The sequence below is a fragment of the Aeromonas sp. 5HA1 genome, assembly GCF_029237245.1.
Classification (GTDB): domain Bacteria; phylum Pseudomonadota; class Gammaproteobacteria; order Enterobacterales; family Aeromonadaceae; genus Aeromonas; species Aeromonas salmonicida.
In genome coordinates this window covers 56,863-114,533 of the sequence record NZ_JAACFW010000009.1, presented here as the reverse complement: position 1 = coordinate 114,533, position 57,671 = coordinate 56,863, and the positions used below count along the sequence as shown (strand labels likewise).

At 57.9% G+C, this 57,671-nt stretch carries 53 protein-coding genes and 3 tRNA genes (2 of these 56 only partly in view); 29 read left to right on the top strand and 27 right to left on the bottom strand.

What is annotated here, in order from left to right; all coding sequences use genetic code 11:
• On the top strand, window positions 1-882 hold the 3' portion of the coding sequence (locus tag GWQ27_RS10405; RefSeq protein ID WP_275907294.1) for a hypothetical protein. The gene continues 333 nt to the left of window position 1, outside the view; only the last 882 of its 1,215 coding nucleotides appear in the window; the start codon falls outside the window, past its left edge; the stop codon is at window positions 880-882.
• Window positions 849-2,240: a hypothetical protein gene (locus GWQ27_RS10400; RefSeq protein ID WP_275907293.1), complete on the top strand. Its 1,392-nt coding sequence runs from the start codon at window positions 849-851 to the stop codon at window positions 2,238-2,240. The genes GWQ27_RS10405 and GWQ27_RS10400 overlap by 34 nt, the downstream gene beginning before the upstream one ends.
• Before the next feature lie 173 nt (window positions 2,241-2,413).
• Here GWQ27_RS10400 and cysS read toward each other — a convergent pair whose 3' ends face one another.
• The gene (gene cysS / locus GWQ27_RS10395; protein WP_131729916.1) at window positions 2,414-3,790 is read right to left on the bottom strand and encodes a cysteine--tRNA ligase; all 1,377 of its coding nucleotides are present in this window, start codon (window positions 3,788-3,790) and stop codon (window positions 2,414-2,416) included.
• A gap of 191 nt (window positions 3,791-3,981) precedes the next feature.
• Between cysS and GWQ27_RS10390 the strand changes: the two genes are divergently transcribed.
• From GWQ27_RS10390 to GWQ27_RS10370, 5 genes are all read left to right on the top strand, one after another.
• Window positions 3,982-4,479 (top strand): peptidylprolyl isomerase, encoded by a 498-nt coding sequence (locus GWQ27_RS10390; protein ID WP_005314539.1) that lies wholly within the window; start codon window positions 3,982-3,984, stop codon window positions 4,477-4,479.
• On the top strand, window positions 4,469-5,179 hold the full coding sequence (locus GWQ27_RS10385) for a DUF4269 domain-containing protein (protein WP_275907292.1): 711 nt from the start codon (window positions 4,469-4,471) through the stop codon (window positions 5,177-5,179). The genes GWQ27_RS10390 and GWQ27_RS10385 overlap by 11 nt, the downstream gene beginning before the upstream one ends.
• Complete coding sequence (locus GWQ27_RS10380; protein ID WP_275907291.1) at window positions 5,176-5,940, top strand: UDP-2,3-diacylglucosamine diphosphatase; 765 nt, start codon at window positions 5,176-5,178, stop codon at window positions 5,938-5,940. The genes GWQ27_RS10385 and GWQ27_RS10380 overlap by 4 nt, the downstream gene beginning before the upstream one ends.
• Window positions 5,941-6,020: 80 nt before the next feature.
• Window positions 6,021-6,269, top strand: a complete 249-nt coding sequence (locus GWQ27_RS10375; RefSeq protein WP_017413027.1) for a GlsB/YeaQ/YmgE family stress response membrane protein — start codon at window positions 6,021-6,023, stop codon at window positions 6,267-6,269.
• Between the two features lie 134 nt (window positions 6,270-6,403).
• Entirely contained in the window at window positions 6,404-6,580 is a 177-nt protein-coding gene (locus tag GWQ27_RS10370; RefSeq protein WP_005314534.1) for a DUF3606 domain-containing protein, read from the top strand.
• Window positions 6,581-6,730: 150 nt separating this feature from the next.
• Here GWQ27_RS10370 and GWQ27_RS10365 read toward each other — a convergent pair whose 3' ends face one another.
• Window positions 6,731-7,504: a glucose 1-dehydrogenase gene (locus GWQ27_RS10365; RefSeq protein WP_275907290.1), complete on the bottom strand. Its 774-nt coding sequence runs from the start codon at window positions 7,502-7,504 to the stop codon at window positions 6,731-6,733.
• A 119-nt stretch (window positions 7,505-7,623) separates the two neighbouring features.
• On the opposite strand from GWQ27_RS10365, the gene GWQ27_RS10360 reads away from it, so the two are divergent.
• The 4 genes from GWQ27_RS10360 (at window position 7,624) to GWQ27_RS10345 (ending at window position 11,846) form a co-directional block, all read left to right on the top strand.
• Window positions 7,624-8,520, top strand: a complete 897-nt coding sequence (locus tag GWQ27_RS10360) for a LysR family transcriptional regulator (RefSeq protein WP_275907289.1) — start codon at window positions 7,624-7,626, stop codon at window positions 8,518-8,520.
• Between the two features lie 491 nt (window positions 8,521-9,011).
• Entirely contained in the window at window positions 9,012-9,437 is a 426-nt protein-coding gene (locus tag GWQ27_RS10355; protein ID WP_275907288.1) for a hypothetical protein, read from the top strand.
• Window positions 9,438-9,643: 206 nt separating this feature from the next.
• Complete coding sequence (locus GWQ27_RS10350) at window positions 9,644-10,375, top strand: hypothetical protein (RefSeq protein WP_021141035.1); 732 nt, start codon at window positions 9,644-9,646, stop codon at window positions 10,373-10,375.
• Between the two features lie 676 nt (window positions 10,376-11,051).
• A complete protein-coding gene (locus GWQ27_RS10345; RefSeq protein WP_169045841.1) occupies window positions 11,052-11,846 on the top strand; it encodes a hypothetical protein in 795 nt (264 codons plus the stop codon).
• A gap of 212 nt (window positions 11,847-12,058) precedes the next feature.
• Here the strand turns inward: GWQ27_RS10345 and GWQ27_RS10340 are convergent.
• The 11 genes from GWQ27_RS10340 to GWQ27_RS10290 form a co-directional block, all read right to left on the bottom strand.
• Window positions 12,059-12,145: transfer RNA gene (locus tag GWQ27_RS10340), tRNA-Leu, on the bottom strand.
• Between the two features lie 41 nt (window positions 12,146-12,186).
• Window positions 12,187-12,260, bottom strand: a tRNA-Cys gene (locus GWQ27_RS10335).
• Window positions 12,261-12,295: 35 nt separating this feature from the next.
• Window positions 12,296-12,371, bottom strand: a tRNA-Gly gene (locus GWQ27_RS10330).
• A gap of 183 nt (window positions 12,372-12,554) precedes the next feature.
• On the bottom strand, window positions 12,555-13,109 hold the full coding sequence (gene pgsA / locus GWQ27_RS10325) for a CDP-diacylglycerol--glycerol-3-phosphate 3-phosphatidyltransferase (protein WP_059113890.1): 555 nt from the start codon (window positions 13,107-13,109) through the stop codon (window positions 12,555-12,557).
• A gap of 184 nt (window positions 13,110-13,293) precedes the next feature.
• Window positions 13,294-15,144, bottom strand: a complete 1,851-nt coding sequence (gene uvrC, locus GWQ27_RS10320; protein ID WP_011898565.1) for an excinuclease ABC subunit UvrC — start codon at window positions 15,142-15,144, stop codon at window positions 13,294-13,296.
• Window positions 15,145-15,361: 217 nt separating this feature from the next.
• Complete coding sequence (gene uvrY, locus GWQ27_RS10315; RefSeq protein WP_005320080.1) at window positions 15,362-16,006, bottom strand: UvrY/SirA/GacA family response regulator transcription factor; 645 nt, start codon at window positions 16,004-16,006, stop codon at window positions 15,362-15,364.
• Between the two features lie 213 nt (window positions 16,007-16,219).
• Window positions 16,220-16,999 carry a 3-deoxy-manno-octulosonate cytidylyltransferase gene (gene kdsB / locus GWQ27_RS10310; RefSeq protein WP_005320083.1) on the bottom strand — a complete coding sequence of 260 codons (780 nt, stop codon included), beginning with the start codon at window positions 16,997-16,999 and terminating at the stop codon, window positions 16,220-16,222.
• The gene (locus GWQ27_RS10305) at window positions 16,996-17,184 is read right to left on the bottom strand and encodes a Trm112 family protein (protein WP_005320086.1); all 189 of its coding nucleotides are present in this window, start codon (window positions 17,182-17,184) and stop codon (window positions 16,996-16,998) included. Before GWQ27_RS10305 ends, kdsB begins: the two co-directional genes overlap by 4 nt.
• 142 nt (window positions 17,185-17,326) lie before the next feature.
• Complete coding sequence (lpxK, locus tag GWQ27_RS10300; protein WP_275907287.1) at window positions 17,327-18,322, bottom strand: tetraacyldisaccharide 4'-kinase; 996 nt, start codon at window positions 18,320-18,322, stop codon at window positions 17,327-17,329.
• Complete coding sequence (msbA, locus tag GWQ27_RS10295) at window positions 18,322-20,091, bottom strand: lipid A ABC transporter ATP-binding protein/permease MsbA (protein WP_212540360.1); 1,770 nt, start codon at window positions 20,089-20,091, stop codon at window positions 18,322-18,324. Before msbA ends, lpxK begins: the two co-directional genes overlap by 1 nt.
• A gap of 260 nt (window positions 20,092-20,351) precedes the next feature.
• A complete protein-coding gene (locus GWQ27_RS10290) occupies window positions 20,352-22,553 on the bottom strand; it encodes a DNA internalization-related competence protein ComEC/Rec2 (protein WP_275907286.1) in 2,202 nt (733 codons plus the stop codon).
• Window positions 22,554-22,580: 27 nt separating this feature from the next.
• Here GWQ27_RS10290 and GWQ27_RS10285 point away from each other — a divergent pair, with 27 nt between their 5' ends.
• The 3 genes from GWQ27_RS10285 to GWQ27_RS10275 all read left to right on the top strand — a co-directional run bounded on the left by GWQ27_RS10285 (window position 22,581) and on the right by GWQ27_RS10275 (window position 25,247).
• Window positions 22,581-23,093 carry a DUF2062 domain-containing protein gene (locus GWQ27_RS10285; RefSeq protein ID WP_021139626.1) on the top strand — a complete coding sequence of 171 codons (513 nt, stop codon included), beginning with the start codon at window positions 22,581-22,583 and terminating at the stop codon, window positions 23,091-23,093.
• Window positions 23,090-23,575 (top strand): DUF2062 domain-containing protein, encoded by a 486-nt coding sequence (locus GWQ27_RS10280; RefSeq protein WP_256684398.1) that lies wholly within the window; start codon window positions 23,090-23,092, stop codon window positions 23,573-23,575. The genes GWQ27_RS10285 and GWQ27_RS10280 overlap by 4 nt, the downstream gene beginning before the upstream one ends.
• Before the next feature lie 160 nt (window positions 23,576-23,735).
• Window positions 23,736-25,247, top strand: coding sequence for a helicase HerA-like domain-containing protein (locus tag GWQ27_RS10275; protein ID WP_275907285.1), 1,512 nt, complete (start codon window positions 23,736-23,738; stop codon window positions 25,245-25,247).
• Window positions 25,248-25,335: 88 nt separating this feature from the next.
• On the opposite strand, the gene GWQ27_RS10270 is transcribed toward GWQ27_RS10275, so the two are convergent.
• From GWQ27_RS10270 to GWQ27_RS10260, 3 genes are all read right to left on the bottom strand, one after another.
• Window positions 25,336-26,526, bottom strand: a complete 1,191-nt coding sequence (locus GWQ27_RS10270; protein ID WP_275907284.1) for an amino acid aminotransferase — start codon at window positions 26,524-26,526, stop codon at window positions 25,336-25,338.
• A gap of 173 nt (window positions 26,527-26,699) precedes the next feature.
• The gene (locus GWQ27_RS10265; RefSeq protein ID WP_275907283.1) at window positions 26,700-27,641 is read right to left on the bottom strand and encodes a hypothetical protein; all 942 of its coding nucleotides are present in this window, start codon (window positions 27,639-27,641) and stop codon (window positions 26,700-26,702) included.
• Window positions 27,642-27,859: 218 nt separating this feature from the next.
• Window positions 27,860-28,915: a porin gene (locus tag GWQ27_RS10260; protein ID WP_265422359.1), complete on the bottom strand. Its 1,056-nt coding sequence runs from the start codon at window positions 28,913-28,915 to the stop codon at window positions 27,860-27,862.
• Between the two features lie 381 nt (window positions 28,916-29,296).
• Between GWQ27_RS10260 and dinG the strand changes: the two genes are divergently transcribed.
• The 3 genes from dinG to GWQ27_RS10245 all read left to right on the top strand — a co-directional run bounded on the left by dinG (window position 29,297) and on the right by GWQ27_RS10245 (window position 33,197).
• Window positions 29,297-31,369, top strand: a complete 2,073-nt coding sequence (gene dinG / locus GWQ27_RS10255; protein ID WP_111587593.1) for an ATP-dependent DNA helicase DinG — start codon at window positions 29,297-29,299, stop codon at window positions 31,367-31,369.
• A gap of 174 nt (window positions 31,370-31,543) precedes the next feature.
• Window positions 31,544-32,203 (top strand): DUF2057 domain-containing protein, encoded by a 660-nt coding sequence (locus GWQ27_RS10250; protein WP_265462262.1) that lies wholly within the window; start codon window positions 31,544-31,546, stop codon window positions 32,201-32,203.
• A 64-nt stretch (window positions 32,204-32,267) separates the two neighbouring features.
• A complete protein-coding gene (locus tag GWQ27_RS10245; RefSeq protein WP_275907282.1) occupies window positions 32,268-33,197 on the top strand; it encodes a histone deacetylase in 930 nt (309 codons plus the stop codon).
• Between the two features lie 122 nt (window positions 33,198-33,319).
• On the opposite strand, the gene ylqF is transcribed toward GWQ27_RS10245, so the two are convergent.
• Entirely contained in the window at window positions 33,320-34,270 is a 951-nt protein-coding gene (gene ylqF, locus GWQ27_RS10240; protein WP_275907281.1) for a ribosome biogenesis GTPase YlqF, read from the bottom strand.
• Window positions 34,271-34,604: 334 nt separating this feature from the next.
• On the opposite strand from ylqF, the gene GWQ27_RS10235 reads away from it, so the two are divergent.
• The 8 genes from GWQ27_RS10235 to GWQ27_RS10200 all read left to right on the top strand — a co-directional run bounded on the left by GWQ27_RS10235 (window position 34,605) and on the right by GWQ27_RS10200 (window position 43,285).
• Window positions 34,605-35,996 (top strand): alkaline phosphatase, encoded by a 1,392-nt coding sequence (locus GWQ27_RS10235; protein ID WP_265422361.1) that lies wholly within the window; start codon window positions 34,605-34,607, stop codon window positions 35,994-35,996.
• An 11-nt stretch (window positions 35,997-36,007) separates the two neighbouring features.
• On the top strand, window positions 36,008-37,399 hold the full coding sequence (locus GWQ27_RS10230; RefSeq protein WP_275907280.1) for an alkaline phosphatase: 1,392 nt from the start codon (window positions 36,008-36,010) through the stop codon (window positions 37,397-37,399).
• 58 nt (window positions 37,400-37,457) lie between these two features.
• Complete coding sequence (locus GWQ27_RS10225) at window positions 37,458-38,144, top strand: hypothetical protein (RefSeq protein WP_058394315.1); 687 nt, start codon at window positions 37,458-37,460, stop codon at window positions 38,142-38,144.
• An 80-nt stretch (window positions 38,145-38,224) separates the two neighbouring features.
• Window positions 38,225-38,959, top strand: coding sequence for a transporter substrate-binding domain-containing protein (locus tag GWQ27_RS10220; protein WP_275907279.1), 735 nt, complete (start codon window positions 38,225-38,227; stop codon window positions 38,957-38,959).
• 232 nt (window positions 38,960-39,191) lie between these two features.
• The gene (gene rnk, locus GWQ27_RS10215) at window positions 39,192-39,587 is read left to right on the top strand and encodes a nucleoside diphosphate kinase regulator (RefSeq protein ID WP_005320129.1); all 396 of its coding nucleotides are present in this window, start codon (window positions 39,192-39,194) and stop codon (window positions 39,585-39,587) included.
• Between the two features lie 228 nt (window positions 39,588-39,815).
• Complete coding sequence (uhpA, locus tag GWQ27_RS10210) at window positions 39,816-40,406, top strand: transcriptional regulator UhpA (RefSeq protein ID WP_021139640.1); 591 nt, start codon at window positions 39,816-39,818, stop codon at window positions 40,404-40,406.
• A complete protein-coding gene (gene uhpB / locus GWQ27_RS10205; RefSeq protein ID WP_096118236.1) occupies window positions 40,403-41,923 on the top strand; it encodes a signal transduction histidine-protein kinase/phosphatase UhpB in 1,521 nt (506 codons plus the stop codon). Before uhpA ends, uhpB begins: the two co-directional genes overlap by 4 nt.
• Before the next feature lie 27 nt (window positions 41,924-41,950).
• Window positions 41,951-43,285 (top strand): MFS transporter, encoded by a 1,335-nt coding sequence (locus GWQ27_RS10200; protein WP_111587586.1) that lies wholly within the window; start codon window positions 41,951-41,953, stop codon window positions 43,283-43,285.
• Window positions 43,286-43,295: 10 nt separating this feature from the next.
• Here GWQ27_RS10200 and GWQ27_RS10195 read toward each other — a convergent pair whose 3' ends face one another.
• Window positions 43,296-44,429, bottom strand: coding sequence for a GGDEF domain-containing protein (locus GWQ27_RS10195; RefSeq protein ID WP_275907278.1), 1,134 nt, complete (start codon window positions 44,427-44,429; stop codon window positions 43,296-43,298).
• A gap of 499 nt (window positions 44,430-44,928) precedes the next feature.
• Here GWQ27_RS10195 and GWQ27_RS10190 point away from each other — a divergent pair, with 499 nt between their 5' ends.
• The 3 genes from GWQ27_RS10190 (at window position 44,929) to GWQ27_RS10180 (ending at window position 47,503) form a co-directional block, all read left to right on the top strand.
• Window positions 44,929-45,720 carry a transporter substrate-binding domain-containing protein gene (locus GWQ27_RS10190; RefSeq protein ID WP_275907277.1) on the top strand — a complete coding sequence of 264 codons (792 nt, stop codon included), beginning with the start codon at window positions 44,929-44,931 and terminating at the stop codon, window positions 45,718-45,720.
• A gap of 90 nt (window positions 45,721-45,810) precedes the next feature.
• A complete protein-coding gene (locus GWQ27_RS10185) occupies window positions 45,811-46,770 on the top strand; it encodes an amino acid ABC transporter permease (protein ID WP_275907276.1) in 960 nt (319 codons plus the stop codon).
• Complete coding sequence (locus GWQ27_RS10180) at window positions 46,754-47,503, top strand: amino acid ABC transporter ATP-binding protein (protein WP_275907275.1); 750 nt, start codon at window positions 46,754-46,756, stop codon at window positions 47,501-47,503. Before GWQ27_RS10185 ends, GWQ27_RS10180 begins: the two co-directional genes overlap by 17 nt.
• 76 nt (window positions 47,504-47,579) lie before the next feature.
• Here the strand turns inward: GWQ27_RS10180 and GWQ27_RS10175 are convergent, their stop codons facing one another.
• Complete coding sequence (locus GWQ27_RS10175) at window positions 47,580-48,041, bottom strand: DUF2059 domain-containing protein (RefSeq protein WP_275907274.1); 462 nt, start codon at window positions 48,039-48,041, stop codon at window positions 47,580-47,582.
• Between the two features lie 143 nt (window positions 48,042-48,184).
• Here GWQ27_RS10175 and GWQ27_RS10170 point away from each other — a divergent pair, with 143 nt between their 5' ends.
• On the top strand, window positions 48,185-49,024 hold the full coding sequence (locus tag GWQ27_RS10170; protein WP_265462281.1) for a sterol desaturase family protein: 840 nt from the start codon (window positions 48,185-48,187) through the stop codon (window positions 49,022-49,024).
• A 72-nt stretch (window positions 49,025-49,096) separates the two neighbouring features.
• On the opposite strand, the gene GWQ27_RS10165 is transcribed toward GWQ27_RS10170, so the two are convergent.
• The 8 genes from GWQ27_RS10165 to GWQ27_RS10130 all read right to left on the bottom strand — a co-directional run.
• Window positions 49,097-50,497, bottom strand: a complete 1,401-nt coding sequence (locus GWQ27_RS10165) for a basic amino acid/polyamine antiporter (protein ID WP_265462269.1) — start codon at window positions 50,495-50,497, stop codon at window positions 49,097-49,099.
• 9 nt (window positions 50,498-50,506) lie between these two features.
• A complete protein-coding gene (locus GWQ27_RS10160; protein ID WP_059168689.1) occupies window positions 50,507-51,409 on the bottom strand; it encodes a homocysteine S-methyltransferase family protein in 903 nt (300 codons plus the stop codon).
• A gap of 301 nt (window positions 51,410-51,710) precedes the next feature.
• Window positions 51,711-52,250 (bottom strand): hypothetical protein, encoded by a 540-nt coding sequence (locus tag GWQ27_RS10155; protein WP_005320140.1) that lies wholly within the window; start codon window positions 52,248-52,250, stop codon window positions 51,711-51,713.
• Window positions 52,251-52,268: 18 nt separating this feature from the next.
• A complete protein-coding gene (locus GWQ27_RS10150) occupies window positions 52,269-53,588 on the bottom strand; it encodes a hemolysin family protein (protein WP_021139220.1) in 1,320 nt (439 codons plus the stop codon).
• A 189-nt stretch (window positions 53,589-53,777) separates the two neighbouring features.
• Window positions 53,778-54,488, bottom strand: a complete 711-nt coding sequence (gene phoU, locus GWQ27_RS10145) for a phosphate signaling complex protein PhoU (RefSeq protein ID WP_111587581.1) — start codon at window positions 54,486-54,488, stop codon at window positions 53,778-53,780.
• Between the two features lie 101 nt (window positions 54,489-54,589).
• Complete coding sequence (gene pstB, locus GWQ27_RS10140) at window positions 54,590-55,408, bottom strand: phosphate ABC transporter ATP-binding protein PstB (RefSeq protein WP_159166747.1); 819 nt, start codon at window positions 55,406-55,408, stop codon at window positions 54,590-54,592.
• Window positions 55,409-55,645: 237 nt separating this feature from the next.
• A complete protein-coding gene (gene pstA / locus GWQ27_RS10135; protein WP_265463230.1) occupies window positions 55,646-57,295 on the bottom strand; it encodes a phosphate ABC transporter permease PstA in 1,650 nt (549 codons plus the stop codon).
• 17 nt (window positions 57,296-57,312) lie between these two features.
• Window positions 57,313-57,671, bottom strand: partial view of an ABC transporter permease subunit gene (locus GWQ27_RS10130; RefSeq protein WP_021139223.1) — the 3' end only. Its footprint extends 1,879 nt past the window's final position; 359 of the gene's 2,238 nt are visible here — the last part of the coding sequence; its start codon lies off the right edge, out of view — the gene reads right to left on this strand; it ends in the stop codon at window positions 57,313-57,315.

Here is a 57,671-nt window from a genome sequence, read left to right as displayed (position 1 = left end):
ACCCCTTTGCCAGATGATAGCATAAATACCTACTATCGGTCTTATTCATCTGAATTCAAGGAGGTAGGTGCAAACCGTCAATTGATAAAAGCCCTAGCCAAATATAAAATAAACAACCTAAACTCCCCCTTAGATTTTTTCAAAAACAATACAATATGGGTTGAGGTATGGAGCAATCTATCTAATGACATGCAAATCAAAAAGATGTTGCTATTAAATGCCGGGCACAAATCAGTAAATATAAAACATCAACTTGAATTATTGTTTTTAGGCACATTATTTAAGCTTGAAGAAATTTCTACAGAGCAAGTTACCTTTGTAAGGGAGAAAGATACAAGCGCCAATCAATATAGTAAGAACAGACTTCTTGGACAGTATCACTTTTCACACATCATATCTTCACTTATATCTCTTTGTGCTGGAAAAATTGTAAATACCAATACCGACTTTGTCAGCGCCCTTCAATCAGGAGACTTGCCTGAAGTTGAAATAATTGAAGGCTTCAATATTGAATTCCTTAAGAAATTCATACATTTCATTTATACATTTGACACGGCGCTAAATATTAGATACGGAGAGACAGGGTTAAAATGGTTAGGAAGAGAGGTGGTTCTAGTAGGATTTTTTGGCGCACTGGGGGCCTTTGCCAAACAACATAATATAGAGCTTGTGACACTCCTAGATGATTTGGAATCAAATATTTATAAAATAGTAGAGGCACTATCAATAAATGAGTTTGAAATAAAAAGAAACCAAATTGAATTAAACAAAGTCAATATTGGTGCAATAAACAAAAGAGCTGTTTATCAAGCCACATATGATCTGATTTCTAAGGAGCCGTTTTCCTCTTGGGAACAGTACTTCGGGGGGACAGTAAATTGAAGTATAGCGACATTATCTACCCCGCCATCACCAAAGTAATAGAGAGCCTACTCGCAAAAATAGATGAATATATTGATGCGATTGCAATGGAGGATACTGAATATCTAGAAGATGCCCATGACCTTTTAAAAACCCATCTTGAAAAGATCACGAACACTTATATAAATGCAGCACCTCCATGCTTAACTAGCATATATAATGATTTAGAAACTGATCAATCTTTTGTTAATTTACCAATAGATAGATTGCACCAGTTAAAAATAACATTGCAACTATCAAGTTTTGTAGAAAACGATTCTGGCCTTGATCTAGATGATGATATTGGATTTGACGAAGATAAATTCTCTTTTTTACAACTAGATGATCATACTATTCCTCGATTTATTTACGGCTATCACAACAGTCATAGCATTGATGATTCATTACTATTCATTGACTTTAGTTCAAAATATTCCAACTCTGATATTTCAGAATCAAGTTTATCTAATGGCTTAATCTCTCTATTAATTCTTAATATATCTCAGGCTGATATAGAAGGGCGCCTTGATTTTTCAAAATCATACATTTTATGTTCAAAAAACACCTCTAATACTGTAGCGATATCCGCCCTCAAGATGAATGCAGCTTTGCAAGGACATGTTATACATACCGAAATATCAATGCAGAAACAATCAGCGTCATCTACTCAACTGAGTAGGATTTCCACAAGACACCCATATTCTCAGTTCGAAGAAACACTTATTATTCTCAGTGAGTTTAACAGCACCTCTGATCTTCTAAGAAAATATCTTTCTATATACCACATCATTGAAAACTTTATGTTTAAGATACCACTAGTTCTTTTGGGAAGAGAGAATAATGGTAACGTATTTTCCCTTAGAGACTTTAGACGGTTAAATGAAGCTATTCAAGATAGAGAACTTCTGGCACTAATTAGTATATTTAAAGAACAAAAAAAGGGTGCATTTTGGAATAGAAGTATTTCAGGGAGCACTTTTAGTAACTTAGTCAAAACGGCGGCACAGAATTCAATTAACGTTGTCGAATGGGACAATACAGATTGCGATACTTTTTTAACCAAGCTACAAGTAAATACTGGTGGGAGGCCATCCATTACATTCCTCACTAATATTGAGGCGAAAGAGTACTGTGAACTATTGTATAAAATAAGATGTGCCATTGTTCATAATAAAGAGACTGAACTTCACTTGTCTTATTTCAAAATAAGTAAAACCATAGCTATTCTTATAGAAAACATATTGATAAAGCCACTCCACAAACTAATCAGTGACTTATTGACTGACAACAGCAGTACAGTCTGGTATTTAGGACCAGAGTTAAAACTCTATCAGACATGAATGCCTTTTTAATTATGACCGAGCATCTTTATATTCTAACAAAATGCATCTAAACAATTGGAGAAGGTTTTCCATCTTATTTAAGAATACCTGTGATATTAAAAAAAACCGCAGCCCTAGGGCTGCGGTTTTTTTATTGGGTCGACCTGTTGGCACCAACAGGGCAACCTGCCTTAGGCACGGCGCCAGCTGGTCTTGCCGGCGCTGTCTTCCAGCACTATGCCCATCTCGGTGAGACGGGCTCTGGCGGCGTCGGCAGCGGCCCAGTTCTTGTCGGCGCGGGCCTGATTGCGCTGAGCGATCAGTTGCTCTATCTCGGCCACTTCGTCATCGGCGTCATTGCCCTTGAGGAAGGCGTCCGGATCCTGTTGCAGGATGCCGAGCACGGCGCCCAGTTCGCGCAGACGGGCACCGAGGCCTGCGGCCACGCTCATGTCTTCGGCCTTCTGGCGGTTGATCTCGCGCACCAGATCGAACAGGGCCGAGTAGGCTTCCGGGGTGTTGAAGTCGTCGTCCATCGCTTCCTTGAAGCGAGCCACCTGTTCATCACCACCGGCAGCGGCAGCCACCGGCAGATCGCGCAGGGCGGTATACATGCGCTCCAGGGCGGCGCGGGCTTGCTTCAAGTTGTCTTCCGAGTAGTTGAGCTGGCTGCGATAGTGGCCGGACATCAGGAAGTAACGCACGCTCTCGGCGTCGTAGTGGGCCAGCACATCGCGGATGGTGAAGAAGTTGCCAAGGGATTTGGACATCTTCTCTTTATCCACCATCACCATGCCGCTGTGCATCCAGGTGTTGACGTAGTCGCCACCGTGGGCGCAGCAGGACTGGGCAATTTCGTTCTCGTGGTGCGGGAACTGCAGATCGGAACCGCCGCCGTGGATGTCGAAGTGGTTGCCAAGGTGCTTGGAGTTCATGGCGGAGCACTCTATGTGCCAGCCAGGACGACCCGGGCCCCAGGGACTTTCCCAGGTCGGTTCGCCGGGCTTGGACATCTTCCACAGCACGAAGTCGAGCGGGTTGCGCTTGGCATCCACCACCCCGACCCGGGCACCGGCTTGCAGCTGCTCCAGATCCTGGCCCGAGAGCTTGCCGTAGTCGGCGTAGGAGTCGACGATGAACATGACATCGCCGTTGTCGGCCACGTAGGCGTGATCCTGCGCGATCAGGCTCTCTACCAGCTCGATGATTTCACTGATGTGCTGGGTGGCGCGGGGCTCGACGTCCGGGCGCACCATGCCGAGGGCATCAAAATCCTGGTGCATGTCGCCGATCAGGCGTTCGGTCAGATCGTCGCAGGTGACGTTGGTCTCGGCGGCGCGCTTGATGATCTTGTCATCCACGTCGGTGACGTTGCGCACATAGTTGAGCTGATAACCGCAGTAACGCAGGTAACGGGCCACCACGTCGAAGGCGACGAAGGTGCGACCGTGGCCGATATGACAGTGATCGTAGATAGTGACGCCACACACATACATGCCCACCTTGCCCGGGTGGATAGGTTTGAATTCTTCTTTTTGACGAGTGAGTGTGTTGTATATCTTCAGCATCTTATGACCACTGCCTGTGAGTAAAATGGCCTGCCATTCTACCCGCATCCGGTGGAGAAAACGAGGCAGAAAACAGGCCGGATCCTGCGTGCCATCTATGCCGCAGCCCCTTGATGGGCTAGAATTGCCACCACTTTATGCCATAGCCGCGAGCCACCTTCGCGCCCGCGCCACATTTGAAAGGACATATCATGGTTACTCTGCACACCAACCACGGCGACATCACTCTGACCCTGAACGCCGAAAAAGCCCCGGAAACCGTGGCCAACTTCCTGCAATACTGCCGTGACGGTCACTACGACAACACCATTTTCCACCGCGTCATCGACGGTTTCATGATCCAGGGCGGCGGCTATGCCCCCGGTTTTGAAGAGAAAGAGACTCGCGCCCCCATCAAGAACGAAGCGGCCAACGGCCTGTCCAACAAGGTCGGCACCGTCGCCATGGCCCGTACCATGGAGCCGCACTCTGCCAGTGCCCAGTTCTTCATCAACGTGAGCAACAACGACTTCCTCGACTTCAAATCCGCCACCACCCAGGGCTTCGGCTACTGCGTATTTGGTGAAGTGACCGCCGGCATGGACGTGGTCAACAAGATCAAAGCCGTCAAGACCGGCAACGCCGGCCGCATGCACCAGGATGTGCCGGTAGAAGACGTGGTGATCACCAAGGTGACCCTTGCAGACTGATCTCTGCCTTCTGCGAGATGAACTGACTGCGGCCCCGGCCGCAGTTTTTCCATCTGCGCGCTTGACCGCCGGCCCGAACTGGCGCCGCCTCGACTATCTGGCCCAGGGCAATCCTCGCCAGCGCGCGGCCCATGCCCTGCTGAACGACACGCCCCTGTGGGGTGAGTTGCAGAGCCTGTGTCTGGATGTGGCGCTGGTGAGCACCCTGGCCATCGGGCTCGACCGGCCAGGCAGCGATCTCGACATCCTCTGCCAGCACAGCGATCCCGTCGCCCTTGCCGACCTGTTTGCCCAACGTCAGTGGCAGAGCCGCGCCCTTGGCAGCGACATCTGGCTGCTGGAGCAGACCCTGATCGATGGCGAGGGCACCCCCTGGCCCATCGAGCTCTATGTCACCCCGGCGCGGGTCGATACCCTCAACGGCTGGCGCCACCTCAGCCTGATGGCCGCCTTGATAGAGCACTTTGGCCACGACTTTTACCAGACACTGCGCACCTTGCGCCTGCAACAAGGGCTGAAAGGGGAAGCGGCAATCTGCCGCCTGCTGAAGTTGCCCGGCGACCCTTATCAGGCGCTGTTGACACTGGAGGGGCGCGACCTTGACCAGCTTGACTGGCGGCCTCAGGCACAGGCACCCTCTGCTCAGCCAGCCACTTTTTCCAGCCATCCAGTTATCAGGGCCCCTTGCACACCATCATGAGCACCCTCTTTATCAGTGACATTCACCTGTGCACCGACCGGCCCGACATGACGGCCGCTCTGGTGCGCTTTCTGGAGCGCGACGCCCCCGGTGCCGATGCCCTCTATGTGCTGGGGGATCTGTTTGAATTCTGGATTGGCGACGATGACCCCAATCCGCTCCATCACGCCATCGCCGATGCCTTTGCGGCCCTGCGCCAGCGCGGCGTGCCCATCTACTTTATCCACGGCAACCGCGACTTTCTGCTGGGCCGGCAGTTTGCCAAGCGATCAGGCATGACACTGCTGGCTGATCCTTGCGTGATCGACCTCTATGGGGAGCGGGTGCTGCTGAGCCACGGCGATCTGCTCTGCACCCTGGATCTGGGCTATCAGAAACTTCGCCGCATCACCCAGCTCAAATGGCTGCGCTGGCTCTTCTTGCGCCTGCCGCTGGCCCGTCGCCTTGCCATCGCCTGCAAGATGCGTGGCCAAAGCCAGATGGAAAACGTGCAGAAGAGCCAGACCATCATGGATGTGACGCCAGCGGCGGTGGACGCACTGCTGCGCCAGCACGGCTGCCGGACGCTGATCCATGGTCACACCCACAGACCCGCCATTCACGATTTCACGCTCGACGGTCAACCTGCCCGCCGTATCGTGCTGGGAGACTGGTTCGAGCAGGGATCCGTGCTGGTATGCCGCCCGGGCGAGCAGCGGCTGGAGCAGCGCACCTTGCCATCGCTCAATCCTGCCGGGGCCCATGAGTCCGACAATCTGTGACCAGCCGACCATCGCCAGCCCTTCGCACCGTCGCCCCCTCCCCTATAATGTGAGCTCACATAGATAACGAGGAGTTGGCCATGGGATTTATCACCTGGATCGTGTTGGGGCTGTTGGTGGGTATTCTGGCGAAATGGATCATGCCGGGCCGTGATGGCGGCGGCTTTTTCATGACGGTACTGCTGGGGATCATCGGCGCCATGGTGGGCGGCTATGTCGGCACCCTGCTGGGTCTGGGCTCAGTGACAGGTTTCAACCTCTCCAGCATCGCCATCGCGACCATGGGGGCACTGATAGTGCTGTTTGTGTTCAACAAGATCCGCAGCTGACCCTCCCCACCCTTATCTTGAACGGGTACAGGGTTGTGTGAAGCTCGTCACCATGCGGCATGGGTATATGGGGGATGATGGCGACCAGGCAGAAACTTCTTTCTCGCCAGCCATTTCCATCAGTTGAGGTTCGTATGCCTGACAACAACACCCTAGCCCATCCCCTTGACGCCAAGAGCATCAACGTCAATGACCCCTATGAGATGAAGCTGTGGATCAAGACCTTCGAGTGCACCGAAGTACAGCTGAAAAGAGCGGTGAAAGCCGTCGGCACCTCGGGCAAGGCCATCCGAAAACACCTCAAGAAGTAGCCGTTCGAGAAATGGTAATCCGCTGAAAAAGCCCCGCGAGGGGCTTTTTGCATGGGTCATCGCCATCATGCGTCAGGCGCAGGATCACAGCACGGACACAGGCTAACAATGGACCAAGGTCGAGCGCATCAGGCCAGCACGCATCCTGGCTTAACGCAATCCGGCAATGGTGAAACCGCCATCGACCAGCAGACTCTGGCCTGTGATGAATCGCGCTTCGTCGCTGCACAGCCAGGCAACCACGTCGCCAACATCGTCAGCTCCACCAATACGCCCGGCCGGTGTCAGTCTCACAAAAGGCTTGAGCGTCTCTTCATTCGCCCCCATCCGTTGTGCCATCGGCGTGTTGATGATGCCGGGATTGACGTTATTGATGCGGATGCCATGAGGGCCTGCTTCCAGCGCAAGGGCGCGGATCATGGCATCCAGCCCGCCCTTGCTGGCGGAATACGCCGCCGAGCCAACACTCGCGCCTTGAGTCAGCCAAGATGACGTATTGACGATAGCGCCGCCGCAACCGGCTGCCGTCATCGCTTCCAGCTCATATTTCACTGACAACCAGACCCCTTTCAGATTGGTAGCGATCACGCGATCAAATTCAACTTCCGTCATCTCGCTGATCGGCGCAAACCCCTCCACCCCTGCGTTATTGAAGGCCGCATCAAGGCGCCCAAAATGAGCCAGTGTCACAGCAATCAGCGCCTTCACCTGAGCACTGTCCGTTACGTCTGTTGGCACCGCAAGCGCTTCCCCGCCCTGGGCGCGGATCAAATCGACGGTCTCCAGCAGTTCAAGCTCCCGTCGTCCGGCGACCACGACTTTTGCACCATCACGGACAAACGCCAGCGCCGCTGCCCGACCAATTCCACTTCCGCCCCCCGTAACCAGCGCGACACTATCTTGCAGACGTAATGATTGAATCATCTCTGTACCTCGTTAATGAAAGACTCGATGGAGGTCAGACTATAGGTGACTTTATTGTCGCGAATAAGCCACCTTATATCGCATGATTTACTGGCCTATATTCAGCAATGGGAAGCGCAGTGCGAACAAATGAATTTGGAGAACTGACTGCATTTGTTGCGGTTGCGGAAGAGAAAAGCTTTCGCAAAGCAGCGGCACGCCTGAATTTGACGGCATCAACGCTCAGCCATGCCTTGCGTGCGCTGGAGGAGCGGCTCGGCGTCAGACTGCTGAACCGTACCACCCGTACCGTTTCGCCGACCCAGGCAGGTCTGGCCCTGCTGGCAGAGATAGCCCCGGCATTCAATGTTATTGCGAATGCCGTCGAGAAAGTAAATGCGTTCAGGGAAAGCCCACAGGGAAGGGTGCGGATCAACACGCCAAGGATCGCAGCTAACATGATATTTCTGCCGCAGTTGCAGAAATTTTGCCATCAGTATCCTGATGTTCAGCTGGAGCTGGCTACCAACGACGGCTTCGTGGATATCATCAGCCAAGGTTTTGATGCCGGTGTACGCATTCGCAGCGATGTTCAGCAAGATATGAGTGCGGTTCGTCTGACGGCAGATTTCCATTCTGCAGTATATGGCTCACCGGCGTACTTCGAACGGCACGCCATCCCGCTGATCCCCGCCGATTTACAGCATCACTTGTGCATCGGACGTCGGGAAATCACAGGAGGGTCCTTATACCGCTGGGAATTCGAAAAAGATGGCAGGCAAATCGCGGTTTCGGTTAATGGTCCGGTGACGGTCGACAACGTCAGCATGATGACTCGCCTCGCGCTGGACGGCATAGGACTGGTCTATACAGCGCAAAGCCCCGAACACGATGACATGGTGACAACCGGCCAACTGATACGGGTTCTGGCAGACTGGTCGATCACCTACCCCGGCTTCTTTCTCTATTATCCCGGCCACAGGCAGTTGCCTGCGGCACTAAAAGCTGTGATCGATTGCTTCCGCTTGCCGTTTTGAACTGGCACGGAAACAACGTCATATGACACAGTTCAGATTTCCTGTGTGTCAGTGCCTTGCGCACTGGCAAAACCTGCTTTGAGCTCATGGATCAAGACAAGTCCCCCTGTAACAGCAAGTCCAGCTCGCGCTCCAACACCGGGATAAGCTTGATGCTGTCGGTCTTGCCATCCGGGATATTGATGAACATAGGGCGACAGTTTCCCACCCCCTGCTGTTGGTAATCTTTTCTTTCATCTCCTGCTCGGTTCGGCTTGCCCTGCTGCAGGTAGACAACGCAGCCGGACCTCATTACTGAGTGATAACCTCATACTAAAGCATTACCAATTTAGGGATATTGATCCAAAAAATAAGATTTAACAATCAATACGTTAAGTGAGAACCTATTCTCTTATAACCAAAATATATAATTAGCATTTAAAATGTCACATCTATCATTGACCATATGTATGTCGTCATTTGGGAATTAAACAATGAGAGATAGGGGGCAAATGGAAAGGCCAGTTGATGATGTCATTCCTCTTGGCTATGACTCTCGGCGTTACGTCCGTTTTGTTCTTTCTGGTGGGGGTTATGTTGTCCAGTGCCATCTAGACAACATCTGGTTTGACGCATTCAGACCTGCGCTAAGGATGAATCTTCGCGACGTCAATATCCGTGGCGTGGGGCTGATGGGCAAGGCACAACTCAAACCTGGAGACAGGCTGATTATTCCATCACCTCAGGACTATTTGATGCATGCAAAGGTAGTTCGTTGTGCGCCAGATCCCCTTTTCCCGAAACTCTACAGGATCGGCCTGGTATGGGACCGGCTCCTTCCCGCTAGAGTGCTTTTACAATGGGAGTCTTTTGTGTTGCCACCTCAGCTTCCTGATTTTCATGAGCAAGTATCTATCTTGGAAAGCTTATCCAATTGAATTTGTGTTCTTTTTAGAGCCCACCATCAACGACGATGTGCATTCCGTCTCAAGCCAGCACCGCCAGTAATGATAACTTAATCAAAAAAGAATTATTGTCACTTGATCCATTCGAATCTCATTGCTAGGCTCCATTTCACGTGGAGCAGAAGTAGATATGTAGCTACGCGGTATCCCTTACATTTCATCAAGGAAAAGGAAATACCATGGAAAGCATCGCTATTGCAGCATCCCAGCTCAACTGGAACGGCGGACAACGCATCACCCTCAAAGCCGGTGACACTGCAACCTGTACTGTGCTGCGTCCCGACCAGCTGTATGGGATCTTCATCTACAACTCGGCCCAAAATGACAACAACGCTGCGGTGAACGTTGTCTGGAGTAACAGCCAACCTCCCTGCCAAATCACAGTACCGGGTACGACGGCCAACGCAGGCCTGGCATCAATGGGCTTTGTGTCTGGCACTGACACTCAAACCATTTCCGTCTCTCTGCCCAGCAACAGCGGCATCGCCCAAGTTGACCTCTGGCTGGGCAGTGTCAGCATGCCGACCAATACTGCCGGTCTGAACAACCAGCCGTTGCAAGCCAACGGTGATCCGGTGCCGTTCAACAAATACACTCGGTACTATGCAGTGCCTCCGTCAAAATGGATGAACCTGACGATCGCCAGTACCATCACCCAGTTCATTTCATGCCAGTTCCGGCAAGACAAGGCGACCGTGTTTGTCGTCAACGAGACCTCCAACGGTCTGCTCAAAGGTCAGATCACCAAGATGGGGCCGACGGCCAGTGAGACCGGGGCAATTACCATCACGACCTCCCAAATCCAAAGCATTACCGAGAACCTGCAGGGCGATGGTTCGCAGTGGGTTTGGATGGATGCAGACAGCCAGCAGAACTCCCAGAGTGCAACCATTGCACTGCAGTCTCTGTAATCGACCCAAGCGTCTTAACATCAAGAAGGCCCCACAATGTGGGGCCTTCTTCTATCTGCCTGACGGTGCCTGAACATGGCATGGGAATGGCGCAGCGCGGCATCATACGTGAAGCCTGTACACGCTCACACCCTCCAAGCACACGGCGGCGACGCCCACCGCCGCGTCTGCGCCACGGAATCCACGCTCTTCCGCTAGCGCCTGCGGGCTGTATCAATAAAATTTTTTACAGAAGTGGATTACCGCAAAACCATAGGCCAAGGCCACGCCAGATAAAGGACCTCGGGCGAGGCTAGGATCTGAAAAGAAGGATCCTTTTTACATTTTTTACAGTTTGGAGGAGCGCTGGATAGCCGCGCTGAAAACGTAACCTATTGAATATATTGGGAGTGTTGTAATTCTTGTGGGGATTTAAATAATCAGGAAGGGTCCAGTTTGCCGCGAGGGAACCGCTGGAAGGCTTTTTGTTTCAGTCGGTTAAGTCTAATGAGGGCCGATTTGATAATTGAAATTTTGAAAGGGGCCGATCAGTCTTGATGCCCTTACCCTCCCCCACGATTGTGCGGTCTGTTCTCCCAAACAATGTGGACTCGCACACCCCCTGGAACATTGTTAAAGTGCCAGCCCGCATAAAACTCAACAACCAATAAAACGCGTAAGACTGAAGGCAAAAGCTATGGTGATAACAAAGTCGCTGGTATGCGCAACGATACCTACACTGCTGCTACAAGTAATCAGCTTTGGCACATGGGCTGAAGGAGAACAAGTTTGCTCGTCAAATCAACTAGCGGCCATCAAGACTCGTTTGCCTTCAAACACCGAGCTGACAGCTAGTGCCTGTAAGACGTTGCCAAACCAGCCAGAGGTAACCTTAATCTCCTACATTTTCCCAGATAATGGGGAGCGCAATGATGATATGTCTCTACCCACCAGTCTCTGGCGAGTAGAACTCATTTCCCAAGGGAAAGTAAGACAGCGGTTTGAGGAAATCATTGAAGAAGATGCCAGTATCCGTATCGGTAGCGCCAGTATATGGCTCGATACAGCGCCCTACCTACTGACCAAAGGAGAACGAGCCTTTGGCGTAAGATTAGATATCGGCTATGGCCCCTCGTGCGCCGATGGTTTTAGGTCCAATTTTTTACACCTCTTCCGAGTGCATGGCGGAACCCTACAGCGCATCATGAACGGCGCCCCTATGCTGCACACCTACATACGAAAAGGCATGCCTTGCTCACCAGAACCAATAGATTTAGAACGGGGCATGTCATACATCCAAGTCATGCCAGAGATGTCGAACGGTCTGCACGATCTTAAAGTTGTAACCAAAGCGAAAACCGAGACCGTCGAGCAGGATGGTTCCTCTCAAACTTCCAGTCAGAGAACATTGAGTACCACCCTGCGCTTCAACGGCCATGAATATCCGATTGGAGAATGGGATAACTTACCGAGCAAGGAGTGGTGGAAGTAAACGGCTATACCCTGCTCCACACGGTAAAATCGTCGGGTATGTACAGAACCCTGTAAAAGCCTGTCCTTCAGCGGGCTTTGCTGTTTTTGGCCGAAGGAGTACCACCACCGGTCCAATCCGCGAGACACAATCGCTATTGCCACCCAGTGGCCATTTGACCAAAAACAAAAAGGCCACTATCGCTAGTGGCCTTCGTAAGTCTTTGATTTTAATGGTGCCCGAGGCCGGAATCGAACCGGCACGACGCGAACGTCGAGGGATTTTAAATCCCTTGTGTCTACCGATTTCACCACTCGGGCACCGCAATCGGTATCAAGTCCGCGTGGCGGGCTTGTCAATATGGAGGCACGTTCCGGAGTCGAACCGGACTAAACGGATTTGCAATCCGCTGCATAACCGCTTTGCTAACGCGCCATGCAAAAGAGAGTTGGCTCTCTATTGTCTGAATTTGGAGCGGGAAACGAGACTCGAACTCGCGACCCCGACCTTGGCAAGGTCGTGCTCTACCAACTGAGCTATTCCCGCATTGGTCTGGCTGACTGCCTGACTACGAGGACGCATTCTAGCGATGTTCCTCGCTCAGTCAACCAAAAATATTTAATACCCTGATCGTTCGGGTGTTTTTTACCCTTTTCCTGCACTTTTACCACTCATGAGTATTTCCCTGCCCCAACGACAGGGAAACACCGTTTTCTACCAAGGCAGAAACTAAAAGCGGGAGTGGTAGGTCAGATCGCCCCAGGCCGCTTTCATGTACTGGAACATGGACCAGAAGGTGAGCACGGTCGCCACATACAGCAGCACGTAAGCGAGCCACACCATCCAGATGTCGTATTGCCAGATAAGGCCGGTGAGCGACACCATCTGGATCATGGTCTTCCATTTGCCAATCCAGCTGACTGCAACCGCGGAACGCTTGCCAAGTTCGGCCATCCATTCACGCAGGGCCGAGATGATGATCTCGCGGCCAATCATGGTCATGGCGGGGATAGTGACCCAGATGGTGTTGTAATGTTCGACTATGACCACCAGGGCCGCTGCCACCATGATCTTGTCAGCGACCGGATCGAGGAAGGCACCGAAGGCGGTTGACTGATTCAGCTTGCGGGCGAGATAGCCATCAAACCAGTCGGTCGCGGCCGCAAGAATGAAGACGACAGCCGCCGCCAGATAGGACCACTGGTAGGGAACATAAAACAGGATGACGAAGACGGGGATGAGCAAAATCCGAAAAAACGTCAGCAGGTTAGGAATATTTGTCATTATTTTCAGCCACTTCTTGTATGCCGCTACATGGTAGCCCCAAGCCGATCACGGATGCAACCGGACAGGCGCCCGCCTTGGTCTATTAATCCATCAATAACCTCAGGATGCGGGCCATTATGGCATTTTCAGCCCCCTTGCGTCACGGCTCTTGTGCATCAGGATCCGGGGTCGAGAGCTATGTTCAGAGCGAACGCAGTGCATCGTGGATCGACTGGGCCAGCTCCTGGCTGATACCCGGCACCTTGGCGAGATCGTCCACACCTGCCTTTTTCACCTCCTGCAAACCCCCCAGATACTTGAGCAGGGCTTGACGACGTTTGGGCCCAACCCCCGGAATGTCCTCCAGGGTACTGCTAGTACGGGCCTTGGCGCGCCGTGCTCTGTGGCCGGTAATGGCAAAACGGTGGGATTCATCGCGAATATGCTGGATCAGGTGCAAAGCGGGCATATCTGCCGGCAAGTGCAGCTCTTCGTGGCTCTCCCCCATGATCAGGGTCTCCAGCCCCGCCTTGCGGGTTACTCCCTTGGCAATGCCCACCAGCAGCGGGTATTTGCCGCCGAGAAACTCCTGCTGACGCGCCAGGATCTCCTCGGCGCGGCGCAACTGACCCAGGCCGCCGTCGATAAAGAGCACATCCGGCACCTTGTCCGGCTCTTGCAGCTTGCCAAAGCGCCGCTCCAGCACCTGCTCCATGGCAGCGTAGTCATCACCGCCGGTGATGCCGTCGATGTTGAAACGACGATACTCGGAGCTGAGCGGCCCCTCCCGGTTGAACACTACGCAAGAGGCCACGGTGCGCTCCCCCATGGTGTGTGAGATGTCATAACACTCCATGCGGGCGATGGGGCGCTCCAGCTCCAGCAGCTCTTCCAGCTGGCTGAAGCGGGCCGTGGTGGTGCTCTTGTGGGCGAGGCGCGAGCGCAGCGCAGTCTCGGCATTGATGGAGGCGAGCTTGATGAAGCGAGCCCGCTCGGCACGGGTACGGCTCACCACCCGTACCTTGTAGCCAGCAGTCTGGCTCAGGGTGTCGGCGATCAGGGTTTCATCCTCGAGGGCGACGTCCAGCAGCACCTCGCTCGGGATCTGCCTGCCCCCCTGCCCCGACAAATAGAACTGCAACAGGAAGGATTGCACCACCTCTTCGAGGGGCGTGTCACTCGGGACCTTGGGGAAGTAGCTGCGCGAGCCGAGTACCTTGCCCTGGCGGATAAAGAGCACATGGATACAGGCTGCGCCCTGCTCGAACGCCACACCAATGACGTCCAGGTCGTCCAGCACGTTGCCGCTCACCGATTGCTGCTCTGTTACCCGGCGCAGCGCCTGGATTTGATCCCGATAGCGGGCCGCTTCTTCGAAGCGCAGATCGCCGCTGGCGGACTCCATCTTGCCCACCAGCTCACCTATCACCTGCTGGTTCTTGCCCGCCAGAAACAGCTTGGCCAGCCCCACCTGCTGGGCATACTCAGCCTCGCTCACCAGACCGGCGACACAAGGACCGGCGCAGCGTTTGAGTTGATAGAGCAGACAGGGACGGGTGCGGTTGGCATAGACGGCGTCTTCGCACTGGCGCACAGGAAAGATTTTCTGCATCAGATGCAGGCTCTCGCGCACGGCGCCGCCGGAAGGGTAAGGACCGAAATACTCCCCTTTAATCTTGCGGGCACCGCGATGCACGCCGATGCGGGGGTGCTGGTGCGCCGTGATGATGATCCAGGGGTAGGATTTGTCGTCCCGCAGCAACACGTTGTAACGCGGCTGGTACTGCTTGATGAGATTGTGCTCGAGGATCAGCGCCTCTGTCTCCGTATGGGTCACCATGACCTGAATATCGGCGATCTGGCGCACCAGGGTACGGGTCTTGATGCTGTCGACATTGGTACGAAAATAGGAGGCGAGCCGCTTTTTCAGATCCTTGGCCTTGCCCACATAGATGACGGTGCCGCCGCTGTCATACATGCGGTAAACGCCGCTCTGGTGCGTCACGGCACTCAGAAAAGCCTTGCTGTCAAAGAGAGGTTCAGAAGTCGTCATGATGGCTCCTGCGACAAAGATCGATCTGGCGCGTCACGGCACTCAAAAAGGCTTTGCTGTCAAAGAGGGGCTCGGGAGAAAAAGTCATCAGCTACTCGACTCAACACAAAGGGACGAAAACGATAAAAGTCAGCATCAACGGAGAGAGCATACTGCGCCAGGCCGGCGAAATGCAAAAAGGCGGCCGGGCCGCCTTTGCTTGCTACACGACAGCCGGTTACAGGGTGTCGGCATCCAGCATGCCATAGCGAATGGCCAGATGGGTCAGCTCCACATCGCCATTGATGTCGAGCTTGCTGAACAGGCGGTAGCGGTAGCTGTTGACCGTCTTGGGGCTCAGGTTCAACTGTTCGGAGATGTCAGTCACCTTCTGTCCCTTGGTGATCATCATCATGATCTGCAGCTCGCGCTCGGAGAGGGACTTGAAGGGATTCTCGTCCGCCGAGGCAAACTGACTGAGGGCCATCTGCTGGGCGATCTCGGGGGAGATGTAACGCTGGCCTGAATGCACCAGGCGAATGGCGTGGATCATCTCATCCGGCGCGGCTCCCTTGGTCAGGTAACCGGCGGCGCCCGCCTGCATCACCTTGGTCGGGAACGGATTTTCTGAATGAATGGTCAGCACTATGATGCGCACATCGGGCCGGATCCGCAGTATCTTGCGGGTCGCCTCCAGGCCGCCGATGCCCGGCATGTTCATGTCCATCAGGATCACGTCAGGATGGTGCTGACGGCAAAACGTAACGGCGGTTTCCCCGCTCTGTGCCTCACCCACTACCTTGATCCCGCGGACATCTTCCAAAATGCGTCTTATCCCTGTACGCACCAACTCATGATCATCGACCAGGAATACATTAATCACCCAAACACCCCGTTTTTTATCTCGTTATACGCCAGTTAGGGTTAACACGGCGTCTTGCATCATAACCAAACTCGTTCATTTGGCAAACCATGGGCGGGAAAAGTTTGAAAGTGCTCGTAAATGGCGTTTGTAATCAAATAATTATATAAAGATTCAACACAAAAAACGGTGCCTGCAGGCACCGTTCAGAGGGTCACATTGATTGCGCTGGCATCAGTTCGCCAGCAGTGCGCGTACCTTGTCCAGATCGGCCTGGGTATCCACCCCGACCGGCGGCGCTTGCAGCGCCTGGGCCACGTGGATCTTCTCCCCGTACCAAAGCACCCGCAGTTGCTCCAGGGCTTCGACCTGTTCCAGCACGCTCGGCGCCCAGTCCACGTAACGCTGGATGAAACCGGCGCGATAGGCGTAGATGCCGATGTGACGCTGGTAGTGATCGCCAATCTGCTCGTGGCTCCCAGCAGCGCGATCACTGGCAGCAAAGCGATCCCTGTCCCAGGGAATGCAAGCACGACTGAAGTAGAGGGCGTAGCCCTCCTTGTCCGTCACGACCTTGACCGCATTGGGATTGAACGCCTCTTCAGCGTCCTGAATGGGTACGGACAGCGTCGCCATGGGCGCGCTCGCCGCAGCCAGGTTGTCGGCCACCTGACGAATGATGGCGGGGGGAATAAGCGGCTCATCTCCCTGCACGTTGACCACGATAGTGTCGGCAGAGAAGCCGTAGTGACGGCACACTTCCGCCAGTCGCTCGGTGCCGGACTGGTGATCCTGCGATGTCATGCACACCTCGACACCGGCTTGCTCGGCAAAAGATGCCAGGGCGCTGTGCACCCGCTCGTCATCGGTGGCGACGATCACCCGATCCGCGCCGGATTGCAGGGCTTTTTCCACCACGTGCTGCACCATGGGCTTGCCATGGATATCTGCCAGCGGCTTGCCCGGCAAACGGGTCGAGGCGTAGCGGGCAGGAATGACCACCACGAAACTCATGACGGCATCTCATCGCTATTGAGCTGGCGAGCACGGTTTTCCAGCAGCACAGGGATCCCCTCTTCCAGCGGATAGGCCAGCTTGTCGAAGCGGCAGACCAGCTCGTGCACGGCCTTGTTGTAATGCAGCTTCCCCTTGCAAACCGGGCAAGCAATGATGTCGAGCAATTTAATGTCCAATGCCAAAATAAACTCCTTCAACGATGTCGAGCGGGCAAGACAACCAGGCCCTTATGATGTCGAGCTATTCAATATTCGATTCCGGGCCGAAATACCCCCCTTCAACCATGTCGAGCGGGTGATATAACCAGGCCCCTATGATGTCGCGTCACAATCCGGAGCCTGAACGCGGCACTGTCAGCGATGGCAGTTTTTGCAGCAAGGTATCGAGCAAGGAGGCAGGCAACTCGGCACTGACCGGCAGATACCACCAGCTATCCAGCGCAAACGTCCGGCACTTGACCGCGTCTTTTTCTGTCATCAGCAGCGGACGCTGCCCGAAGCGGGCGACCAGCTCATCGCGGTCAAACGCATGATGATCCCCATAACCAACCTGCTGGTGCAACTCATACCCCAGCCCGGCCAAGGTAGCAAAAAAGCGGGGGGGATGGCCTATGCCGGCCAGGGCATCCACCGCACTGGGCAAGGGCTCGGTGGCCTGGGCATCATCCCGCACCCGGCGCGGCACATCGGCCACCAGGCGCATGGCATACTCTCCTTTGGCAGGCTCACCGCCATTGCAGATGATGGCATCGACCCGCTTCAACCGGGTAACAGGTTCACGCAGCGGCCCCATGGGCAGCAGGCAGGCATTGCCAAAGCGGCGTACCCCATCCACCACCACCAGCTCGATATCGCGGGCCAGCCCATAGTGCTGCAGGCCGTCGTCGGTGATGATGATATCCACCTCACCGCTTTGCTCCAGCAGCCGCACCGCATCGGCTCGCTTGGGGGCGACCACCACGGGGCAACCACAGCGCCGGGCGATCAGCACTGGCTCATCGCCCGCCTGCGCGGTCGTGCTGGCGGCATCGAGCCGATAGGGGTAATGGGGCGCCTTGCCACCATAACCACGGCTCACCACTCCGGGCCTGAATCCGCGAGCTTGCAACTGCTCCACCAGCCAGATCACCACAGGGGTCTTGCCGTTGCCGCCCACCGAGATATTGCCCACCACCACCACAGGGACAGTGGCACGATAGGCTGTGAACCAGCCACGCCGATAGGCGAAGCGGCGCGCGCCGCTAAGAATGGCAAACAACAGGGCAAAAGGGGCCAGCAACCAGCGCCAGCCGCTCTTGCCGTACCAGAGTTGCTGCAGCATTAGCCCTTGTTACCCACGGAAGTGTTACCGAACTGGATGGCGCGCAGCTGGGCATAGGTACCCTGGTTGGCCATCAGGGCTTCATGATTGCCACGCTCGACGATATGACCCTCGTCGATCACCAGGATCTCGTCCGCCTTCTCTATGGTGGAGAGACGGTGGGCGATCACCAGGGAGGTGCGCGCCTTGCACAGCTCGTCGATAGCAGCCTGGATGTGACGCTCTGACTCGGTATCGAGTGCCGAGGTCGCTTCATCCAGCAGCAAGACGGGGGCATCGCGCAGCAGAGCGCGGGCGATGGCAATACGCTGACGCTGACCACCGGACAGCGAAGCCCCGTTCTCGCCGACCACGGTATCGTAACCCTGGGTCATCTTGCTGACGAACTCGTCGGCATGGGCGATACGGGCGGCCTGCACGATCTGGTCGCGGCTGTATTTCTCTTCCGCCGCATAGGCGATGTTGCTGGCGACAGTGTCGTTGAACAGGTGCACATGCTGGGAGACCAGGGCGTACTGCTTGCGCAGCTCGCTCAGGCGGTACTCGCGAATGTTGACGCCATCCAGCAGGATCTCGCCCTGCTCCACGTCGTAAAAACGGGTCAGCAGGCTGGCGATGGTGCTCTTGCCGGAGCCGGAGCGCCCCACCAGGGCCACGGACTTGCCCGCTTCCACCTTGAAGCTGACGTTGTGCAGCGCAGGGGTGTCCTTGGTCGGGTAGGTAAAGGTGACATTGCGAAACTCGATCTCGCCACGGGCACGATCCAGGGTACGGGTGCCAGTGTCCTCTTCCGGGGTGGAATCGAGCAGACCGAACAGGCTCTGACAGGCGGTGATGCCGCGCTGGAACTGGTTGTTCACGTCGGTCAGGCTTTTGAGCGGCTTGAGCAGCATCATCATGGAGGTGACCATGACGGTGAAAGTACCGGCAGTCAGGGTCGCCTTGACCGAGTCTATGGTCGCCACGTAGAGGAAGACGGCCAGCGCAACGGAGGCCACCATCTGGACGATGGGGCTACCGATGGCATCGGCAGCCACCATCTTCATGGTCTGCTGACGCATATGGTTGCTGACGCGGAAGAAACGTTTCTCTTCCACCTGCTGACCGCCAAACATCAGCACCTCTTTATGACCCTTGAGCATCTGCTCGGTCGAGGTGGTGATGTCGCCCACCGCCTGCTGTATGTGGCGGCTGATCTTGCGAAAACGTCGGCTGATGAGGCCAATGAGGATCCCGACGACCGGGCCTACCACCAGGAAGATCACCGACAACTGCCAGGAGTGCCAGAACATCAGACCGAGCAGACCGATCACGGTCGCCCCTTCCCGCACCAGCGAGACCAGGGTGGAGCTGGCAGCAGAGGAGACCTGACCCGCGTCATAGGTCACCTTGGCCAGCAGGTTGCCGGTGTTCTGGCGGTCGAAGAAACTCATGGGCATGGCCATCAGGTGACTGAACACCTGCTGTTGCAGCCGCATCACCACATGGTTGCCGACCCAGGCCATACAATAGTTGGAAAGGAAGGTGGCACAGCCACGCAGGGCAACGATGCCAAGCACGAAGAAAGGCATCCACTTCAGCACACTGCTGTCATTGCCATTGAGGCCCTGATCGATCAGCGGCTTGATGGAGTAGACGAAGGTGGTATCCACGGCGGCATAGCCCAGCATCCCTATGATGCCGCCGACCAGACCCAACTTGCGATCCCGGACATAACCGAGCAGACGCTTGAAGACAGGCCAGCTGTCTTGTGAGGTTTCTTGTTGCATGAATAGCCGTTAATAAGGGAAATGACGGGGTATTCTAGCCAAAGCTTGGGCATCCACCAAGCGCCGCCATCTCGATACCCGCAACCCAAGGGGGAAATGACGGATTAATGCCCAAGCCAAAACTTGAACATCCACCAGGCGCCGCCATCTCGATACCCGCAACCCAAGGGGGAAATGACGGATTAATGCCCAGGCCAAAACTTGAACATCCACCAGGCGCCGCCATCTCGATACCCGCAACCCAAGGGGGAAATGACGGATTAATGCCCAGGCCAATGCTTGGGCATCCACCAGCTGCCACCTCGTCGATACCAAGGCCCCAAGTCGCGCTCGGCGCGGATATTGAGCCCGCCAGACGCGGGTTCAATCAGGATGGCGCCATCCTGTCCGGTCACCCATTGGCGAGCCTGTCCATACCTGGCAACCACTTCGGGGCGAGGAAAACCCCACTGATTGAGATACCCTGCGCTGTGTACCACATAGCCCGCCCCCACAGCCTCGACAAAGGGCACAGTGGATGAGGTGCGACTGCCGTGATGAGGACTCACCAACAGGGTGCTGGCCAGACCTTCTCCCTCCAGCAACACCAGGCGCTGCTCTGCACGCTGCTCTATATCCCCACTGAGCAGCACGCTGTGTTGGCCATCGCTGATGCGCACCACACAACTGTCGTTATTGCGGCCATGCCCCGGGCGTTCCGGCCACAGCACCGCAAACGTCAACCCTTGCCAGCGCCACTGCTGGCCACGCTCGCATAGCAACACTGCCGGCTCGAATGCAAACGAGGACAACTCCCCCCGCACCGGCAATGCCTTCAGCAACAGTTGGCGATTACCGGCATGATCCCTGTCTTTATGGCTGATAATGAGCCGGTCCAGCTGCTTGATCCCAAGATGACCCAACACAGGCAAGATCACCGCTTGCGCCATGTTGTAGCCGCCGGGATAACTGTCGCCGGTATCATAGAGGATGGCCCGCTCACCTCGGCTGATCAGCACCGCCAACCCCTGCCCCACATCCAGCACACGCAACTGCCACCCTTCGGAAACAGGCCAACAAGCCAATAACAGAGCGACACCACCTGGCAACCAGATCCAGCGCGCCTGATACCAGCGCCAACCGAACCAGAGCAATAGCAGCAGGGCGCACAGCGGTACCCACCAACCGGGAAGTGGCCACCAGAGCTGGAATCTGGCAGCCAACCAGCCGAGCAGGCCCGTCATCCAACCGAGACCCAGATCTGCCACCCAGAAGAGCCCATGGCCCACCGCGGGTAAAAGCAGCGAACAGAGAACACCGAGCAAGGCCAGCGGAATAATGACAATGCAGAACAGCGGCAACGCCAGCAGGTTGATCATCATGGCCAATGGCGCTACGCCCTCGAACAGCGCCAGTTGCAGGGGTAACAGACCGAGTAACAACCATAACTGGAGCTGCCACAACCGTGGCTTGGCATTGAGATAGCCCACCAGCAGCAAGATGGCGACCGCCAGAAACGAGAGCCAGAATCCGGCCGAATAGAGAGCAAAAGGATCCCACAGGCAAAGCACCACAAACGCCCACAACCAGACCCGATAGGCGGGCCAATCCCGCTTGCTCCAGCGCAACAGGCTCCACACCAGCACCATGATGAGGGCACGCTCTGTGGCCACTGCAAACCCTGCCAGCCAGCTGTAAATGGCGGCAAACAGCAGGGCGACCACAATGGCCCCCCTCAGCCCGAACAGCCGCCCAAGCCACCAGCCGAGCACGGCGACCAATGCGATATGCTGGCCGGAGATGGCGATGATATGGGTCAGACCACCGCCACGAAAAAGATCCCACTGCTCATCGCTGATACCGCTGCGCTCGCCAAAGGTGAGGGCCGCGAGCAAGGGAGCCTGGGCCAATCCCTGCCAACTGGCGGTGGCCTTTGCCAGCCAGCGATCACGCAAACCAGGGGAAGCTGTCTCTATATCTATGACGCGGCGCAGGTTGCCGGTGGCGTTGATCCCCTTGCCAAGCAGCAGACGTCGCCCATCCATCCCCGCCTCGTTGGCAAGACCATGGGCCGGTTTCAACGACGTCACCAGGGTCACTGAGCTGCCCGCCGGCATGGCTGGCAACTGTTGATAGGCGTTGACCCGGATCAGGGGCTCAGGCGTCACCTCTCGCTCATCAAGGGAGGTCACCCGCAGCAGCAGCCGGACAAATTTATCACCCTGAGGCTCTGCACTTTGCAGCCGTGCGGTTATGATGTGGCTCCCCTGCGCTCCCAGTTGATCCAACCAGGCGAGTCGATATGACAGATTGGCCTGCATCCAGAGGACGCCAAGCAGGAGAAACAACAGCCGCCAGGCACGATAATATGCAAGGGGAACCAGCAGGCAGAGCATGACGCCCCCCCATGCGATGGAAGGCAACCATGGCCAGAGTAACGAGGAGCTTGCCCCAAGGGCAAACGACAACAAGCGCAGATCCATGGTGCAAGTATTTAGCAAGGTTTCAATATGCCCAAACGAATCATCAAACGCTGGATGCCGGATCAGAAGACGCTCAAAGAAAACAAGCGCTTGCAGTTGTTTGGTAACCTGTTGCTCGACAACAACCTCTGGCACCTCAATCGCCGTTCCGCCGCTGGCGCCTTCGGGGTCGGCCTCTTTATGGCCTGGATCCCCGTGCCCTGCCAGATGCTGCTGGCGGCTGGCGGCGCCATCGCCTGCCGGGTTAATCTGCCGCTGGCCGTCGCCCTGGTCTGGCTGACCAATCCCATTACCATGCCTCCCCTGTTTTATGCCGCCTATCGGGTTGGCTGCCTGCTGCTCGGCCACCCCGCCCAGCATGTCGACATCGAGTTTACCTGGCACTGGCTGAGCTCTGTGTTTGAAACCGTGGCACCGCCCCTGCTGCTGGGGTCACTGGCGCTGGCGATGCTGAGTTCTGTGCTCGGCTATGTCACGATCCGCCTGATGTGGCGTTTGAGCATCATTCGTCAATGGCGCCGCCGCAAGGCCCGTGCATGAAGCTGCCCCGTCTCAAACTCGACCCCGATACCCTGCGCCAACAGAAGTGGTTTGCGCTGTTTGGCGATCGCCTGCTGGCACCAGCCTTGTGGCAAAGAGGCAGTCGCGCCCTGAGCGGCGCCGTGGCGGCCGGTATCTTCGCCTGCTGGATCCCGGTCCCCATGCACTCGCTGATCGCCGTAGCTCTGGCACTGGCGTTCAGTCTGAATCTGCCACTTGCCCTGCTGGCGGTCTGGTTCAACAACCCGGTGACGCTCCCCTTCATGTATCTCTATGCCTACCGCACCGGTTGTCTGGTGCTGCACAAGACGCCGGAGCCATTCCATCTCACCTGGTCCCTGCACTGGCTTGAGCACGAAGCGGCAACCCTGGTGCCCCCTTTCCTGCTCGGTAGCCTCTTGCTGGCGGTGCTGACGGCCATTCTGGGGGCTGTGCTGACGCTACTGTTGTTGCAACTGGGCAAGCTGATCCGTCCCCGCTGACCCGGCAACCCCTTGTCAAGACAGACCTTGTCCTGACAAGGGGGCTATCCCCTTGCTTCCCCTTATCCCTTGCCTGCCCCCGCTTGCCATCATTTGGCTCTGCCGCCACACTCCTTGTAGCTAGCTGCCCCACACCACCCGCCAGGACAAGGAGTCCACCATGGCCGCACCACTGACACTGGCCTATGCCAATGGCCAACCGCTCTCCCTGCTACCGGCCATGGCCAATCGCCATGGTCTCATCACAGGTGCCACCGGCACGGGTAAAACCGTCACCTTGCAGGTACTGGCGGAGGGATTCTCCCGCCTCGGGGTGCCGGTCTTTCTGGCAGATGTAAAGGGAGATCTCAGCGGCCTGGGCGCCGCCGGTGCCAGGTCGAGCAAGCTGGATGCCCGACTTGCCCAGCTCGGTATCCCAGCCCCCGCCTTTGCCGCCAACCCGACCCTCTTCTGGGATCTGTTCGCCGAGCAGGGGCACCCGGTGCGCGCCACCGTCTCCGACATGGGTCCCTTGCTGCTGGCCCGTTTGCTCGGCCTCAACGACACCCAGAGCGGGGTGCTGGAGCTGGTATTCAAGGTGGCGGACGACGAGGGCTTGCTGCTGCTCGATCTGAAAGACCTGCGCGCCATGGTGCAATTTGCCGGTGAGAACGCCAAATCCCTCACCACCCGCTACGGCAATGTGTCGACCGCCTCCATAGGCGCCATCTTGCGCAACCTGCTCACCCTGGAGAGCGCGGGTGGCGGTCACTTCTTCGGCGAGCCCATGCTGGACATTCAGGACTTGCTGCAAACCGACGAGGTCGGCCACGGCCATATCAATGTGCTGGCGGCCAGCAAACTGACCCAGTCCAGCCGCCTCTATGCCTGCTTCCTGCTCTGGCTGCTGTCCGAACTGTTCGAGCAATTGCCCGAGGTGGGCGATCCGGACAAACCCGTGCTGGTGTTCTTCTTCGACGAAGCCCACCTGCTGTTCAACGATGCTCCCAAGGCACTGCTGGAAAAAATAGAACTGGTGGTGCGCCTCATCCGCTCGAAAGGAGTGGGCGTCTATTTCGTGACCCAGAGCCCGGCCGATATTCCCGACAGCGTGCTGGGGCAATTGGGTAATCGGGTTCAGCATGCCCTGCGCGCCTTTACTCCAAGTGACCAAAAAGCGGTGCGTATCGCCGCCAACACCTTGCGCGCCAATCCGACCTTCGACGCGGCTGGCGCCATCACAGAACTGGGGGTGGGCGAAGCCCTGGTCTCCCTGCTTGATGAGAAGGGTCGCCCGAGCGTAGTGGAACGCGCCTTTATCGCCCCGCCAGCCAGCCGCATCGGGCCACTGAGCGAGGCAGAGCGACTTGCCCTGATCCGGGGTTCCCTGCTCTATGGCAGATACGAGACTCGCGAGGATCGCGAGTCAGCCTTCGAGCGGCTCAATGACGGCAAGAGGGAAAATGCAGGCTCGCTGACTGACCCCACAGAGACGCCGCCAGCGACGGGAGGTCTGTTCGATACCCTCAACGGCATTCTGTTTGGCCGAACAGGCCCGCGCGGAGGCCAGCATGATGGTGTGGTGCAGACCGCAGCCAGGAGCGTGGCCCGCACCATAGGCAACGAAGTGGGGCGCCAGCTGGTACGCGGGGTGCTCGGCTCTCTGCTGGGAGGCAACAAGCGACGTCGCTGAGGTGCAAACAGCAGGAACGAAAAAGCCCGCCAGAGATCCTAGCGGGCTTTTTACTGAGCGAATATATCACCGAACAACGAGGGCTCGCTTACAGCACCTTGGCGATGGCCTCGCACAGGGGATCTATGTTGGCACGGGTGATCCCGGCCACGCTGATCCGGCCTGAACCGACGATGTAGATGGCAAACTCGCTCTTGAGCTGTTCAACCTGATCCTTGGAGAGACCGGAGAAGGAGAACATGCCGTTCTGCTCGCGGATAAAGCTGAAGTCCTGGCTCACGCCGAGGGCCGCCAGCTTCTCTACCAGCAGCTCGCGCATCTCGCGAATGCGCACTCGCATGGCCGCCACCTCTTCAACCCACTCTGCATAGAGGGCCGGATCGCTCACTACGGCAGTGACGACAGCAGCACCGTGTGACGGCGGGTTGGAGTAGTTGGCACGGATAACGGTCTTGACCTGGGTAAAGGCCACATCGGCAATCTCTTTGCGCGCGCTGACCAGAGTGAAGGCGCCGACCCGCTCGTTGTAGAGGCCGAAGTTTTTGGAGAAAGAGCTCGCCACCAGCAACTCGTCATGGCACTCGGCAAAGATGCGCAGACCTTCGGCATCTTCTTCAATACCACGGGCAAAGCCCTGATAGGCGAAGTCAAACAGCGGCAACCAGCCAGCGGCGGCGCTCTGCTTGGCCAGGGCGCGCCACTGATCGCTCGTGGGGTCGATACCGGTCGGGTTGTGGCAGCAGCCGTGCAGCAGCACCAGTTCACCTGACTGAACCTCGGCCAGCGAGGCTTGCATGGCGGCAAAGTCGAGCCCCTTGGTAGCGGCATCATAGTACTTGTACCACTTGACGGAGAGGCCAGCGGCCTGGAACACGCTCACATGGTTGGCCCAGGTGGGATCGGAGATCCAGATGGTCTTGGCCAGACCGTTGCGCACCACGAACTCGGCGGCGATGCGCAGGGCACCGGTACCGCCCGGCGCCTGAGCTGTCTTGGCGCGACCGCTGGCGACCAGCGCTGAATCTTGCCCGAACAGCAGTTGCTGCACTATGCGGCCATATTCGATATTGCCTTCAATACCGAGGTAGTTCTTGGTCTTCTCGTCGGTAAGCAGCTTCTGTTCTGCTTTCTTGACACAGTGAAGGATTGGGGTAGCTCCGGTCTCATCCTTGTAGATCCCGACCCCCAGATTGATCTTGTGGCTGCGAGAGTCAGCGCGGAAGGCTTCGGTCAGGCCCAGGATCGGATCCGCTGGGGCGGCAACAACCTTTTCAAACATGGTATTCCCTGTATTCCGTTGAGTTCGTTGGTGGCAAAGCGTGTTGGCAAACCGTCTGTCGCACGCAAAAACGTGGCAGACAAAAGCGCCCGTTTGACGAGCGCTTCGTCAACTCTTTATATCACTGCGCTCAATGGGGGAAAACCGCTTTCTCAACGGCATCTGCAGCAATATCAACCGATGGCATGCCATGCTGGCGCCAGGGCGCACACCTCGGCAGACAAGCCACCATTGGACTCAACCAAACCGCTACAAACTGCTAACAAAGGTCTGGGGATACGGCTCGGTTCCCAGGGGCGAGAATCGGTCAGCGGCTGGGCATAGGCTGCCATTATGGGGGGCAAGCCGGTTGGCAACCACCAGCTGGCAGGACGACCGAGCCGCTGGGCCAGTGCCAATACCCGATCCACTCCGGCAGGATCGAGAGAGGTGAGATGGCTCCACTGTACCTTGGGCGGCAACGCCGCCACCATCTGCTGCAAGGCGAGCTGGGCAGTGGCGGGCGCCCAAACCAGCAGGGTTCCTGCACAAAGGCTTAGCTCAGCAAAGGCACCGACACTGTCGGTGGTGATCACCCGCTCAATCTCCCCCTCCCCCCACAGTATCTTGCCAAGGCCTGACAGTGTGCGCTCCGGCACAGCCACTTCCCCCAGCGCCTGCAACCAGGGCGCTGCATCGAGCAGGGTGCCACCGCTGAAAAACAGGCTGAAAGGCACAGGCGCTCGCAGCCGCAGCAGCTGATCGGCACAGAGCCGAATTCCCTTGTCCTCGAAATCGATCTGCTCGACCGGACTGAAGGTAGCCTCAGGTTTACGATAGAGTGCTGCCAGTACCCGATCGTTGACCCGCTCCCCCAGTTGCCAGCCATGGGCCTGCAGCCACTCTTCAGGTTCAGGGGGCGCGGTGGCAATCTCGGCCAGCATCAGCTCGCGAGTCAGGTAACGCCGTCCGGCCGGGGTCAGCTCATAACTGTGATTGCCAAGGGCAAGCAGCAACTGGTTGTCCTTGAGCAAACCCACCAACGGCAGGTACTGACGAGCCCGGATCACCACAGGAGAGTGGTCCAGTAACTGGCGAGCCAGTTGCCGCCATTGCGGGTGACTGAAGTCAATCAAGCGTTGCCCTTCCCTGTTTGTCGAGCATCCTTCAACGAGTGGAATAATCTAGCGATTCACTGGCAGAGAGCCAAGGGCAAAAAAGAGACAACGTGAACTGGCGCAGGCGGAAATGGGGAAGCATGAACGAAGTAGGCAGAAAAAAAGTCAGGATCGGATAAAGCAAAACGGCCAAGCAAGCTTGGCCGTTTATCAACTCAATCTACGCCAAGGCTAGATTAGAAGTTGTATTGCAGAGCAGCAGTCCAATTGTCGTCTTTGCCTTCAACACCGTTGATTTTGTACTCGGTGTAAGCTTTCAGCTTGGAAGTGAACGAATACTGAACGCCCAGCAGGGTAGCATCCATCAGGTCCTCGTAGGAAGAACCGCTCAGGTTGGAATTTTCTTTGCCTTCTTTGAAGTTGTAGCCGGCCAGGAAGGTCCAGGCATCAACGTTGTAGGTAGCGGCCAGTTCGTAACCACGACCCTTGTCTTTGCGACCAGAGGTATCATTCTTCACATCAGCTTGGGTGTAAACACCAGCGAAGTTGAAGCCGTTGATAGCGTAGTGTGCGCCCAGCGCCCACTCGGATTTCTCACCGGTAGCGTCTGTGGTCTTGGCTTCCAGATCGGAGTAAGCATAACCGGCATTGAAGCCCAGACCGAAGTCAAAGTCATACCCAGCTGCAGCTGCATATGCATACTTACGCTTCACATCCGGGAAGACGGTAGACTTGATGCCACCAGCAACGTCAGTGATTTTCTCAACGGTATCATCGTTGGTTTGATAGGACAGCTTGCCCTTGAAACCACCGATGGCGTTGGAGTAGATAACCTGGCCTTCTTGACGACCGTCGTAGAAGTTACCTTCACTTCCCCACTCGTTGAAGATATCGGTCGGCTCCAGCACGTCGTAAAGTGCGGTATCGGTTTGACCGAAGATGATCTTGCCGTACTGGGTACCGTCAAAACCAACATAGATGTGACGGGAGTCAAACTTGTTGTCGGAGTTTTCAGCGGAAACTTGCCACTCGGTCTTGGCGATACCGGACCAAGTGTTGTTCAGCGCAACTTTACCGGACCAGCCCAGACGGGAGGAGCCAATCAGTTCGCCATCAACATCTTTGTAACCAGAAGCGGCTTTAGAGTCAGCTTCGTTGGTGTCACCGTAGTAGTTAGCCTGAACCCGACCGTATACGTCAAAGGTGGTACCGTCTTTGTCATAGATCACTGCGGCGTTAGCGGCGGATGCAAACAGAGCCGGGATAGCAATAGCCAGAATTGTCTTTTTCATAGTTTCCAATGCCTACTGTAATTAAACACTAAGTTGTTGTTATTCCCTGTGTTAGCGATGTTCTTTGCATCACTATGCAGCCGAGACTAGCACCGGATTTTTTGAACCGCAATGAAAAAACTTGGAACTTTTTACCAAACTCATAGTCTTAGCGAAAAAAGTGTGATCTGAATCTCATATTATTTGCATGCCAAGGGAAAACGTTTACAGCGATAATCGCTGGCTTTATCAGACCACTTTGGTGATTTATCGCACAATAGCGACGGCGCACCTTATAAATAGAAGAAGAGGTCAAATTTGTGCGCTGAGCCATGCCTCGACCCGGGTTGGCAGTTACAGGTATCCTGTCTCCCTTCACTCCCCGAAACGGTCTTTTCTTTCATGCTCTCTACCCGCCTCAAAGCCGCCATTCGCAATACCTATCGTCAAATTGCCGATGGTTTACCCGGTTTTGTACCGCGCAAGGAGCAGAATTTTCTGGTAGCGGAGATCGCCAAGACCCTGACCGGGGAATATGACAAGCAGCGCCGTATTCTGGTGGCCGAAGCGGGCACTGGTATCGGTAAATCCCTCTCCTATGCCCAGGGCGCCATTCCGGTGGCACGGCTGACCCAGAAGAAGCTGGTGATCTCCACCGCCACTGTCGCCCTGCAAGAGCAGTTGATCCACAAGGACCTGCCCTTTTATCACCGCCACAGCGAACTGCCATTTCGCTTCATGCTGGTCAAGGGCCGTCAGCGTTACTGCTGCGAGCATCTGCTGGAGCAAGCTGCCAGCGGCACCGAAATGGCCAACTTCGAATTCAACTTCGACGCACTCAGCAAACACAAGCCATCCGACTCTGACAAGGAGCGCTATCAGGCGCTGTGGCAAGCCTATACAGACGGAAAATGGGACGGCGATCGGGACAACTGGCCAACGACCATTCCCGATCTCTGCTGGAATCGCATCGCTGCCGACCGCCATACCTGCAACAAGGCGCTGAGCCATCATCAGCACTGCCCCTTCCATCGCGCCCGCAACGACATGGATGCCGCCGATGTGCTGGTGGTGAACCATGCCCTGCTGCTCTCGGATCTCACCATGGGTGGCGGCATCATTTTGCCGCCCCCCGATGAGTGCCTCTATGTACTGGATGAAGCCCACCACCTGCCCACCATAGCCCGGGATCACGGCGCCGCCTCGGCGAGCGTCAAGGGTTCCCGCCGCTGGCTGGAAAAGTTGACGCAAAGCGCAGGCAAACTGGCCAGGACGCTGAACAAGGACAGCCTGCTCGATCCCCAGTTGAAGCTGCAGGATGCACTGGCCTCACTGCAACCGGATCTCAAGGCCCTGGATCAGTGGCTGGGTGCCAACGACAAGCTGTTCAATGGTGAGGCGCATTATCGATTTGCCGAAGGCGTATTGCCCGATCCCCTGCCCATGCTGGCGGAAAATCTGAAAGAGGCGAGCAAGAAGGCGCTGCGGGCACTGGACAGGATGCAGGGTGCCATTGGCGAAGCCTTGAAAGATGGCGAGATCCGGCGCAAGGAGGCCGAGCCCCTGCTGGCGGAGAGCGGCTTCTACCTGCAACGGCTGGAGAGTTTCTGCGCCCTGTGGGAGATGCTGGGGCGCCATGTGCCCGAGGGCAAGACACCCCTCGCTCGCTGGATGGCCAAGAGCGATGATGGCGACATCTGGTTGCACGCCTCCCCCATAGAGGTGGGTTATCTGCTGGAGGAGTGGCTCTGGTCCAAGTGCCTCGGCGCCGTGCTGGTGTCAGCCACCCTCACCGCCCTCTCCTCTTTCAGCTATTTTCGCCATCAGGTGGGACTGAAAGAGCATGACGGCACCCGTTATCTGCGCCTGCGCTCCCCGTTTGACTACCAAAAAGCCGAGCTCTATCTGCCCAAGATGGAACATGAGCCCAGCTCCCCCGCCTTTACCGAGGAGCTCATCAGTGTGCTGCCCCGCATACTGGCAGGCAAGGAGGCAAGCCTGGTGCTCTTTTCCTCCTATCGGCAGATGAACGAAGTAGTGGCAGGGCTGAGGGCCAAGGGACTCTCCTTGCTGGTACAGGGTGAGGCATCCCGCAATGCACTGCTCACTCTGCACAAACAAAAATGCGATGGCGGTCAGCCCAGCATTCTATTTGGCACCGGCAGCTTCTCGGAAGGGCTGGACTTGCCCGGTCACTACCTCACCAACCTGGTGATCACCAAACTGCCGTTTGCGGTGCCCAACTCGCCAGTGGAAGAGGCCACCGCCGAGTGGGTAGAGAAACGGGGTGGCAACCCCTTCCTGCAACTGACGGTGCCGGAAGCCTCTCGCAAGCTGATCCAGGCCTGCGGCCGCCTCATTCGCAAAGAGGCGGATCGGGGCCGGGTCACCATCCTCGACAGGCGTCTGCTGACCAAGCGCTATGGCAAGGGACTGCTCGATGCATTGCCCCCCTTCAGTCGCCGGATTGAATAGGGCCAGCTCTGAACTGGCCAGCATGGCCCACTGGCATGACCACTGTTTCATAGCAAAGTGAGCAGCAGGGTAAATATGAGGCACCATAAACGCCTATTGCCGCCCTTGGGCAAACCTGTAAAAATGAGCCCCTGTTTTTCAGTGGGCAATCGCCTGACTGTTCAAGGAGATGAAATGAAACTGACTGTTCTGGTGCCGGCTCTGGCTGGTCTTTTGTGGGCAGGTAGTGCCCTGGCCGATGCCCAATTGGAAGTCACCAATCCTTATGTTGCCCAGTTGATCGATGGCCAACCCATCAATCCCAAGCTGCTCGACAAGAGCAACACCTACCCCATCAAGGCGGGTGACCATCAACTGGTCGTCGCCTTCGAAGGCAACTACTCCAGCCGTAGCGACATCAAACTGGTGACCGCCGAGCCGCTGGTGATCAACTTCACCGCAGCCGACAACCAGAAACTGGTACTGGACTTCAAGAAGCCGCGCAACGAAAGCGAAGCCAAGCAGTTTGTAAAGGATCAAAAAGTCGTTCTGAAAGACAAGAACAGCGGCCAAATCGTTGCCAGCGAGCAGTTCGTGATGCCAAAGGTCGAAGGCTTCCAGCTGACCCGTGACTATCAGCAAGAGCTGCTGGGCATGGGCAAAGCCTTCAACCAGCCGACCACAGTCGCCGTTTCTACCGCCGCCGTCATGGCCGCCGCCAGCGCGCCGGTACAAGTTGCCCCGAGCAAGGCTCAGAGCAATCCGGAAGCCCTGACCCAGCTGCAGAGCTGGTACAACAAGGCCGACGCAGAAACCCGCAAAGCCTTCCAGATCTGGATTATCCAGCAGCAGTAATGGCGTATCGTGCAAAAAGGGGAGCCTGGCTCCCCTTTTTCATACCCCATCCGGTCTGACACCCATGTCACTGCGCATCTTCCATCACCCTTATTACTCCTCTCTGGCGCTGCCCGCACGCCATCGCTTTCCCCTGGCAAAATACCAGGCCCTGTTTCAGACGCTCAGCACCCGGGGCTATCCGCTCCAGGAGACACAAGTCGCAACCCGAGCGCAGATCTGCCGGGTTCACGACAGTGACTATGTGAGTGCCGCACTTGCAGGCCAGCTTGACGATAACGCCATTCGCCAGCTCGGTTTTCCCTGGTCGCCACGGCTCATCGAGCGCACCCTGCTCTCGGTCGGGGCTACCCTGGCCGCCAGCCGCCACGCTCTCGAACAGGGCTGCGGACTGCAGATATCCGGCGGCTATCACCACGCCCACCGGGCTCATGGCAGCGGTTTTTGTCTGTTCAACGATCTGGTGATTGCTGCGCAAACCTGCCTGGACGAGGGACGCTGCGATCAGGTGCTGATCGTGGACCTCGATGTCCATCAGGGGGATGGCAGCGCCGCCCTTTGTGCCGGGCGGCGTGACATCATCACGCTGTCGCTGCACGGGGAGCACAACTTTCCCCGCCACAAGCCGGCCTCCCATCTGGACTTTGCCCTGCCAAGCGGCATGCAGGACGATGCCTATCTCGACACCCTGGCGCAGGCACTCACTCTGGCGCTGCGCCTGTACAAACCCGACCTCGTCCTCTATCAGGCCGGGGTCGATGTGCACCATGCCGACGAGCTCGGCTATCTGGCCTTGAGTGATGAAGGCATTCGCCAGCGGGATGCCATGGTATTTGACTGTGCAATCAAGCATGGGTTGCCTGTCGCCGCTGTGCCCGGTGGTGGTTACCGTCGGGAATGGCAACAGCTGATCCCGCTGCACATGACGCTGTTTGAGGAAGCGCGCAAGCGCTTTGGCCAAACCAGCATGCCTGCCGTGTACCAGGATTCATAAAAAGAAGAGGCGACCCCTTGGGTCGCCTCTTCTTTATTATCTTGTCTCTTTACCTCAACCACACAGGCGTCAAACGGTCCGCTCACGCTTCGCGAACCTGCCTTGGCGGGATAACGTTGAACCTACTTTTGACGCTTCCTGGCGTACTTGCGACGGGCGCGCGCCTGACGCTCATCTTCCCGCTCGGCCTTCTCCTTGGCCTTTTGCGCCGCGTCCTCTTCGGCCGCGACTATCTCGACACTCACCATCTCGGGAGTTTCCAGCGAGATGCGGCCCAGCAGGCCGGAGCGGAACTCGTTCACCAGGATTTCTGACGCCTTGTGCAGGTCGGCCAGGCCGCCTTTGCGCATGAAGGCGCGCTGGCGGGCGATCATCTCCAGCAGCTCGATCTCGGTTTCCGGCAGTTCGCTAATCTGGTAGCGCGCCTTGATGCGCTCCGGATAGGCCTTGATAAAGTAGTCGGCGGCGAACATGGCGATGTCGACATAGTCAAATACCGTGTCCTTGATGGCCGCCGTGACCGCCAGACGATAACCGCAGGAGGGCGGGTTGAGCTTGGGCCAGAGGAAACCGGGGGTATCTGTCAGGACGACGTTGTTGTCCAGCTTGATCCGCTGCTGGGACTTGGTCACCCCTGCCTCGTTGCCCGTCCGGGCTATGATGCGACCAGCCAGGGTATTGATCAGGGTGGATTTGCCCACGTTGGGGATCCCCATGATCATGGCCCGCACGCCGCGCAGCTCCAGGTTGCGCTCCGGCAGCATCTCGTGGCACAGGGTCAGCAGCTGCTTGATCTTCTCGGGCTCCTGCTGGGTCAGCGGCAGGGCCTTGATCCCTTTCTCCTTTTCCATGTGGGCCACCCACAGCGCCGTGATCTCGGGGTCGGCGAGATCCGCCTTGTTCAGCACCTTGATCACAGGGGTATCGCCACGCAGCTCGGGCACCAGCGGGTTTTCGCTGGAGAAGGGGATGCGGGCATCGAGCATCTCTATGATGACATCGACCTGTGGCATGACCTCGGCAATCTCTTTGCGGGCCTTGTGCATGTGGCCGGGGAACCAGTTGATGGACATATCCGTTACTCTCTAAATAGGGGCTGCGGGCGCTGGCTTGCTATGGAACGAGCGGCGGGCGATGGCAGACGTCAGGCGTCGCAAGGGGGCGCATTTTACCTGCTGGCGCCCCGATTTGACAGGTCATTCTAGCCATCAGGCCATAAAACCACCAAGCCGCCATGAAGGGAGAAGAGTGGCGGCCCGGCACCAATCTTCCTCAGCAATTGACACATAACATACTGATATAATGTAACATTTATTTCATCTTTTCATACAACCGTCACCGATAATCAGTAAAAGTGTCATCTCCTGCCTCTAGGCTGCGCTCAGGTTTTACAAGGAGCGAACCCCAATGAGAAAAATGGCAGGACTTGCATTGATGATCGGCGCCGCCCTGGCTGCCGGCTGCAACTCCAACAACGACAGCACCACACCCGACCCCAGCGCCAGGAATGTCATCTTCTTTCTCGGTGACGGCATGGGCCTCAATACCCTGACCGCGGCCCGCATCTACGGTGTCGGCGAAGAGGGCAGTCTCACCATCGATACCCTGCCAGAGACGGCCTTTATCAAGACCTTCTCCCACGATGCCCAGGTCACAGATTCCGCTCCTTCCATGGCGGCCTACATGACAGGGGTCAAGAGCAACAACGGCGTCATCAGCATGGACGGCGATGCCACCTATGAAAACGACTGCAGCAAGAGTGCCGGCAAGCCGGTCACCACACTGCTGGAGCTGGCCAAGGCCGACGGCCGCGGTACCGGTGTCGTCACCAGCACCCGGGTCACCCACGCCACACCGGCTGCCACCTATGCCCACATCTGCAACCGGGATCTGGAAAATGACATCGCCGTCCAGCTGGTGCCGGGCGGCGCCGGTTACAACGGCGCCCTGAAAGAGGGGTTGGATGTGGTGCTCGGCGGTGGCAGCGGCTTCTTCCTGCCAAAAGCCGACAAGGGCAAGCGGGAGGATGGCCGCAATCTCATCAGCGAGATGCAGGCCAAGGGCTACCAGTTTGCCAGCAACCTGAGCGAGTTGAACAAGGCCGAGGCGGGCAAGCCGCTGCTGGGACTGTTCGGTTCGAGCCACATGAAATATGAACTGGACCGCCCGGCCGATGAGCCTTCACTGGCACAGATGACGCTGGCCGCCATCAAGCAGCTCAAGGACAAGGAGAAGGGTTACTTCCTGATGGTGGAAGGGGGCCGCATCGATCACGCCCTGCACGACACCAACGCCAAGCGTGCCTTGCAAGATACCCTCGCCTTCGACAACGCCATCAAGGCCGCCATCGATGAGGTGAAAAAAACCGACCCCGAGCTGAAGAACACCCTGATTGTGGTCACCGCCGACCATGATCATACGCTCGTGCTCAACGGTTATGCCAAACGCACCGGCAAGACCACCACAGGCAACCCGGGTGTACTCGGGCTGGTGAAGAACTACCAAACCGGTGAACCCAACAAGGATGCCGATGGCATGCCTTACACCATCATCGGCTTTGGCAACGGCTACAACCGGGTGGATGGCCCGCGCAGCAGCGTGGCACCGCTGGACGATGCCACCGTCTCTGCCAACGACTATCACCAGGAGGTCGTGGTCAAGGTCGGCGACATTGGCAACGAAACCCACGGCGGTACCGACGTCTTCCTCGGCGCCATCGGCCAGGGAGCGGACAGCTTCCACGGCTCTCTCGACAACACAGCCGTCTTTGGCAAGGTCAAGGCTGCAGCCAAGCTGTAAGGAGCACTTTCATGAGCAAACAGATGAATACATCCATCAAGCACACCCTGGTCTGCGCCGCCCTGTTCAGTGCGCTGGGCGCAACCACCCAGGCCCAAGCCGGTGACGCCAAAAACGTCATTCTCTTTATCGGTGATGGCATGGGCCCCACAGTGCTCACCGCCACCCGCCTGTTCAAAGTCGGGGAAGAGGGCAACCTGGAGATAATGAAGCTGCCACGCAGCGCCCGCATCAAGACCTTCTCCAACGATGCCCAGACCACGGATTCGGCCCCCTCCATGGCGGCCTATACCACGGGGGTCAAGATGAACAACGAGGTAATCGCCATGAGCAGCGACACCCTGGCCGTGGCGCCCAGCAAGGATGCCAACGGCAACAAGGGCATCAACAACTGCACCGCCGACAACGGCAAGCCGGCGCCCACCATACTGGAGCTGGCCAAGGCGGCCGGCAAGTCGGTTGGCGCCGTCACCACCACAGAGCTGACCCATGCCACCCCGGCGGCCACCTATTCCCACATCTGCCACAGAGATGCAGCCTATGCCATCGCCGAACAGGCGGTGCCGGGCGGCGCCGGCTTCAACACCGCCCTCGGGGATGGGGTCGATGTGCTGATGGGGGGCGGTGCCAATCACTGGACCCCTTACAGCGCCAGCAATAAAGGTGGCCGCGCCGATGGTCGGGATCTCACCGCCGAGCTGGCCGCTCAGGGATACAACTATGTCACCACCCAGAGCGAGCTGGCCAAGGTCAGCAGCGGCAAGGTGCTGGGTCTGTTCAGCACCAAATCCCACCTCGATTACGAGCTGGACCGCGTCGCCAAGGGGGATGCCAATACCCAGCCGTCCCTGGCCGAAATGACCGCCAAGGCGATCGATCTCTTGAGCCAGAACAGTCAGGGTTACTTCCTGATGGTGGAAGGGGGCCGTATCGATCACGCCCTGCATGGCACCAACGCCAAGCGTGCCCTCACCGATGCGGTGGCACTGGATGAAGCGCTCAAGACGGCGCTGGGCAAGGTGGATCTGAACGATACTCTGGTCGTAGTGACTGCCGACCATGACCACACCATGACCATCAACGGCTACTCCGCCAAGGGCAACCCTGTGCTGGATCTGGTCAAGAGCGGTGATGGCTCGACCCAGAACGACGTGGATGGCAAACCCTTCACGACCCTGGTGTTTGGCAACGGCCCCAACCGCCCCGATGTGCGCCCGACCCTCACCAGCGACGAGGTGATGGGTAACGACTACCTGCAGGAGACAGGCGTCAAGCTGGGCTCCGAGACCCACGGTGGCGGTGACGTCATGCTGTTCGCCGATGGCGCCGGCAGCAGCCGCTTCAAGGGCACACTGGACAATACCAAGGTGTTCGGCAAACTGCGGGAGGCGCTCGGCCTGTAAGCAGCGGGGGCCCGGCTTCACCCTGAGCCCGGGCCCCGGCTCTTTCGAGCGACAGATGATGATGCGATGCTTGCTTCCTTTATTGCTGCTCGGCAGCACCTTCTCTTTTCATGTCCATGCCGATGACACGCCCCCGGATCTCGCCGCCCGGATCAGCTATCAGGACAGGGTCACCAGCAGCGATGGCATAGCCCGGGAGAACCATTGGCAGGAAAAATGGATACGGGTCGACAACCAGGTGTGGAGCCAGCGATTGATCCCCCTGCCCCTGGCCCGTGCCTATCACGCCACCCACGATGCTACCCCTGGCCACAAGCACTTTACCCACCAGATGGCGGCCCGCTGGGTAACCCGCGACACGCGCGGTGAGCTGCAACTGCGCTACGCCGACGCCTGGCACAACCAGTTGGTGGAGGTGCCGGTGGAAGAGTATGGTCAGGTGGCCTTCAAACCGGATTGGGAGCGGATCCGCTACCTCATCAACCCGGCCCTGTTGCAAGAGATGACCCCGCTCGATGAGGCGGCTCCCGAGCAGGCACGCTGGTATGAAAAACGCGAGGGCAAACAGCGCACCCGCATCCTCTGGTCCAGCCGATGGCAGATACCCCTGGTGGTGGAATCCGCCAGCCTGGACGGTTATCGCAGCTACCGGATGGAGGTCACTCTCAAATCCTTGCCAAAGCAGTTGCCCTGGCTGCAACTGGACGGTTATCAGACTCTGGATCTGCGGGACTTCTTCGACTGATCCTGTCCCCTGCATGGGGTGAGCTGACTTGCGGTAACGGGATGTTACACTCTGTGTACTCATCCCGGATCCGGCCTCTTATGCGCATTCCCGTTTTGCTCCTGCTGCTCTGCACCGCCCTCTTCGCTGGCGCTCAGGCCCACGCCGTCGTGGTCCTTGCAGCCGAGATCCCCCCTTATGTCATTCGCTCCAACCAGGGAGCTCCGAGCGGCATGGCCATAGAGGTACTGGAAGAAGCAGCCCGTCGCCTCAAGGAGCCCTTGACCATAGAGCTGATGCCGCTGGCCCGCGCCCTCAGCCAGACTCACTATCGCCAGGATGTGCTGCTGCTGCCACCGGCCAGAACCCCCCAGCGTGAACCTCTGCTTCTCTGGGTTGCCCCCCTGCTGGACGAAGCCTTCGTGCTGGTGGGCCATCGCCAATTCCACCCGGCGCCACTCACTGTCAAAACATTGCCAGGCCTGACCATAGGGGTGATGCGTGGCTCCCACGGTCAGAACCTGATCCAGCCGCTTGGTCGGGTGAAGCAGGACCCGGTCACCGACGAGGTCAGCAATGCCAACAAGCTGGCCCGAAACCGCATTCAGGGCTGGGCCGTTGCCTGGAATACGGCCCGTTACAACCAGCAGCAGGCGGGCTTGCCACTGACGGATCTGGTGCGTGGCGATACCCTGCAAGAGAGCACCCTCTATCTTGCCGCCAGCCCCCGTTTTCCCCCTGCCGACGCGCTGCGTTGGCGCACAACCATTCTGGCCATGCACGACGATGGCAGCCTGGCCCGCATCCTCAAGCAGTACGATTATCAGGCCCCCTGACAACCCTATCAGGATAATTGCCAAAGCAGTCCAGAATGGTTATGGTATCCCCATGAAAGCGTTCAAGATTTTTCCAAGCCAGCTCACACCCCGTTGAGCCCCCGCCCTCGCCCCTGACAGCGAGTCGTTCGGGGGCATCGCCTTCCCGATCTGTTTTTTCGTATCCAATACTCTTTTTGCGACCAGCTTGCCTGCCATCCTGGTCATATAACCCATTGATAAGGAATATCTTATGCAAAAACCTAATCTTGTGATTTCCAGCCTGGACCTGGATCGTATCGAACAGTTGCTCGGCAACCACCCCCAACACCTGGCACTGCAAGAGGAGCTGGATCGCGCCGAGATGCGCGAACCGGCCGACATGCCGCCGGACGTGGTCACCATGAACAGCACTGTGCGCTTCAAGATGCAAAACAGCGAAAACGAATTTTGCCTGACCCTGGTCTATCCAAAGGATGTACAGGGGGATGAGTCCAGGATCTCCGTGCTGGCACCGGTCGGCAGCGCCCTGCTGGGGCTGAAGGTGGGCGACAGCATCGCCTGGCCGGGCCCCGCCGGTCGCACCATCCAGGTCGAGATCTTGGAAGTGGTCTATCAGCCGGAACGAGCGGGAGAGCTGCACCGCTAGCTGCCAACACGGGCATGCGCCGACAGCCTTCGGCGGCGGCGCTTGCTCTTGTCTGCTCCCGGTCCCCCCTAAGCTCTGAGCTATCCCCTCCCCTGATCCCGATCAAGCTTTAGGGCTTAATCCGCCCCTATCTTGACCACAATTTGTGCTTCCCCTTGAGCCCGGGCAAAGCGGCAGGTATCTTGTTGGCCGCGCCAGCACCCTGGCCGCAGATTTCAGGCTGACATCATGATAAAGATTGCCCTCATCGACGATCACCAGATCGTCCGCTCCGGCTTTGCCCAACTGCTCAATCTCGAGCCAGACCTCAAGGTGGTGGCCGAATTCGGCTGCGCCGCCGACGCCCTGGCCGGTTTGCCGGGCAGCGGCGTGCAGCTGTGCGTGTGCGATATCTCAATGCCGGATCAATCCGGGCTGGACCTGCTCAAGCGACTGCCTTCCGGCCTTGCCGTGGTGATGTTGTCGGTGCACGACAGCCCGGCGCTGATCGAGCAGGCGTTGCAGGCTGGCGCCAAGGGCTTTCTCTCCAAGCGTTGCAGCCCGGACGAGCTGATCGCCGCTGTGCGCACCGCCGCCCACGGTGGCTGTTATCTAACCCCGGACATAGCCCACAAGCTGGCCTGCAACAGTCAGGATCCCCTCACCAACCGGGAGCGGGAAGTTGCGCAGCTGCTGGCGCGGGGGCTGGAAGTGAAGGCAATCGCCGAGCAGCTGGGACTCTCCCCCAAAACGGTCCACGTGCACCGCGCCAACCTGATGGACAAACTGAAAGTCAGCAACAACGTGGAGCTGGCTCACCGCATGCTGGACAGCTGGTGATCTCCCGGTTTGCCAGCTATGTCGCCATCTCGCTGGCGGCCTGCTTCATCTTTGCCGCCGGCTGGTTTTGCCTGTGGAGCATCAGCCTGCATCTGGCGGGGTCCCCCATACTGGCGGTGCTGCTGTTCCCGTTTGGTCTGCGCCTGGGTCTCCTGCTGCAAAGTCCGATCGCCTACTGGCCGCCGCTGCTGCTCAGTGAATCCCTGCTGCTCTACTGGCTCGACAGCGAAGTCGGCCTGCCATCCTGGCCACTTGTTCAGGCGGGCAGCCTGCTCACCCTGCTGCCACTGCTCATCGCCCGCCGCCAGCAGGTGCGCAATGACTGGCAACAACTGCTGGTATTGCTCGCCACCGTGACGGTGGCGGCGCTGCTGCAATCCCTGCTCTGGCATCTGGCCGGGGAAGATGGCCTCACCGCCCTGCTGCTCACCCTGACCGGCGGCCTGACCCTCACCTCCACCTGCATGCTGATCTGGCACTACCTCACCCGTGCTACCTGGGTGCCGCTGGGACCCGCTCTGGTGGATCAACCGGTGGACTGGCGTTTTCGCCATCTGGTCTGGTATCTGCTGCTGTTTGTATTGAGCCTCTGGTTGCAGCTCGGCCTGCCGGACTCGCTGGTGCGCTTCACCCCGTTTTGTCTAGCCATTCCCATCATGGCCATGGCCTGGCGCTACGGCTGGCAGGGGGCCCTGCTCGCCACCCTGATGAACACGGTCGCCCTGATGGCAGGGCAGGCCTGGCACGAACACCCGCTGGATCTGCTGCTCTCCCTGCTGGCCCAGAGCCTGACCGGCCTGCTGCTGGGGGCCGGCATCCAGCGCCAGCGTGAGCTCAATCAGGCACTGACCCGCCAGCTCGCCCACAACCGTCAACTCACAGAGCGGTTGCTGGAAACCGAGGAGAGCATCCGCAAGGAAGTGGCCCGCGAGCTGCACGATGACATAGGCCAGACCATCACCGCCATTCGCACCCAGGCCGGCATAGTACGGCGTCTCGCGCCGGACAATGCCGGGGTCGGCCAGAGCAGCGCCCTCATAGAGACGCTCTCCTTGGGTATTTATGATGCGGTGCGCGGCCTGCTCGGCCGTCTGCGCCCCCGCCAGCTAGACGACATGAGTCTGGAGCAGGCGGTGCGCGGCCTGCTGAGAGAACTGGAGCTGGAACGCCACGGCATCGTCACCCGGCTCGAGTGGCAGCTGACGGACGAGGGGCTCTCCGACGCCCAGCGGGTCACCCTGTTCCGGGTCTGTCAGGAGGGGCTCAACAATGTGGTAAAGCATGCCAACGCCAGCTCGGTCACCATTCGCGCCCATCGCCAGGCCGAGCGTTTGCTGCTGTTGCTGGAAGACGACGGCTGCGGCTTGCCGGAGCACAGATCTCCCCAGGGTTATGGCCTGCTCGGTATTCGCGAGCGGGTGCAGGCACTGGGTGGCAGCCTGCAGCTCTCCTGCATCCACGGCACCCAGCTGACCGTACACCTGCCCAATCGCAAACGGGAAGATCCCCGTGACTGACGCGCCATCCCGGGAGAAGACCGTCTTATGTTGAGCTTTATGAGGAGCGCACCGCCACAGCCGCTCATCCGTGATCAGGCCGAGATCGATGCCAGCTACCGTCACTGGCGACTGCATATTCTGCTGACCATGTACCTGGGCTACGCTGTCTTCTATTTCACCCGCAAGAGCTTCAACTTCGCCATGCCGGACATGCTGGCGGACGGCATGCTGGACAAGTCCGACATCGGCATCTTGTGGACTCTGTTCTACATCACCTACGGCTGCTCCAAGTTCTTCTCCGGCATCATCAGCGACCGAGCCAACCCCCGCTACTTCATGGGGCTGGGGCTGATGGCCACCGGTGTCATCAACATACTGTTCGGCCTGTCGTCATCCCTGTGGCTGTTTGCGGCACTCTGGGTCGCCAACGCCTTCTTTCAGGGCTGGGGCTGGCCCCCCTGCTCCAAGCTGCTTACCAGCTGGTATTCCCGCAGCGAGCGGGGCGTCTGGTGGTCGGCCTGGAACACGGCCCACAACGTGGGTGGGGCGCTCATTCCCCTTATCGTCAGCACCATAGCTCTGCAGCACGGCTGGCGCTACGGCATGATAGTGCCTGGCGTCATCGCCATTCTGGCCGGGCTGTTCTTGTGCTGGCGACTGCGAGATACCCCGAGCGCCATGGGGCTGCCCACGGTCGGGGAGTGGCGCCAGGATGCCATGGAGCTGGCCCAGCAGACTCAGGATGCCGGCCTCTCCCATCGACAGATCTTGCGCAAATACGTGCTTGGCAATCCCTACATCTGGCTGCTTGCCTGCTGCTACGTGCTGGTCTATGTGGTGCGCACCGCCATCAACGACTGGGGCAATCTCTACATGACGGAGCAGCGCGGCTTCAATCTGATGAGCGCCAACTCGGCTATCTCGATGTTCGAGGTTGGGGGCTTTATCGGTGCCCTGGTGGCGGGCTGGGGATCGGACAAGCTGTTCAACGGCAATCGCGGGCCGATGAACCTCATCTTCGCGGTGGGGATACTGCTGGCGGTGGGGTCGCTGTGGCTGATGCCCTTCTTCAGCTATGTGATGCAGGCAGCCTGTTTCTTTACCATAGGTTTCTTCGTGTTCGGCCCCCAGATGCTGATCGGCATGGCGGCGGCCGAGTGCTCCCATAAAAACTCGGCGGGGGCCGCCACCGGCTTCGTCGGCCTGTTTGCCTACATGGGGGCGGCGCTGTCGGGTTATCCGCTGGCCAAGGTGATGGAGATCTGGCACTGGAACGGCTTCTTCGTGGTGATCTCGGTTGCGGCAGGGGTCTCGGCCCTGTTGCTGCTCCCCTTCCTCAAGGCCCAGGCACCACGCCCTCTCGCCGCAGAAGCAGTATGAGCCAGTCCCTTCAGGCCAGTCGGCAGATGCGGTTCTTGCCCTCTCGCTTGGCCTGATAAAGGGCGCCATCGGCCTGGCTGAACAGGGTATCGAAATGCCAGTCGTGCTGGCAGCGCGCCAGCCCCATGCTGACCGTGATGCGGATCCCGCTCAGATCCAGCGCCGCCAGATCCTGCAATATCCGTTCGCAGCGTGCCTGCTGGGCTTGTTCATCTTCTCTGGGCAGCAGCAAGACAAACTCTTCCCCGCCAAAACGGCTGGCCACCAGCTCAGGCTGAGCACCGAGATAGGCGCCGACCGCCTCCAGCACCCTGTCCCCTATCTCGTGGCCATGGCGATCATTGACCTGCTTGAAGTCATCCAGATCCAGTACGGCCAGCGCGCCGAACTCGCCAATCCGCCGCGAGCCCATCTGCTCCATGAAACCGCGCCGGTTCAACAGACCTGTCAGGGAGTCATGGCTGGCCTGCTGACGCAGGGCCAGAGCCCGGTACTGGGTGCAGAGCAGCAGCACCCCGAAGGTGGAGAGGTAACTGCCCATCAACATGGAGAGAAAGGGCAGCACATTGACCCCGCTCTGATCCATCAGCACCCTGGCATCCCCTTCCAGCAGGAAGCCCATCCGCATCAGGTTGAAGCCATAGAGCAGGATATTGACCACGGTGAACACCAGCACAGCCGGCAGGTAGGCGGGATAGCCGTGTCGCCAGATGAGAAAGACGATCACGGCCCCCAAAACCATGTAGCTCAGACAGGCCAGCAATACCCGGGGCGCCATATGGTCGTTGAACAAGATGCTCCAGCTCAGGATCAGCACATAGACCAGCATGAACAGCGCGCTGGCCCCCCAGCTGAGCGGCTTGCCGAAGAAGCGCTGCAGTGCCAGCGGCATCAGGGCAATACAGACGGTGATCAGCAGATTGGCCAGCCAGATCCCCGCCAGATTGGGCATGAAGGCCTGCAGGGAGAAGAGACTCTGGGCCGCCAGGGCGCACAGGCTCGACCACCACCAGAATCCTAGTCCGGGGATCTCCCTGTGGGTCAACCATATGATGGAGAGGGTGATAAAACCGAGGCTGTAGCCACCCAGGGCCATGACCATGAGGGTGAATACATCCAGCTTGAGCAGTATTGAGGCGTCCATACCCGTGCCACTAAACGAAGGTAACTGAGTATATTTGAAGCGCAAAACAAGACCCAGTGGTGTCTGACTAAATCCTCAATAAAAGTTCACGTATTGCATAAAAATCCGCCAAATATGCTCCATTAGAATCCCATCAGTGCCGCAGTTGAGAAAGTGAGTAACGTTTGGCACTGCCGATGACGAGGCCGGATGTAACAAAGTGTCCCGCCGGCATTTTGGACTTGAACCCGCTCCATTAGATAGATATGTTGTTTTCGTGTGATTTTATGAGTGCAGTCACGGGGGAAAAGCGCCACTAACCTGTTGAGTCATCTGGCACAATCGGAATTTGGTACATTTTTCACTCAGCACACAGAAAATGGAATCTCATATGGGGCTTTTGCCTCAACCAAGACAATAATCCTGTCTTGCCTGTTGCCGGATGCAGCAGTCTCTTGTGCCACGGAGTCGCACGGGATCAGGTTCAAGGCCGAACACACCACCGACAGAGACGTCACTTATGATCAAAAAACTCATTCTCTCTACCTTGCTGCTGTGCGGGCTCGCCAACGCCGCCGCCCCTGCCTCCACCCTGGATGCCGTGCTCGATCGCGGCGTGCTGAGAGTCGGTTTCGACGCCGGCTATCAACCCTTTGAAATGACCAACAAGCAGGGCCAGTACATCGGCTTTGACGTGGATCTCGCCAAGATGGTCGCCAAGGAGATGGGCGTCAAGGTGGAGTTCGTCAACACCGCCTGGGATGGCATCATACCTGCGCTGCTGACCGACAAGTTCGACGTCATCATGGGCGGCATGACAGTCACCCCCCAGCGCAACCTGAGGGTCAACTTTGCCGATCCCTACATAGTCGTGGGCCAGACCATAGTGCTGCGCAAGGACAAGGCCGGCGAGATCAAATCCTTCAGCGATTTGAACGATCCCAAGTACAAAATCGCGGTCAAGCTCGGCACCACAGGCGAGCAGGCGGTCAAACGTCTGATCCCCAAAGCGACCCTGCTGCAGTTTGAAACCCAGGATGACGCCAAGCTGGAAGTGATCAACGGCAAGGTCGATGCCTTCGTCTATGACCTGCCCTACAACGCCATCTTCGCTTCCCAGAATACCGGTGCCGTTATGCACCTGGACAAGCCGTTCACCTTCGAACCCCTGGCCTGGGCCATCCGCAAGGGCGATCAGGACACCCTCAACTGGTTCAACAACTACCTGCGCCAGATCAAGGGCGATGGCAGCTACGACCGCCTCTACAAGAAGTGGTTCGAATCCAACGCCTGGCTGAACCAGCTCAAGTAACCTCGCAAGGGGCGGCCTGCCGCCCCTTCACGCAGATCCCCACACAATAACTACAAAGAGGTTGCGACAGTGCACAACCCAACAAGACAGATGGAAAAACAACCCAACCAGTTGCTCTGGCACGGCGTCTTCCTGCTGATGCTGCTAGCTGCCGTATTCGGCATCTATAAAGCGGTTCAGTCCGTGGATTACACCTGGCGCTGGGAGCGGATCCCCCAATACATCGCCTATCAGGCGGAGCAGAACAACCTGGCCGAATTTGACGGCACAGTGATCGCCGGCACCACCAGCGCCGAGCAGGGCAAACTGTTCCTGCAAAATGATCTCGACCCCAATCAGCGACAGGCCATCGCCAGCACAGGAGTGAAGGTCACCGAAGGGGACACCATTTTCCGGGGCGATACCCTGGATACCGAACTCACCTGGACCGCGGGCCCCATCGCCTGGGGTGTCTGGGTCACGGTCAAGCTCTCCCTGGTGGCAGGAGTGTTTGCCATCCTGCTCGGCACCCTGGCAGGGCTGGCCCGCCTCTCCCCCAATCCGGCCCTGCGCAATCTGGCGGTCACCTACGTGGAGCTCATTCGCGGCACGCCACTGCTGGTGCAGATCTTCATCGTCTATTTCTTTATCGGCACTGTGCTGAACCTGGACCGTTTCACCGCCGGGGTGGCGGCACTGGCCGTCTTTACCGGCGCCTATGTGGCCGAAATCGTGCGCGCCGGCATCAGCTCAATCCACAAGGGACAGATGGAAGCGGGCCGCAGCCTGGGGCTCACCTCGGCCCAGACCATGCGCTACGTCATTCTGCCGCAAGCCTTCAAGCGGGTGCTGCCGCCGCTGGCAGGCCAGTTCATCAACCTCATCAAGGACTCCTCCCTGGTGTCTGTCATCTCCATCACGGATCTCACCAAGGCGGGGCGTGAGGTGGTCAGCTCCACCTTCAGCCCGTTCGAGGTGTGGTTCACCGTGGCCCTGCTCTATCTGGTGCTAACCGGCACCCTCTCTTTTCTGGTGCGTCGTCTGGAGGTGATATATGCACGCAGCAACTAAGCCTGATCCCATCATAAAAGCCAGCGGAGTGGAGAAGATCTACGCCGGTGGTGTGCACGCCCTGAAGAACGTCAGCACGGAAGTCACCGAAGGGGAAGTGGTGGTGATCGTCGGGCCGAGCGGCTCGGGAAAATCCACGTTTCTGCGAACCCTCAACCAGCTGGAAACCATCAACGACGGCAACATAGTGGTCGATGGCATCTGCCTGACCGAGCCCGGTGACGTCAACAAGCTGCGAGAAGAGGTGGGCATGGTGTTCCAGTCCTTCAACCTCTTCCCCCACCTGAACGTACTGGACAACATCTGCCTCGCCCCTCAGAAGGTGCGCGGGCTGTCGCGCAATGACGCGCGGGACAGGGCCAAGGCCCTGCTGCTGAAAGTGGGATTGTCGAACAAGGCCGAGAGCTATCCGTCCCAGCTCTCCGGCGGCCAGCAACAGCGGGTGGCCATCGCCCGGGCGCTTGCCATGCAGCCGCGCATCATGCTGTTCGACGAACCCACCAGTGCGCTGGACCCCGAGATGGTGGGCGAGGTACTGGACGTCATGAAGGGGCTGGCTCGCGAGGGCATGACAATGGTGGTGGTGACCCACGAGATGGGCTTCGCCCGCGAGGTGGCGGACAGGGTACTGTTTATGGAAAACGGCGAGCTGCTGGTGGATGAAAAGCCCACCGACTTCTTTGACAATCCTCCCTCCCCGCGCCTGCGCCAGTTCTTGAGTCAGGTGCTCTGACGCTGACAGCCGTAGAAAGCAGAAGAGGGAGCCCATGGCTCCCTCTTCACGCTGACACAGGCTCAACCTGTCACATCTATTTTACCGCCTGGCGTTTTGCTTCGTCCAGCATGGTTTGCAGTGCCGGCATATTGCGCTCGGCCATGGATTTACCCACCAGCGAGCTCTCCTGAAAGATAGCCGGCATGGTATCCAGGGATTTCTTCCCGACCGGACTCTGATAAAAGGCGATCAGCTCCTTGAGCTCGGCGTCGGTGAAATGCTTGCGATAGATGGCGGCCACCTCGGCACTCATGGCCGGCCAGGAGAGATAGCGGCCAAACCAGGCCTCCAGTACATCGCGATGCTTGGCCAATTCCTGCGCATGTTCGCCTGCCCCCCGAATGATCAGCGGGATCAACTGTGCCTGCAGCTGGGCCTGCAACTGCTCCGCTTGCTGTTCACTGTTGATCAGGTTGACCAGATCCTGAGCAGGATCGGCCCACACACAGCCACTCCACAGCAGGGCAATGACTACCCCTCTTTTCACCAACTGCATAACCACCTCTTAAACCATATAAAAACAACAGGTTACATTGAATTGAAATTCAGGCCAGTCACCAGATGGCGGTGCAATATGTTAATGAAATTTTAAATTCATTCGGTATGCTGGAACACAACTGGTCAAACCGGATGCTCGACATGGATGTGCAACTGCTGCTGCTTTATCTCTCCCCCGTCTTTTTGGCATTTGTCGGCTGGGAGATGCTTTACCTGCGCAAGCACGGGGCGGCCTTTCCCACCGCCACCTACCAGTGGCGAGACCTGTTCGCCAACGCCACCCTGGCTCTGATGCATCAGGGGGGTGACGCACTGACGGCCATCGCCATCGCCTACCTGTATGACGCCCTGTGGGGCTGGCGCCTGTTCGACATAGAACTCAATCTCTGGAGCATCTTGCTGCTGTTCCTGCTGCAGGATTGCTGTTATTGGCTGTTCCACTTTGCCAGCCACCATGTGCGCTGGCTGTGGGCCTCTCACGTGGTGCATCACAGCTCGGAGCGACTCAACCTCTCCACCGCCTTTCGCCAGAGCCTGATGTACCCCGTCTCGGGCATGTGGCTGTTCTGGATCCCCATGATCCTCATCGGCTTCCCGCCCCAGGCCGTGGTGGCGACCGTGCTGCTCAGCCTGGGTTTCCAGTTCTTTGTTCACACCCAAGTGGTGGGCAAGCTGGGCTGGCTTGAGTGGGTCTTCAATACCCCCTCCCACCACAGGGTGCACCACGCCAGCAACGCCAAATACATAGACCGCAACTTCGCCGGCGTGCTCATCATCTGGGATCGGCTGTTTGGCACCTTTGTGGAAGAGGATCCCGCCGAGCCATGCCGCTTTGGCATCACCAAACCGGTTCGCAGCTTCAATCCGCTCACCCTCACCTTCCACGAGTGGCGCGACATGCTGCGCGAGGCCCGTGATCTCCCCTGGTCAGAGAAGCTCAAGGTGCTGTTTGGCAAACCGGCCGGCCCCGGCAGCGCCTGAGCCAGGGAACAAAGCAAAAAAAGAGAGCGCCACCAGGGCGCTTTCTCATTTTACAAGGATCATTTATCCCCTTCATGGAGAGGCAAATGACCAGAGTGCGGGAATGAGGCTCACCAGGGTTATCCCGGCCAGCAGTCGCTCGCGACCACTGAGCCGCTGATGGTCACCAAGCTGTCGGCGACTGTAGAGAAACAGCAGCAGGCCCGGCCCGTACAGCAGCAAGGAGAGCAGCAGGTATTCCACACCGGCTGCATAGAGCAGCCAGAGGCCGTAACCACTCGACACCAGCGCCACAGTCCGCATCAGGCCATTGCCCTCACCACTCAAGGAAAGCTTGAGCAGGAACAGGCCGACCAGCAGATAGGGCACCAGTATCATGGAGGTGGAGATGAGCAGCAGGTTGGTATACCCCTTGCCGAGCAGCCACACCAGCAGCAGGCAGCCCTGCACCGTCAGGCTGGTGAGCCACAGCGACGCTATGGGGGTGCCGTTGCGATTCTGGCGCCGGAAGATGGCCGGGAAGGCGCCGTGGCGGGCAGCGCTGTAGGGCACCTCGGCCGAGAACAGGGTCCAGCTCACGTAAGAAGCGAGCACAGAGACGATGAGGCCGACACTGATCAGCACCTTGCCCCAGGAGCCTGTCATCTGGGCCATCAGCCCCGCCATGGAGGGATTGGGCATGGCCGCGAGCTCGGGGCGACTCAATATCCCCAGCGCCAGTACCGAGATGAGCACATAAAGCAGCAACGCCAGCACTACCCCGAGCACTGTGGCCGTGCCCACGTCCCGCTTGTTCCTCGCCCGGGCCGACAAGACGGCGGCCCCTTCGATGCCGGTAAAGACCCAGAGGGTGATCAGCATGGTGTTGCGCACCTGCTCGGAGACCGGCACAGCAAGCGTGCTGCCCCCCTGATCCGCCCCGAAGGTCACAGGGTCGAACCAGTAGCAAGCGAACAGGATGAACAGCAGCAACGGCAGGCTCTTGGCCAGGGTCGCCACCAGATTGAACAGGGCGGCCTGCTGCACGCCACGGGCCACCAGCAGATGCACCGCCCAGAGGATGCAGGACTCGCCGATAAAGGCCGCCAGGGTATTGCCATCGCCAAACCAGATGTGTTCAGGGGTATCGACGAAGCTGCCAAGGGCGGCGAACGCGATCACCAGGTAACCCACCACACCTATGGTGGCGCACAGCCAGTAGCCCCAGGCGGAGAAAAAACCCACCAGATCGCCAAAGCCTGCGCGGGCATAGCTGTAAATGCCGCCATCGAGATCCGGTCTTAGCCGCGACAGGTAGAGAAAACTCGCGGCGAGTGCCACTATGCCCACCCCGGTCACGCCCCAGCCGATCAGCACGGCGCGGGCACCGGCCACCTCGGCCATGTTTTGGGGCAAGCTGAAGATGCCCGCCCCCACCATGGAGCTGAATACCAGCGCAGTGAGGGACCAGAGGCCTATTTTGCTCTCTTTCATGTGTTCTCCTTAGCGCAGCCGGCTGGCCAGTGCCTGAATATGCTCGGGTCCTATGCCGCAGCAGCCGCCAATGAGAGAGGCCCCCACGGCACGCCAACGCTCGGCCCAGCCGAGGTAATCCAGCGGCCCAAGATCGGCGCGGATCTCGTCCAGCCCGTCGTTGGCGGTCGCCTCCTTGGGCTGGGGCGGAAACGCATTGGCATAGGCGCCGAGGCGAATATCCCCTCGACCCAGCGCCTGCAAGCTGTCGCCGGCCACCGTCAGCGCGGCCTCGATCACCTCGGGCTGACAGCAGTTGAACAGGATGGCGTCCACCCCGACCGCGGCCAGTGCGGTGACTGCATCCGCCACCCGCTCACCGGAACGAAGCGCAGGCTCGCAGCCCGGCGCTTCATCTTCCAGGGTGAAGGAAACCCAGAACGGCTTGCCATCCTGTGGCAACAGCGCCTTGAGGGCCAGCGGCTCGGCAATCAGGCTCATGGTTTCGGCCAGCCAGATGTCCACATGGGGCGTCAGCGCCCGAATGAGCGGTGTGGCCAGCTCGCCCACTCTGTCCGCCTCGAACAGGTCGGCGCGGTAGGAGCCAAACAGCGGCGGCAAGGATCCTGCGACCTGCACCGAGCCCGATTGCTCATTGGCAACCTCACGGGCCAGCTGGCCAGCCAGCGCCGCCAGCGCTTCCCCCTCGGCGGCGAATCGCTCGGCACCGATATGAAACGGCACCAGGGCATAACTGTTGGTGGTGATGACACGGGCACCGCTCGCCACATAGGCCTGATGCACTTCGCGCACCGTCTGTGGCGCCTCCATCAGCGCCAGCGCCGACCATTCAGGTTGGCGAAATGGCGCCCCTCGCCGTGCCAGCTCGCGTCCCATGCCACCATCCAGTACCCACAATGCCTGTGTTTCCATCTGTCGTGTCTCTTTGTTGTTCTGTGTTTGTCTGCTTTGTCGATTTGCAGATTTTTTGAGCTGCCATGCACTCTTTAGCGTTGCTCTGCGGCTGTGCGTCGCCGGGCCTCATCGTGGTGAGGCATCCCTATCAATACCAGCCATAAAAGCATATAGATGTTTAGATGGCTAAAATAAGATAAAGCAAAGCAGTGCAGCCAGCAATCGGTATCAACAGAAATCAGAACGCAAAGATGAGGAAAGGTAGAAATGAGTGAGGCCACCCAAGGGTGGCCTCACTGCTGTCTGGTTAGCTGGCGGTTTAACGCCCTGCCAGCACTCGCTTGATCTGCTTGGTCCAGTCAGAGACCCGCCCCTGCTGGGGCAATCCCTGCCAGATCTGCGCCCACTGGGCCGGGCTCAGAGGGCGACCGAGACGACGCTGCACACCGGCATAGAGATAGTCGTGGGCCGTGGTGGCAGCCTGGGTCGAGGTGAGAAACTTGGAGACAGGATCGGTCAACCGCACATCCCGCATGCCGAGCAGCGGATAGTCGCTGTGCACCGCCGCCAGCATGGTTTCACGCATGGCAGATTCGATGTAACCACGGGCAAACAGGGCGGTTACCGACTCCAGGGATCCCTGATCCGGGCCGTGATACTCTTCATCAAAGACTGGACTTGGCTCCACTACGGCGCTTTGTACCACGGCATCGGGATCGGATTGCGGCACCACTTCTGCCTTGGCGGCAACCGGTTTGGCAACGACAACCGCCTTGCGGGGGGCGCTCTGACTGCAAGCGCCCAGCGCCAGGGCAAGCGCCACACAGGCCAGCGCACGGGAATGAGACTGCATCTTCATGACTCCTTGGTAGCTACTTTACGATTCCTGAGCGGACTTGTCGGTCACTATGGGTTCAACCCGAGTGACCAGCAGCTGGTCGATCTTGTAGCTGTCGATATCCACGACTTCAAATTTGTAGCCCGCGTATTTGACCGAGTCGGTACGCTTGGGGATCTTGCGCAGCATGAACATGATGAAACCGGCGATGGTCTCGTAGTTCTGGCTATCCGGAAACGCCTCTATGTCGAAGGCACGCATCACGTCAGAGATGGGGGTCACGCCATCCACCAGCCAGGAATTTTCATCCCGCTGCACAATCTGCTCTTCCACTACGTGGGTGGCCCACTCACCCATGACGGTACTCATCAGATCGTTCATGGTGACTATCCCCACAACCAGGGCGTACTCGTTCATCACAACGGCGAAGTCACCCCTGTGGTTCTTGAAGTACTCCATCGCCTCGTAGAGGTTGAGGGTATCGGGAATGATGATGACGTTCTGCACCAAGGAGCCGCTGTTGAGATCTATGCTCTGGCCGCTGATGACGCGGATCAGCAACTCTTTGGCATCGACGAAGCCCTTGATGCTGTCGAGGTTGTGGTCACAGACCAGGAACTTGTTGTGGGGGTGCTCGGCGATCTTGGCCTTGATGCTCTCTTCACCCTCTTGCAGGGTGAAGTAAATCAGGCTCTCCCGCGCAGTCATGGCGGAGGTCACGCCGAGGGACTGCAACTCGAACACGTTCTCGATGAGCTGATGCTCTTCGCGCTGAATAACGCCCGCCTCGGCGCCGGCATCCATCACCGCATAGATATCGTCGGAGGTGATCTCGTCGTTGCGTATCATGGAGACCCGCAGCAGACGGAACAACGCATTCGCCATGCCATTGAAGAACCACACCAGCGGCATCAGCAGGGTCACGCACAGCAGCATGGGGCGAACCACCACAACGGCGATCCGCTCCGGCATGGTCATGGCCAGGCGCTTGGGCATCAGGTCTGCTATCAGGATGAACATGCCGGTGACGAACACGAAGGAGGCGGCAGAACTTATCTGGCCAAGCCAGGGGCCCTGATAGAAGCTGGAGATGAACTCCTTGATGGCCGGATTCAGGGCAGACTCGCCCAGGATACCGCCCAGGATAGCGACAGTGTTGAGGCCAATTTGCACCACGGTAAAGAAATTACCCGGCTGGGCCTGCAGCGCCAACACCTTGGCGGCATGGCGGTTCCCCTCATCGGCCATCACCTGCAATTTGATCTTGCGGGAGGCGGCGAGGGAGATCTCGGAAAGGGAGAAGAACACACTGCCGGCAACCAGCAGCATCAGAAGAAATATACTATCGGCAAAACTCATGATTAACCTATTGCTACACCCGCCTTAGCACAAGACGGCAAACTGGGCCTGGGAGACCAGACCGTGAGTCCATCCGAGACTCACACAGGGGGCATATTCTAGCAGAAAACCGCCATCCGGGTGGCGATATCTTGCTCTGACATGCAGTGCAACAAAAAAGGCGCGAAACGCGCCTTTTTATTCATTTCATCAGCTCTTGCCAAGCAGATCGCTCAGCTCGTCAACCTTGGTGTGGCGAACGTCCTTGCCCTTGACGTAGTAAACGATGTACTCGCAGATGTGCTGGCAGCGATCGCCGACCCGCTCGATGGCACGCGCCGCCCACAGTACGTTGAGTACCTGGGGGATGGTGCGCGGATCTTCCATCATATAGGTCATCAGCTCACGGATGATGGACTCGTACTCCCGATCTACCTTGTCATCTTCCTTGTAGACGGCGATGGCCGCCTCCAGATCCATGCGGGCAAACGCATCGAGCACGTCGTGCAGCATCTTGATGGTGCGGCGCCCCATGTTCTCGAGGGACACCAGCGGCGGCTGTGGCTTGTTGGCGTTGTCGGTCAGCATGCGGGCTATCTTGTCCGCCACGTCGCCGATGCGTTCCAGATCCGTGATGGTCTTGATGATGGCCATCACCAGACGCAAGTCGGACGCTGTGGGCTGGCGTTTGGCGATGATGCGGGTGCACTCTTCGTCGATGGCCACTTCCATGGCGTTGACCTTGTGGTCATTGGCCACTATCTTGCGCGCCGCGTCCAGATCCTGATCGTGGATGGCGGCGATGGCGTCGGTAAGCTGTTGCTCCACCAGACCGCCCATCACCAGCACCTGATTGCGCACATTCTCAAGCTCGGCATTGAACTGACCGGAGATGTGTTTATTGAGGTTCATATTGTCCATACAAATAATCCTTGATGCTCCGATTATGCCTTAGCCGTTGAACTGGCCGGTAATCTGTTTCTTGCTGTTCATATCAATCACCTTATTGCACCAATCTTGCCTTAGCCGTAGCGACCAGTGATGTAATCTTCGGTCTTTTTCTTGGCCGGTGTGGTGAAGATGGTGTTGGTGTCCGCGTATTCGATGAGCTCGCCCATGTACATGAACGCCGTCTGATCCGACACTCGCGCAGCCTGCTGCATGTTGTGGGTCACGATCACCACTGTGAACTGGCTCTTGAGCTCGTTGATCAGCTCCTCGATGGTAAGCGTCGAAATCGGGTCGAGGGCCGAGGTGGGTTCATCCAGCAACAAGACTTCCGGCTCGATGGCGATGGCCCGGGCAATCACCAGACGCTGCTGCTGGCCACCGGAGAGACCGAATGCATTGTCATGCAGTCGATCCTTCACCTCTTCCCACAGGGCAGCGCCGCGCAGTGAACGCTCGGCCGCCTCGTCCAGGGTGCGTCTGTCGTTGATGCCCTGCAGGCGCAGACCATAGACCACATTCTCGTAGATGGATTTGGGGAAGGGGTTCGGACGCTGGAACACCATGCCGACCTGACGACGCAGGGCGGAGACATCCACCCCCTTGTCATAAATGTTGTGGCCGTGCAGCTGGATTTCACCCTCGATGCGGCAGATCTCCACCAGGTCATTCATCCGGTTGATGCAGCGCAGCAGGGTCGACTTGCCGCAGCCGGACGGGCCTATGAAGGCCGTCACCTGCCCTTTCGGGATCTTCATGTTGACGTTGAACAGCGCCTGCTTGTTGCCGTAGTAGAGGTTGAGATCCTTCACCTCCAGCGCTGTCTGCTCCGGGGTCAGGTTGAGCAGGTCCAGCGCTGTGTGCTGAATGGATGTGGTCGTTACGTTGATCATCTGTTACCTCAAAATCAGTCTGGAGTGGCCGGACTCTTGCCAGCGACCGCCATGATTGCTGCTGACAGATGGCGGCACTCTCTGAACCGCGCATCTGTTTTCTCGATCTTGTCTCAAGGACGCCGGATTAATGCTCCAGCGACCGGAATTTCTCACGCAAGTGGTTGCGAATGCCTGTGATGTCGGTCAGGTTCATGCTGTTCATCCATTGTCTCAACATCCCTCTGGACTGCCGCATCAATGTTCCAAAGAGCGGAATTTTTCACGCAAGTGGTTACGAATGCCGATGGCCGTCAGGTTCAAGCCAACGATCACCGTCACCAGCAGGAAGGAGGTGGCATACACCAGCGGCCGCGCTGCTTCGACGTTCGGACTCTGGAATCCCACGTCGTAAATGTGGAAGCCCAGGTGCATGAACTTGCGCTCCACGTGCAGGTACGGGAAGTTGCCATCCATCGGCAGGGTCGGCGCCAGTTTCACCACCCCCACCAGCATCAGCGGAGCCACTTCACCGGCGGCCCGGGCTATCGCCAGGATAAGGCCGGTCATGATGGCCGGGCTCGCCATGGGCAGCACGATACGCCACAGGGTTTCGGCCTGGGTGGCCCCCAGCGCCAGTGAACCCTGACGGATGGTGCTGGGAATACGGGACAGTCCCTCTTCGGTGGAGACGATCACCACAGGCAGGGTCAGGATGGCCAGGGTCAGTGCCGACCAGATGACACCGGGTGAGCCAAAGGTCGGGCTTGGCAGCGCCTCCGGGTAGAACAGCTGATCCAGCGAGCCACCCAGGGTATAGACAAAGAAGCCCAGACCAAACACGCCATAGACGATGGAGGGCACACCCGCCAGGTTGATCACAGCGATGCGGATAAGCTTGGTCAGGCTATTCTTGCCCGCATACTCGTGCAGGTAGACCGCCGCCACCACGCCGAGGGGCGTGACGATGATCGCCATCAGGATCACCATGAAGACGGTGCCGAAGATGGCCGGGAACACACCGCCTTCCGTGTTGGCTTCGCGAGGCTCACCCGTGACGAACTTGCCTATCTGATGGAACCAGTGGCCCACCTTGGCAGGCAATCCCATGGCGTTGGGCCAGGTCACATCCAGTACCTTGGACATGGGCATGGTCACCAGCTCGCCACGCATGTCCTTGACTGTGATGGCATCACGATCCGCTTGGGCACGCAGGGAAAAGAGTTCCTTTTCCAATATTTGATAGCGGTCGTTGAGTGCCTTGCGCTCTTCGACCAGCTCGGCTTTAAGCTGATCGGTCAGCTCATCATTGAGCTCGGCCTTGCGCTCTTTGAGACGCAACTTCTCCAACTGGTAGTTGATTGATCCTATGGCACCTTTTTGCAGCTTGCTGGCCTGCTCGGAAAGACCGTTGCTGCGAGCCAGCATCCTCTTGAGTACCTTGTGCAGATCCTGCTCATGGACCACGCCATCTTCCTTGGCCTGCACCACATAACCATAGAAGTTACCATTGGTGGTACGTTCGATCACCGCCATCTCGGCAGGCAGTGACTGGGACTTGATGTCAGTCTCCAGCACCCAGCGGAAATCGAGGTCGACGAACTCACGGTTGCCGGTCTTGACCAGATAGCGGGTCAACACCTCGCGATCTTCACCTTCCAGCGGAATACCCGCAGCCCGCAGCCGCTCCACCGGCACCAGTTCGCTGTCATTGATTTCACCGATCAAGACGCTCTTGTTGCCGCTGACATCTTGGATCTGCCACTCATAGATGGGGTGAGGCCAGAAATAGATCAGACCACGCCAGCCGATGAGCAGCAACAGACCCAGTACCGCCACCAGACTCAGGCTGACTGCACCGCCTGTCATCCAGATCCAGGGGGCCCCTGACTTAAACCACTTACCCATTGTCGATTCCTTGCCCGTTACATGGAGCTATATTTTTCACGCAACCGCTGACGCACGAACTCGGCCAGGGTGTTGAAGAAAAAGGTGAACACAAACAGTACGAAGGCCGCGAGGAACAGTACCCGGTAGTGGGAGCTGCCCACTTCCGATTCCGGCATCTCCACCGCAATATTGGCGGCCAGGGTTCGCAGTCCCTGGAACATGGAGAAGTCCATGATGGGGGTATTGCCGGTCGCCATCAGCACTATCATGGTCTCGCCCACGGCGCGGCCAAGACCCATCATCACTGCCGAGAAGATGCCCGGGCTGGCGGTGAGGATCACCACACGGCTCAGTGTCTGCCACGTAGTGGCACCCAGTGCCAGCGATCCTTGAG

Coding starts and splice junctions, on each gene's coding strand:
- GWQ27_RS10375 (WP_017413027.1), top strand. CDS start 6,021: ATGGGATTTATCACCTGGATCGTGTTGGGGCTGTTGGTGGGTATTCTG.
- pgsA (WP_059113890.1), bottom strand. CDS start 13,109: ATGACAAATATTCCTAACCTGCTGACGTTTTTTCGGATTTTGCTCATC.
- GWQ27_RS10290 (WP_275907286.1), bottom strand. CDS start 22,553: ATGGATCTGCGCTTGTTGTCGTTTGCCCTTGGGGCAAGCTCCTCGTTA.
- msbA (WP_212540360.1), bottom strand. CDS start 20,091: ATGCAACAAGAAACCTCACAAGACAGCTGGCCTGTCTTCAAGCGTCTG.
- GWQ27_RS10230 (WP_275907280.1), top strand. CDS start 36,008: ATGAGCAAACAGATGAATACATCCATCAAGCACACCCTGGTCTGCGCC.
- GWQ27_RS10390 (WP_005314539.1), top strand. CDS start 3,982: ATGGTTACTCTGCACACCAACCACGGCGACATCACTCTGACCCTGAAC.
- GWQ27_RS10380 (WP_275907291.1), top strand. CDS start 5,176: ATGAGCACCCTCTTTATCAGTGACATTCACCTGTGCACCGACCGGCCC.
- GWQ27_RS10270 (WP_275907284.1), bottom strand. CDS start 26,526: ATGTTTGAAAAGGTTGTTGCCGCCCCAGCGGATCCGATCCTGGGCCTG.
- GWQ27_RS10165 (WP_265462269.1), bottom strand. CDS start 50,497: ATGAAAGAGAGCAAAATAGGCCTCTGGTCCCTCACTGCGCTGGTATTC.
- GWQ27_RS10185 (WP_275907276.1), top strand. CDS start 45,811: ATGGAAAAACAACCCAACCAGTTGCTCTGGCACGGCGTCTTCCTGCTG.
- GWQ27_RS10350 (WP_021141035.1), top strand. CDS start 9,644: ATGGAAAGCATCGCTATTGCAGCATCCCAGCTCAACTGGAACGGCGGA.
- GWQ27_RS10170 (WP_265462281.1), top strand. CDS start 48,185: ATGGATGTGCAACTGCTGCTGCTTTATCTCTCCCCCGTCTTTTTGGCA.
- GWQ27_RS10190 (WP_275907277.1), top strand. CDS start 44,929: ATGATCAAAAAACTCATTCTCTCTACCTTGCTGCTGTGCGGGCTCGCC.
- uvrC (WP_011898565.1), bottom strand. CDS start 15,144: ATGACGACTTCTGAACCTCTCTTTGACAGCAAGGCTTTTCTGAGTGCC.
- GWQ27_RS10245 (WP_275907282.1), top strand. CDS start 32,268: ATGTCACTGCGCATCTTCCATCACCCTTATTACTCCTCTCTGGCGCTG.
- cysS (WP_131729916.1), bottom strand. CDS start 3,790: ATGCTGAAGATATACAACACACTCACTCGTCAAAAAGAAGAATTCAAA.
- GWQ27_RS10250 (WP_265462262.1), top strand. CDS start 31,544: ATGAAACTGACTGTTCTGGTGCCGGCTCTGGCTGGTCTTTTGTGGGCA.
- GWQ27_RS10370 (WP_005314534.1), top strand. CDS start 6,404: ATGCCTGACAACAACACCCTAGCCCATCCCCTTGACGCCAAGAGCATC.
- rnk (WP_005320129.1), top strand. CDS start 39,192: ATGCAAAAACCTAATCTTGTGATTTCCAGCCTGGACCTGGATCGTATC.
- lpxK (WP_275907287.1), bottom strand. CDS start 18,322: ATGCTGCAGCAACTCTGGTACGGCAAGAGCGGCTGGCGCTGGTTGCTG.
- GWQ27_RS10160 (WP_059168689.1), bottom strand. CDS start 51,409: ATGGAAACACAGGCATTGTGGGTACTGGATGGTGGCATGGGACGCGAG.
- uhpA (WP_021139640.1), top strand. CDS start 39,816: ATGATAAAGATTGCCCTCATCGACGATCACCAGATCGTCCGCTCCGGC.
- pstA (WP_265463230.1), bottom strand. CDS start 57,295: ATGGGTAAGTGGTTTAAGTCAGGGGCCCCCTGGATCTGGATGACAGGC.
- GWQ27_RS10345 (WP_169045841.1), top strand. CDS start 11,052: ATGGTGATAACAAAGTCGCTGGTATGCGCAACGATACCTACACTGCTG.
- GWQ27_RS10285 (WP_021139626.1), top strand. CDS start 22,581: ATGCCCAAACGAATCATCAAACGCTGGATGCCGGATCAGAAGACGCTC.
- GWQ27_RS10225 (WP_058394315.1), top strand. CDS start 37,458: ATGATGCGATGCTTGCTTCCTTTATTGCTGCTCGGCAGCACCTTCTCT.
- GWQ27_RS10200 (WP_111587586.1), top strand. CDS start 41,951: ATGTTGAGCTTTATGAGGAGCGCACCGCCACAGCCGCTCATCCGTGAT.
- GWQ27_RS10150 (WP_021139220.1), bottom strand. CDS start 53,588: ATGAGTTTTGCCGATAGTATATTTCTTCTGATGCTGCTGGTTGCCGGC.
- GWQ27_RS10175 (WP_275907274.1), bottom strand. CDS start 48,041: ATGCAGTTGGTGAAAAGAGGGGTAGTCATTGCCCTGCTGTGGAGTGGC.
- kdsB (WP_005320083.1), bottom strand. CDS start 16,999: ATGAGTTTCGTGGTGGTCATTCCTGCCCGCTACGCCTCGACCCGTTTG.
- GWQ27_RS10280 (WP_256684398.1), top strand. CDS start 23,090: ATGAAGCTGCCCCGTCTCAAACTCGACCCCGATACCCTGCGCCAACAG.
- pstB (WP_159166747.1), bottom strand. CDS start 55,408: ATGATCAACGTAACGACCACATCCATTCAGCACACAGCGCTGGACCTG.
- GWQ27_RS10235 (WP_265422361.1), top strand. CDS start 34,605: ATGAGAAAAATGGCAGGACTTGCATTGATGATCGGCGCCGCCCTGGCT.
- phoU (WP_111587581.1), bottom strand. CDS start 54,488: ATGGACAATATGAACCTCAATAAACACATCTCCGGTCAGTTCAATGCC.
- GWQ27_RS10220 (WP_275907279.1), top strand. CDS start 38,225: ATGCGCATTCCCGTTTTGCTCCTGCTGCTCTGCACCGCCCTCTTCGCT.
- GWQ27_RS10365 (WP_275907290.1), bottom strand. CDS start 7,504: ATGATTCAATCATTACGTCTGCAAGATAGTGTCGCGCTGGTTACGGGG.
- GWQ27_RS10180 (WP_275907275.1), top strand. CDS start 46,754: ATGCACGCAGCAACTAAGCCTGATCCCATCATAAAAGCCAGCGGAGTG.
- GWQ27_RS10155 (WP_005320140.1), bottom strand. CDS start 52,250: ATGAAGATGCAGTCTCATTCCCGTGCGCTGGCCTGTGTGGCGCTTGCC.
- dinG (WP_111587593.1), top strand. CDS start 29,297: ATGCTCTCTACCCGCCTCAAAGCCGCCATTCGCAATACCTATCGTCAA.
- GWQ27_RS10275 (WP_275907285.1), top strand. CDS start 23,736: ATGGCCGCACCACTGACACTGGCCTATGCCAATGGCCAACCGCTCTCC.
- ylqF (WP_275907281.1), bottom strand. CDS start 34,270: ATGTCCATCAACTGGTTCCCCGGCCACATGCACAAGGCCCGCAAAGAG.
- GWQ27_RS10195 (WP_275907278.1), bottom strand. CDS start 44,429: ATGGACGCCTCAATACTGCTCAAGCTGGATGTATTCACCCTCATGGTC.
- GWQ27_RS10355 (WP_275907288.1), top strand. CDS start 9,012: ATGGAAAGGCCAGTTGATGATGTCATTCCTCTTGGCTATGACTCTCGG.
- GWQ27_RS10260 (WP_265422359.1), bottom strand. CDS start 28,915: ATGAAAAAGACAATTCTGGCTATTGCTATCCCGGCTCTGTTTGCATCC.